This window comes from Janthinobacterium sp. NKUCC06_STL (assembly GCF_019345455.1).
GTDB lineage: Bacteria > Pseudomonadota > Gammaproteobacteria > Burkholderiales > Burkholderiaceae_D > Janthinobacterium > Janthinobacterium rivuli.
Window position 1 is genome coordinate 1 of the sequence record NZ_JAHKQY010000009.1, and the last position, 57,671, is coordinate 57,671.

General features: G+C 63.6%; 35 protein-coding genes and 1 rRNA gene (1 of these 36 running past the window's edge). 22 read left to right on the forward strand and 14 right to left on the reverse strand.

Annotated features, from left to right (window positions below):
* Nucleotides 1-103 (forward strand): 5S ribosomal RNA (gene rrf / locus KO539_RS23080); the annotation flags it as partial.
* A 258-nt stretch (nt 104-361) separates the two neighbouring features.
* Here the strand turns inward: rrf and dacB are convergent.
* Both dacB and KO539_RS23090 read right to left on the reverse strand, forming a co-directional pair.
* Nucleotides 362-1,864 carry a D-alanyl-D-alanine carboxypeptidase/D-alanyl-D-alanine-endopeptidase gene (gene dacB, locus KO539_RS23085; protein WP_219311982.1) on the reverse strand — a complete coding sequence of 501 codons (1,503 nt, stop codon included), beginning with the start codon at nt 1,862-1,864 and terminating at the stop codon, nt 362-364.
* A gap of 8 nt (nt 1,865-1,872) precedes the next feature.
* Entirely contained in the window at nt 1,873-3,111 is a 1,239-nt protein-coding gene (locus KO539_RS23090) for a nucleoside recognition domain-containing protein (protein ID WP_035823177.1), read from the reverse strand.
* 214 nt (nt 3,112-3,325) lie between these two features.
* Here KO539_RS23090 and KO539_RS23095 point away from each other — a divergent pair, with 214 nt between their 5' ends.
* The 4 genes from KO539_RS23095 (at nt 3,326) to KO539_RS23110 (ending at nt 10,247) form a co-directional block, all read left to right on the forward strand.
* Entirely contained in the window at nt 3,326-5,131 is a 1,806-nt protein-coding gene (locus KO539_RS23095) for an ABC transporter substrate-binding protein (RefSeq protein ID WP_219311984.1), read from the forward strand.
* 217 nt (nt 5,132-5,348) lie between these two features.
* Nucleotides 5,349-8,099: a TonB-dependent receptor gene (locus KO539_RS23100; protein WP_374106478.1), complete on the forward strand. Its 2,751-nt coding sequence runs from the start codon at nt 5,349-5,351 to the stop codon at nt 8,097-8,099.
* Nucleotides 8,100-8,188: 89 nt separating this feature from the next.
* Nucleotides 8,189-9,268: an LD-carboxypeptidase gene (locus KO539_RS23105; RefSeq protein WP_219311986.1), complete on the forward strand. Its 1,080-nt coding sequence runs from the start codon at nt 8,189-8,191 to the stop codon at nt 9,266-9,268.
* A gap of 85 nt (nt 9,269-9,353) precedes the next feature.
* Complete coding sequence (locus KO539_RS23110; protein WP_099379183.1) at nt 9,354-10,247, forward strand: YihY/virulence factor BrkB family protein; 894 nt, start codon at nt 9,354-9,356, stop codon at nt 10,245-10,247.
* Between the two features lie 475 nt (nt 10,248-10,722).
* Here KO539_RS23110 and KO539_RS23115 read toward each other — a convergent pair whose 3' ends face one another.
* From KO539_RS23115 to KO539_RS23140, 6 genes are all read right to left on the reverse strand, one after another.
* The gene (locus KO539_RS23115; RefSeq protein WP_099379184.1) at nt 10,723-11,850 is read right to left on the reverse strand and encodes an acyl-CoA dehydrogenase family protein; all 1,128 of its coding nucleotides are present in this window, start codon (nt 11,848-11,850) and stop codon (nt 10,723-10,725) included.
* 38 nt (nt 11,851-11,888) lie between these two features.
* Nucleotides 11,889-12,557: an SDR family oxidoreductase gene (locus tag KO539_RS23120; protein WP_219311988.1), complete on the reverse strand. Its 669-nt coding sequence runs from the start codon at nt 12,555-12,557 to the stop codon at nt 11,889-11,891.
* Between the two features lie 83 nt (nt 12,558-12,640).
* On the reverse strand, nt 12,641-13,837 hold the full coding sequence (locus KO539_RS23125) for an acetyl-CoA C-acyltransferase (RefSeq protein WP_099379186.1): 1,197 nt from the start codon (nt 13,835-13,837) through the stop codon (nt 12,641-12,643).
* Nucleotides 13,834-15,633, reverse strand: coding sequence for a bifunctional isocitrate dehydrogenase kinase/phosphatase (gene aceK, locus KO539_RS23130; RefSeq protein ID WP_219311990.1), 1,800 nt, complete (start codon nt 15,631-15,633; stop codon nt 13,834-13,836). Before aceK ends, KO539_RS23125 begins: the two co-directional genes overlap by 4 nt.
* 52 nt (nt 15,634-15,685) lie before the next feature.
* The gene (locus tag KO539_RS23135; RefSeq protein WP_219311992.1) at nt 15,686-16,870 is read right to left on the reverse strand and encodes an isovaleryl-CoA dehydrogenase; all 1,185 of its coding nucleotides are present in this window, start codon (nt 16,868-16,870) and stop codon (nt 15,686-15,688) included.
* Nucleotides 16,871-17,003: 133 nt separating this feature from the next.
* Complete coding sequence (locus KO539_RS23140) at nt 17,004-17,408, reverse strand: MerR family DNA-binding transcriptional regulator (RefSeq protein WP_099379188.1); 405 nt, start codon at nt 17,406-17,408, stop codon at nt 17,004-17,006.
* Nucleotides 17,409-18,120: 712 nt separating this feature from the next.
* Between KO539_RS23140 and KO539_RS23145 the strand changes: the two genes are divergently transcribed.
* On the forward strand, nt 18,121-18,528 hold the full coding sequence (locus KO539_RS23145) for a hypothetical protein (RefSeq protein ID WP_034753756.1): 408 nt from the start codon (nt 18,121-18,123) through the stop codon (nt 18,526-18,528).
* A 62-nt stretch (nt 18,529-18,590) separates the two neighbouring features.
* Here KO539_RS23145 and KO539_RS23150 read toward each other — a convergent pair whose 3' ends face one another.
* From KO539_RS23150 to KO539_RS23175, 6 genes are all read right to left on the reverse strand, one after another.
* The gene (locus KO539_RS23150; protein ID WP_219311994.1) at nt 18,591-18,998 is read right to left on the reverse strand and encodes a hypothetical protein; all 408 of its coding nucleotides are present in this window, start codon (nt 18,996-18,998) and stop codon (nt 18,591-18,593) included.
* Nucleotides 18,999-19,109: 111 nt separating this feature from the next.
* Nucleotides 19,110-19,724 carry a UbiX family flavin prenyltransferase gene (locus KO539_RS23155; RefSeq protein ID WP_219311996.1) on the reverse strand — a complete coding sequence of 205 codons (615 nt, stop codon included), beginning with the start codon at nt 19,722-19,724 and terminating at the stop codon, nt 19,110-19,112.
* The gene (grxD, locus tag KO539_RS23160) at nt 19,717-20,028 is read right to left on the reverse strand and encodes a Grx4 family monothiol glutaredoxin (RefSeq protein ID WP_010402157.1); all 312 of its coding nucleotides are present in this window, start codon (nt 20,026-20,028) and stop codon (nt 19,717-19,719) included. Before grxD ends, KO539_RS23155 begins: the two co-directional genes overlap by 8 nt.
* A 105-nt stretch (nt 20,029-20,133) precedes the next feature.
* A complete protein-coding gene (locus KO539_RS23165) occupies nt 20,134-20,604 on the reverse strand; it encodes a GNAT family N-acetyltransferase (protein WP_219311998.1) in 471 nt (156 codons plus the stop codon).
* 4 nt (nt 20,605-20,608) lie between these two features.
* Nucleotides 20,609-22,957, reverse strand: coding sequence for a Tex family protein (locus KO539_RS23170; RefSeq protein WP_035823150.1), 2,349 nt, complete (start codon nt 22,955-22,957; stop codon nt 20,609-20,611).
* Nucleotides 22,958-23,051: 94 nt separating this feature from the next.
* Nucleotides 23,052-23,417 (reverse strand): hypothetical protein, encoded by a 366-nt coding sequence (locus tag KO539_RS23175; RefSeq protein ID WP_219312000.1) that lies wholly within the window; start codon nt 23,415-23,417, stop codon nt 23,052-23,054.
* Between the two features lie 260 nt (nt 23,418-23,677).
* Between KO539_RS23175 and KO539_RS23180 the strand changes: the two genes are divergently transcribed.
* From KO539_RS23180 to KO539_RS23255, 16 genes are all read left to right on the forward strand, one after another.
* Nucleotides 23,678-24,340 (forward strand): secretin and TonB N-terminal domain-containing protein, encoded by a 663-nt coding sequence (locus KO539_RS23180; RefSeq protein WP_219312002.1) that lies wholly within the window; start codon nt 23,678-23,680, stop codon nt 24,338-24,340.
* A 2-nt stretch (nt 24,341-24,342) separates the two neighbouring features.
* Nucleotides 24,343-24,900, forward strand: a complete 558-nt coding sequence (locus KO539_RS23185; RefSeq protein WP_035823145.1) for an RNA polymerase sigma factor — start codon at nt 24,343-24,345, stop codon at nt 24,898-24,900.
* Nucleotides 24,893-25,840 carry a FecR domain-containing protein gene (locus KO539_RS23190; RefSeq protein ID WP_219312004.1) on the forward strand — a complete coding sequence of 316 codons (948 nt, stop codon included), beginning with the start codon at nt 24,893-24,895 and terminating at the stop codon, nt 25,838-25,840. The genes KO539_RS23185 and KO539_RS23190 overlap by 8 nt, the downstream gene beginning before the upstream one ends.
* A 200-nt stretch (nt 25,841-26,040) precedes the next feature.
* On the forward strand, nt 26,041-39,708 hold the full coding sequence (locus tag KO539_RS23195; RefSeq protein ID WP_219312006.1) for a filamentous haemagglutinin family protein: 13,668 nt from the start codon (nt 26,041-26,043) through the stop codon (nt 39,706-39,708).
* Nucleotides 39,709-39,848: 140 nt separating this feature from the next.
* Complete coding sequence (locus KO539_RS23200; RefSeq protein ID WP_219312008.1) at nt 39,849-41,486, forward strand: ShlB/FhaC/HecB family hemolysin secretion/activation protein; 1,638 nt, start codon at nt 39,849-39,851, stop codon at nt 41,484-41,486.
* 56 nt (nt 41,487-41,542) lie between these two features.
* Nucleotides 41,543-43,324: a DUF2341 domain-containing protein gene (locus KO539_RS23205; RefSeq protein ID WP_099403720.1), complete on the forward strand. Its 1,782-nt coding sequence runs from the start codon at nt 41,543-41,545 to the stop codon at nt 43,322-43,324.
* A gap of 13 nt (nt 43,325-43,337) precedes the next feature.
* Complete coding sequence (locus tag KO539_RS23210; protein WP_034753784.1) at nt 43,338-43,748, forward strand: biopolymer transporter ExbD; 411 nt, start codon at nt 43,338-43,340, stop codon at nt 43,746-43,748.
* A gap of 10 nt (nt 43,749-43,758) precedes the next feature.
* Nucleotides 43,759-44,475, forward strand: coding sequence for an energy transducer TonB (locus KO539_RS23215; protein ID WP_374106479.1), 717 nt, complete (start codon nt 43,759-43,761; stop codon nt 44,473-44,475).
* Nucleotides 44,476-44,511: 36 nt separating this feature from the next.
* The gene (locus KO539_RS23220) at nt 44,512-46,248 is read left to right on the forward strand and encodes a putative porin (RefSeq protein ID WP_219312010.1); all 1,737 of its coding nucleotides are present in this window, start codon (nt 44,512-44,514) and stop codon (nt 46,246-46,248) included.
* 9 nt (nt 46,249-46,257) lie between these two features.
* Entirely contained in the window at nt 46,258-46,941 is a 684-nt protein-coding gene (locus KO539_RS23225) for a hypothetical protein (RefSeq protein ID WP_219312012.1), read from the forward strand.
* A gap of 26 nt (nt 46,942-46,967) precedes the next feature.
* Nucleotides 46,968-47,456, forward strand: a complete 489-nt coding sequence (locus KO539_RS23230) for a YbjN domain-containing protein (RefSeq protein WP_257626413.1) — start codon at nt 46,968-46,970, stop codon at nt 47,454-47,456.
* Nucleotides 47,457-47,665: 209 nt separating this feature from the next.
* A complete protein-coding gene (locus tag KO539_RS23235) occupies nt 47,666-50,770 on the forward strand; it encodes a DEAD/DEAH box helicase (protein WP_219312016.1) in 3,105 nt (1,034 codons plus the stop codon).
* A 49-nt stretch (nt 50,771-50,819) separates the two neighbouring features.
* Nucleotides 50,820-51,947: a PAS domain-containing sensor histidine kinase gene (locus tag KO539_RS23240; protein ID WP_219312018.1), complete on the forward strand. Its 1,128-nt coding sequence runs from the start codon at nt 50,820-50,822 to the stop codon at nt 51,945-51,947.
* Nucleotides 51,948-52,086: 139 nt separating this feature from the next.
* Nucleotides 52,087-52,767 (forward strand): response regulator transcription factor, encoded by a 681-nt coding sequence (locus tag KO539_RS23245; RefSeq protein ID WP_034753797.1) that lies wholly within the window; start codon nt 52,087-52,089, stop codon nt 52,765-52,767.
* A 156-nt stretch (nt 52,768-52,923) separates the two neighbouring features.
* The gene (locus KO539_RS23250; protein WP_219312020.1) at nt 52,924-53,631 is read left to right on the forward strand and encodes a transposase; all 708 of its coding nucleotides are present in this window, start codon (nt 52,924-52,926) and stop codon (nt 53,629-53,631) included.
* A gap of 194 nt (nt 53,632-53,825) precedes the next feature.
* Nucleotides 53,826-57,671, forward strand: the 5' portion of a protein-coding gene (locus tag KO539_RS23255; protein WP_219312022.1) for a glutamate synthase-related protein. Its footprint extends 855 nt past the window's final position; only the first 3,846 of its 4,701 coding nucleotides appear in the window; its start codon is at nt 53,826-53,828; the stop codon falls past the right edge of the window.

Here is a 57,671-nt window from a genome sequence, read left to right on the forward strand (position 1 = left end):
ATAGCAAGTTGGTCCCACCCCTTCCCATCCCGAACAGGACCGTGAAACAACTTTGCGCCGATGATAGTGCTGCAACCAGTGTGAAAGTAGGTTATCGTCAGGCTTGTTATTTGGTGAAACAGCCCCCGGCTGTTCCACCTAGAGAAAAACCCGATCAGCAATGGTCGGGTTTTTTTTCGTCTGGTGGTTTTGTCTGGCGCCGGTGGTGGCTGTCGGCTTACGCGCGTAGCGCTAAGCCGACCTACGTTTATTGGATGGCGGGTAGGTCGGATTAGCGGAGCGTAATCCGACAAGTTGGCAGCCAAGTGACAAACGAAAAAAAAAGCAGCGCTGCGCGCTGCCTTTCTATTCTGATTTTCCTTTATTGACCGGCCACCACCGGCGTGGCCCCGCTCCTGGCCACCCACTCGATCAGCGCATCGACGGCGGCGCGGCCGTTGCCGTTACCCACCAGGTCGCTATTGATCATGGCGACCACCACGCACAGTTGGTTGTTGGCGTCGGGCACGTAGCCGGCGATGGCGACCACATTCTTCAACGTTCCCGTCTTGATGCGCGCGCGCGCGGCGGCCGGACTGTTCAACAGGCGCTTGCGCATGGTGCCGTCCAGCGCGACGATGGGCAGGCTGGACTGGAACTCGGGCGCCCACGGACTTTGCTGCATCGCCTGCAAGACGCCGGCCATTTGCGCAGGCGCAATGCGCCCTGTGCGCGACAAGCCGGAACCGTTGTCGACCAGCATGCCTTGGGTATCGATATGGTGCCGTTGGAACCATTCCTGGATGACTAGCCGCGCACGCGTGGCCGTGTCTTCCGGCGCCGCCATGGCGATGGGGCGGCTACCGAGCCAGCCATCGCTTTGCAAGCTGCCCAGGCTCAGGAACAGAGTGCGGGCCAGGGTGTTATCCGACGTCTTGTTGATATCGCGCAGCACTTCCGGCAAGGCGCGCGCCACATGGTCGGCCAGCATGCGCGTGCCGACCGGGTCGGCCGTCGGCGGCAAGCCAGTTGCCGGCGCTTCGCGTACCGTGCCCGTGATCGTGCCGCCCAGGCGTTTCCAGGTGGCGCGGAACAAGCGGTCCGCATAATCGTTGCGGTCGAGCACATTGATGCTGGTGGCCTTGCTGCAATTTTGCGGGAAGGTGCCGTGCAGGATGACCTGCAGCTTGCCGCTCGCATCGCGCCGATATTCGGGCGGGCGCCAGCCGTCTTCCCATCTGGCGCAACTGCTCTTGATGAGCTTCATGTCGCTCGTGATGCTGACGTTCTCCAGCGGCGGCTGCATCAGGATGCTCAATTGCCGGTCCGTCGAAGTCATATTGATATCGAGCAGATTGGTGTTCAGTAATAAGGCATCGGGGATGACGTTGTAGCGGAATTCGGCCGACTCATCGAACGGCGCTGCGCCGATATCGGGCCGGGCTGGCTGGAACAGCTGGCGGTCGAGGATCAAATCGCCCTTGATTTTCACGATGCCCTGGTTACGCAGGGTCTGCAGCATGTGCTCCAGCACGTCCGCATTGAAATCCGTGTCGGCGCCGCCGCGCAGGATCAAGTCGCCCTTCAGCACGCCATTGATGACGTCGGCGCTGGTGCGCAACTCCGTGCGGCCGCGAAAGATGGGGCCCAATTGCTCCAGGCCCACGGCCGCCGTCACCAGCTTCATGGTGGAGGCCGGTTGCATGCTGCGCTCGGCGCCATGCGACAGCACGGTGGTGTTGCCGCGCAGGACGATGGCGCCCATGGCGTCTTCGGGGATATTCGCGCTGCGCAGCAGCAGGCTGACGGATTCGGGCAATTGCGCGTGGGCGGTCGACAGGCCAAGACCGGCCAACAGCGCAGCCATCAGAACAGGACGTAACATGGTGCTCCTTAGTGGAAAAAGACGTAGGCAACGAAGACGGCCGTGATCACGCCAGCCAGATCGGCGATCAGGCCGGCCGTGATCGCATAGCGCGTCTTGCGGATGCCGACGGAACCGAAGTACAGGGCCACGATATAGAAGGTGGTGTCGGCCGAGCCCTGGAAGACGCAGGCCAGGCGGCCGACGAAGGAGTCGACGCCGTAGGTATTCATGGCATCGATCATCATGGCTTTCGAGCCGGAGCCGCTGAGCGGCTTCATCATGGCCGTCGGCAGGGCGGGCACGAAGTCCGTATTGATGCCCAGGTTGGCAAAGAACCAGTTCATGCCGCTCATCAGGAAATTGAACACGCCCGCATTGCGGATCACGCTGATGGCCACCAGCATGCCGACCAGGTAGGGAATCACGGTAATCGAGGTCTGGATGCCGCCTTTCGCCCCTTCGATGAAGGCGTCGTACACGTTCACTTTCTTGCGCAGCGCGCCAATAATAAATATGGCGATGACGCTGATCAACACCAGGTTGCTGACCACCTTGGAAACCAGCTCGATTTCCTGCTTCGTCAGGTATTGCGTGAAGTACCAGATCATGGCGACGATGGCGCTCGTCATACCGCCCATCCAGCCCAGCACGACACGGTTGAGCAAGTTGATGCGTTGCTTGATGGACACCGTGATGATGCCGACCACGGTGGCCACGTAGGTGGCGATCATGCAGGGGATAAAGATGTCGGATGGATCGGCCGCGCCGAGGATGGAGCGCTGCGCCATGATGGCCAGTGGAATCAGGGTCAGGCCCGAGGTGTGCAGCACCAAAAACATGATTTGCGCATTCGTCGCCTCTTCCTTGTTCGGGTTCAAGGTCTGCAGGCTTTCCATGGCTTTCAGGCCGAACGGCGTGGCCGCATTGTCCAGGCCCAGCAGGTTGGCCGAGAAATTCATCACCATGTGGCCCGTGGCCGGGTGGTCTTTCGGAATTTCCGGGAAGATGCGCGAAAAGAACGGTGCGATGACTTTCGCCAGCCAGCCGACGATGCCCGCCTTTTCACCGATGTTCATGATGCCGAGCCACAAGGTCATCACGCCGGCCAGCGGCAGGGCGATATCCATCACGCCCATGCGCGCCGTCTCAAAGGTGCCGTCGATGATGCGTTTGAAGATATCGGTATCGCCGAGAAACAGCCACTGCAGCACTGCGGCCAGGAAGCCAACGAGGAAAAAGCCGGACCAGATGTAATTAAGTGCCATATGCGATCAGTTCTGTGTGTCGGGAGTGAAAAATGTCTGCAAACAAAGTATAGGGGCAGCCCGATACGAGTTGATGAAAGAATGCAGCAATCGCATGCCAAAAAGTTATAAGCTGGCAGCCTGTTTTCATTGGCGCCCCGTCGCTTGCCCGCGTAGTGTGGGGGATGCCTGTCGCTTACCGCTGTTCCTTACCCTTGTCTGCACTGGATCACTGATGATGTTTTTACGCAAAACCGCCTGCGCCGCCGGCCTTGCCCTGTTGACGCTATTTACCGTGTCCGCCGATGCCGCCAACGATGCCCGCGCGAATAAAACCTTGCACTTGTTTTTGAGCACCAGCGAGACGGGCCTGGACCCGGCCGTGGCGTCCGACCTGGCCAGCCTGAACTTGATGGAAAACATTTTTGATCCGCTGCTGCGCTATGACTACCTGGCGCGCCCGGTGCAACTGCAGGGCAATACGGCGCGCGGCTTGCCCACCGTGGAAGATGGCGGGCGCACGTATATCTTTCACTTGCAGCCAGGTATTTTCTTTACGCCCGATCCTGCTTTCAAGGGCCAGCCGCGCGAAGTGACGGCGCAGGATTATGTCTACAGCCTGACGCGCCTGTATGACCCCAGCCTGAAGTCGCCGTGGCTGTTCTTGCTGGAAGACAAGCTGGTGGGCGATGCTGCCCTGAAAGCCAAATTCAGCTACGACACGCCGATCGCCGGCTTGCAAGCGCTGGACAAATACACCTTGCGCATCCGCTTGAACGGCGTCGACCCGAACTTCCTGTTTTACCTGGCCATGCCGGCGACCGCTGTGGTGGCGCGCGAAGTGGCCGAAGCGTACCCGGCGGCAGGGCAGATCGGCAACCACCCCGTGGGCACGGGGCCCTTCCTGGTGAAGGAGTGGAAGCGCAGCGACAAGATCGTGCTGCAGGCCAACCCGACTTTCCGCGCCACCGTGTTCCATACGGAAACCAAAGCGCTGGCCGCCTTGCCACCGGATGCGCGCGCCATCGCCGCCGCGCTGGAAGGTAAGCAATTACCGCTGGTCGAACGCATCGAGGTGCGCATCGTCGAGGAATATCAATCGCGCATGCTGGGTTTTTTGAAAGGTGAATTCGATTACCTGGAACAAGTGCCCGAATCGATGACGGACATGGTGCTGGAAAACGGCGCCCTGAAACCGGCGTTGGCCGCCAAGGGCATGCAGCTGACGCGCTTTCCCGTGCTGCAGACGTATTACATGTGGATGAATATGGACGACCCCGTGCTGGGCGGCACTGGCAAGGACAAGCTGGCCCTGCGGCGCGCTATTGCCCTCAGCTACAACAGCCGCGAAGACATCGCGCTGTTGAAGAAAGGGCTGGCGTTGCCGGCGCAATCGCCGCTACCGCCGAATGTGCTCGGTTACGACAAGAACTACCGCAGTCCCGTCGGCTACGATCCCGTGCTGGCGCGCGCCTTGCTGGAGCGCTTCGGCTACAAGGCGGGTGCTGATGGTTTCCGCACGCAGCCCGATGGCACGCCCTTGATTTTGACCATGCACACGGAGCCGAGCACGGTGGGCCGCTTGCGCGACGAACTGTGGCGCCGCAACCTGAACGCCATCGGCGTGCGCGTGGAATTTAAAAGCGACAAGAAGACGGAAATCATCAAGGCGTCGCGCCTGGGCAAGGTGCAGATGTTCGAGACCAACTGGATCGCAGACTTCCCCGATGGCGATAACTTTATGCAATTGTTGTATGGCGGCAACGTTGGCCGCGCCAACTATGCCCGCTTCAACTTGCCCGATTACAATAAACGCTATGAGGAGGCGCGCCTGCTATCCGATACGCCGCGCCGCCGCAGTCTGTACTTCGACCTGTTTCAGCTGATCCACGCCTACACGCCGTGGGTGCTGCTGACGCATCCCATCTCTGCCGACCTGCAGCAACCGTGGCTAAAAAACTACAGGCGCCACCCTGTGGAATTCACGTCCTGGCGCTATCTGGACGTGGATAAAGCCAAGGGTAGCCCCGCAGGCAAGTGACCATGTCACTGAAAAGGGCATTCATTCCAAAAAGTTATGGTTAGGAAAGCATTTTTCATTGGCTGGTCCCGGATGCATCGCGCTACTCTGAAAATGAAAACAAATAAAGTCATGCGCAAATGTCATAAAAAAATGTACTGCGAGACAGACGTTGCGACATATCTAACAGCCTGACTTGAGAACTCAAGTTTCGATTGCCCAAATAAAGGAGAGACCCGTGAAATTGAAGAAGCTAGCGCAATTGGTGGCATTGATGGGGGTGGTGGGGCCGGTGATGGCACAGGAAGCGGCGCCAGCGATGCAACGGGTCGAAGTCACGGGCAGCAGCATCAAACGTGTGGCCAAGGAAGGCGCGCTGCCGGTGCAAGTCATCAGCTTTGAGCAGATGGAAAAGCAGGGCATCACGACGGCCGAGCAACTGGTGCGTACCCTGTCGGCAAACGGCACGGGTGCCGAGAACATGACTTCGGGCAATAACGTCTTTGGCGCCGACGCGGACCGCCTGGCCGGCGGCGCCTCGTTCGCCTCGCTGCGCGGCCTGGGACCGGGCGCGACCCTGGTGCTGCTGAACGGCCGTCGCGTGGCCACGCATGGCGCCAGTGGCCGCGCCGTCGACTTGAACTCCATTCCGCTCGGTGCAATCTCGCGCGTGGAAATCCTCAAGGATGGCGCTTCGGCCATCTACGGCACGGATGCCATCGGCGGCGTGATCAATTTCATTCTGAAAACTAATTACAGCGGCGTGGAAGCCTCCGTTTCCACCAACGACACGCAAGCGGGCGGCGGCGCCACGCGCCGCGCTTCCATCCTGGCCGGCACGGGCTCGCTGGAAGAGGACGGCTACAACCTCATGGCCAGCCTGACCGTCGACAAGGCGCAGCGCCTGAACGGCAGCGACCGCTCCTTCGTCAATGGCTTCCATCCTGGCCGCGGCCTGTCGCCTGACACCACGGGCACGCCGTTTGCCAACCAGATGGCGGGGGCCGGCACGGCATTGGGCACCGCCTTCCAGCTGCCTGGCGACCCGAATCAATACCTGCAAGCCAATCCCCTGAGCTTCCAGGGCAAGTGCGACAGCGTCGCCGGCATGTCGCAATACCAGACGGCACTGTGGAAAGACGTGACGTCGCCGTTGCGCACCAAGTATTCCTGCGCCTACGACTATGGTGCCGACTATGTGTTGCAATTCCCTGTTGAACGGGCCAATTTCCTGTCGCGCGGCACGTTCAAGCTGGCACCCGACCACCGCATGTTTGTCGAAGCGCTCGGTTCGCGCACCAAGGCCACGGCGATTTTGACGCCGATGCAGGTGCAGACCAGCATTGCCAACAAGGCCGTCTACCCCGTGGGCGGCGCGTATTACCAGGATTTGTCGGCCTACATCCCGTCTTTCGACAAGACCAAACCGATTGCCTACAAATGGCGCGCCAATGACGTGGGCAACCGCACGCAGGAAAATACCACCGATAACGCCCGCGTACTGCTGGGTTTTGAAGGCAACTTCGGCAAATGGGATTACAAGACCGGCGTTTCCTACGCACAGAGCACCACCAAGACCAAGCTGACGGATGGCTATTCCTACACGGACAAGTTGTACGCGGCCCTGGGGACAGGGATCATCAATCCGTGGGTGGGCGCGGGCCAGAGCCAGACGGAAGCGGCCAGGCAATTGATTGAGTCGACCAAGTTCCGTGGCGCCTTCCAGCATGGCAAGACGACACTGACGCAGATAGACGGTTCCGTTTCGGGCGAACTGTTCCAGCTGCCGGCTGGCGCTGTGGCGATGGCCGCCGGTTTTGATTTGCGCCGTGAAGGCTACAGTTTCGGACAGGATGTCGATGCCAACCTGATTCTGTTGGCGCCAGGAAATGCCGCATTGAAGGATGTCAGCCGCAACGTCAAGGCCGTGTATGCCGAGTTGCTGGTGCCCATCATGAAAGACCTGGAAATGCAGCTGGCCGTGCGTCGTGATGATTACAGCCAGGTGGGCGCCACGACGAATCCGAAGATTGCCTTGCGTTACCAGCCGGCCGACTTCATCCTGTTCCGCGCCTCGGCCAGCAAGGGCTTCCTGGCACCGAGTTTCGACCAGCTCTATTCAGGTGTATTGACGCAGGAATTGCCGAATGGTGTGAAAGATCAGGAAGGCTGCGCCAAGCATCCTGGCGTGAAGGAATATTGCAGCATCGATCGTCTCAGCTACACGACGGGTGGTAACCTGAACCTGAAGCCGGAGACGTCGAAGCAGGGCAGCGTCGGCATCGTCATCGAACCGGTGAAGGGTTATTCCGCCTCGTTCGATTACTGGGCCATCAATACCCAGGACCAGCTCCTGAAACGCACGCCGCAAGTCGTGCTGGCCAATTACCAGGCGCTGAACCAGTATATTTTCCGCAAGGCCGATGGCACCATCGATTACGTACAGGCGGGCTGGTTCAATGCGGGCGGCAGCCGCGTGCGCGGCCTGGACGTCAGCTTGCGCGGGGAAGGCAAGGTCAAGGACGCGAAATGGACGGCCACCCTGGACGGCACGTACATGGACAGCTTCAAGTTTGCCGAATACAAGGGGCAAGAATACAAGGAGCTGGTCGGCAATTTCTACACGCGTGATTTGTACTTGCGCTGGAAACACAACGCCAGCTTCGGTGTCTCGCGCGGCGACTGGAGCGGCTTGCTGATCCAGAGTTTTGCTTCCGGCTACAAGGACCAGGTACCGAATGACGGCAAGGGCATGCCGCCGCCGGGCTTCAAGTCCGATGTGTCCAGCTACACCACGTATAGCTTGTCGGGTACGTACACGGGCTTCAAAAATACCACCTTGACCCTGGGCATCCAGAACTTGTTCGACCGCGATCCACCGTTCACCGCGCACAACGTGGATGAAGTGGTGGGCGCCGGCTGGGATCCGCGCGTGGCCGACGCGCGTGGCCGCGCCTTCACCTTCCAGCTGAAGTACAAGTTCATGTAAGGCAACCATGCCGGCGGCGATCCCGCCGGCATGTTAACCTCGTGCGGCGGCGCCTGGCGTCGCCGTTTTTTATTCCAGGAAAGGGTCGCATGTCCAGTCAGACCAATCTCAGCCGGCGCCACTTCGGCGGCTTGCTGGCCGCCAGCTTCGGGGCGGCAGGCACACCGGCGTGGGCGGCGGCCGCGCAAGGGAAGGGCAAACGCATGCAACAGCCACACGCATTGATCAAGCCGGCGCGCCTGCGCGATGGCGACCTGGTGGCCATCATCGCACCGGGCGGCTTTACGGATGAGGAGTCCATTGCCAAAGCCCAGCGCAATATCGCATCGCTGGGACTGCGCGCCAGCCTGGGCGCGAATATTCGCGCCGTGCACGGCAACTATGCGGGCACGGTGCAGCAGCGCCTGGACGACTTGCACGCCGCGTTTCGCGACCCGGAAGTCAAGGCGGTGTGGGCGATACGTGGCGGCTCCGGCTGCATTTCACTGCTGGCGCTGCTCGACTATGGCTTGATCCGCGCCAACCCGAAAGTGCTGATCGGCTATTCCGACATCACGGCCCTGCACCTGGCCATCGCCCGCCAGACGGGCCTGGTGACCTTTCACGGTCCCGTGGCCTCGTCCACGTTTTCCGACTACACGGTGACGCAGCTGCGCAACGTGCTGATGACACCGCAAGACAGCTACACGATCCCGATGGCGCTGGACAACCACCGCCGCGCGCAGACGCAGCCGAACTTCGCCATCCGCACCGTGCATGGCGGCCAGGCGACGGGACGCTTGACGGGCGGCAACCTGTGCCTGGTCAGCGCACTGGCCGGCACGCCGTATGCGGCCGATTTCCGCGAGCACATCCTTTTCCTCGAAGAAATCAATGAAGTGCCTTACCGCATCGACCGCATGCTGTGTCAGCTCGACCTGTCCGTGGGGTTTTCCAAGGCGGCGGCGCTGATGCTGGGCATTTTCGAGCATTGCGAGGCGGCCGAGGGCGACACGGCGCTGACCCTGAATGACACCCTGAACCAGCATCTGCAGCCATTGACGGTGCCGGCCGTCAGCGGCTATTCGTTTGGCCACATCCGCCACCAGTTCACGATACCGATGGGGATCCTCGCCACTCTGGATGCGGACCGGCAAACCTTGACCTTGTTGGAGCCGGCCGTCTGCTAGCGCACGGTGCAGCAGGGTGATTGTCAGTATGCTAGTGTGATAAGGCGTGGCACGAGGCCGCGCCGCCTTCTTCACCGCACCCGATATGATCAACCGCCACGCCAGTACCTACATCCTCAGCCACCCGCTGGCCTTCGTGCTGCAGGTGCTGAAGGCTTTTCGCGCCAACCAGGGCTTGCTGCTGGCGGGCGCCGTCGCGTATTACTCGCTGCTGTCCATCGTGCCCCTGCTGATGCTGGTGGTGGTGGCCCTGTCGCACGTGATCGCGCAGGATGAATTGCTGCAAACCATAGGTCATTACCTGGAATGGCTGGTGCCGGGGCAATCGAAGGCCATCGTGGCCGAGGTCGCGCATTTCCTCAACAACCGGGGCGTGATCGGCTGGCTGCTACTGCTCACCATGCTGTTCTTCAGCTCCCTGGCGTTTACCGTGCTGGAAAACGCCATGAGCGTGATCTTTATTCACCGCGTGGCCATCCGCCGCCGCCATTTCCTCATTTCCGCCGTGCTGCCGTATTGCTACATCCTGTGCCTGGGCGTGGGGATCTTGCTGATCACCCTGGTGGCGGGCAGCCTGCAAGTGATGGGCGAGGAAAGCGTGCGCTTCCTGCGCCACGACTGGGGCCTGGAAGGCGTGTCCGGCGTGCTGCTGTATCTGCTGGGACTGGCGGGCGAAATCCTGGTGCTCAGCTCGATTTACCTGGTCATGCCGGTGGGACGATTATCGATTACGCATGCGCTGATCGGCGGCGTGACGGCGGCCTTGCTGTGGGAAATCGCCCGTCACGTGCTGGTCTGGTATTTCTCCACCTTGTCACAGGTCAATGTCGTGTATGGTTCGATGACGACAGCCATCGTCGTCATGTTCAGCCTGGAAATCGGCGCCACCTTGCTGCTGCTGGGCGCGCAAGTGATTTCCGAGTACGAAAGGGTGGCGCGTGGCGGGCAAGAGGACAAGCCGCTGGCGCTAAGGACTTGATTTAAAGTATGGCTTCAATTCGTTGTTGCATTGCACAAAAGGCTGTGCTATACTTCGCTCAGTGATTGAGATTTGGCAGCAAATCATCTCACCATCCAGTTTCAGCGCGGCGACCGACAGGTGTAATGTCGATGGCGTGACAGTGCGAAGAAATGGATTTTGTAATTCCGGATACGATGGTCGATTTACACTTGGAGTCACCATGCAGATAGCATGGGAGTCCGAAAATCAGGAGGCACTTTGCAGATAGCACTGGCGTCCATGACACGATTAAAGCATTGGTAATACATTGGAACGAAGCCCGCGCTAGCGGGCTTTTTTTTCGTCTGGTGGGCGCGTTTATAAACCTACTACGCAGCCCGCTATCGAATTGGCGTTACTCGCCGTACCGAAGTACGGCTGCGTTACTCAATCCGATAGCGGGCTTGCTCGCTACGGTTTCTAAAAGCGCTGAGACCGCTACTTCTAGATATTTTTACAAGGCTCTGGCGATAAGAATTTTCTGAATATCGCTGGTTCCCTCATAAATCTGGCACACGCGTACGTCGCGGTAGATGCGCTCGACGGGGAAATCGGACACATAACCGTAGCCGCCGTGCACCTGGATGGCGTCCGAGCACACTTTTTCCGCCATTTCCGACGCAAACAGCTTGGCCATGGCCGCTTCCTTCAAGCACGGCAGGCCCGCATCCTTCATCGATGCTGCGTGGCGGATCAGCTGGCGCGCTGCTTCGATCTGCGTGGCCATGTCGGCCAGGCGGAATTGCACGGCCTGGTGTTCATAGATGGGTTTGCCGAAGCTTTCGCGCTCGCGCGCATAACTCAGGGCCGCTTCATACGCGGCGCGCGCCATGCCCACGGCTTGCGACGCGATGCCGATGCGTCCGCCTTCCAGGCCGGACAGGGCGATCTTGTAGCCTTGCCCTTCTTCGCCAATCAGATTTGCCGCCGGGATGCGGCAGTTGTCGAACAGGATTTGCGCCGTGTCCGACGAATGCTGACCCATCTTCTGTTCCAGTCCCGCCACAATGTAGCCTGGCGTGTTCGTCGGCACCCAGAAGGCGCTGATGCCGCGCTTGCCGGCCGCCTTGTCGGTGACGGCCATGACGATGGCCACGTCCGCATACTTGCCGCTGGTAATGAACTGCTTGGTGCCATTGAGTACGTATTCATTGCCGTCGAGCGTGGCCGTCGTGCGCAGGGCCGAGGCGTCGCTGCCCGTGTGCGGTTCCGTCAGGCAAAACGCGCCAAGCATCGTGCCTTGCGCCAGCGGGCGCAGCCATTGTTCCTTTTGCGCGTCGTTGGCATACATCATGGCGATGCTGCACACGGGGCAATTATTCACGGAAATGATGGTCGACGTGCCGCCGTCACCGGCGGCAATTTCTTCCAGCACCAGGGCCAGCGACACGTAATCGAGGCCGGCGCCACCGAGCGCTTCCGGCACGGCCACGCCAAAGGCGCCCAGCGCGGCCAGTTCCTGCAATTCTTCTTTCGGGAAATGATGTTCCTTGTCCCAGCGGGCCGCGTTGGGCGCCAGGCGCTCGCGCGAAAAACTGCGCAGCGCTTCCTGGATCATTGATTGTTCTTCATTGAGTATCATGGGACGTCGTCTCGTATTTTTTATAGTGGAGGCAGGAATTACCAGGCGATGGGCTTGCCATCATAGTTGCGGAACACGGCCTTGTCCGTGGCCGGCAGGCTGGCCAGGGTGGCGCGGATGCCGGCAGCGCTTTGCTCGGGTGAAATATCGGCGCCGGCGCCGCCCATGTCCGTGCGCACCCAGCCCGGGTGGAAGGCGACGCAGCTGACGCCTTGCGGGCCGTACACGAGGGACGTGTCGATCAGCACGGAATTCAAGGCCGCCTTGCTGGCGCGGTACAGCGAACCGCTGGGGTTGCCCCGCTCGCTCAGGGAGCCCATGTGCGAGGACAGCACGGCCAGTTTGCCTTTGGCATTGGCCACCAGCGGCGCCAGAAGCGGCAGCAGCCGCATGGCCGCCAGCACGTTCGTGTGCATGACGGCATCGAAATCTTCTTGCGTGGGGGTACCGTCGTGACGGGGGCCGTACACGCCCGCGTTGAGAATGGCCACGTCGAGTTTTTCATCGTCGAGCTTCCAGCCCAGGCCGGCACAGCCCTCCACATCCGTCACGTCGAGCTGGTGCGCTTCCGCGCCCAGTTGCGCGAGGGCGTCGCAAGCGTCTTGCGTGCGCGCCGTGGCGATCACCCGCCAGCCATCGTGGCGGTATTGACGGACGATTTCGTGGCCGATGCCGCGCGAGGCGCCGATGATCAATGCGGTAGGCATGTCTTTTCTCCCTGGGTGAAATCAATGAAAAGGCGCGCAGCGAACGTGACCACGCCGCGCGCGCCTGTCGTCAACAGCGCAGCTTATACCAGTTCGATCGCCATCGCCGTCGCTTCGCCGCCGCCGATGCACAGGGCCGCCACGCCGCGCTTGCCGCCGGTTTTCTTCAAGGCACCCAGCAGGGTGACGATGATGCGCGCGCCCGAGGCGCCGATCGGGTGGCCCAGCGCGCACGCGCCGCCGTGGATGTTGATCTTGCTGTGCGGAATGTCGAGGTCGTGCATGGCGGCCATCGGCACGGCGGCGAACGCTTCATTGATCTCGAACAAGTCGACATTGCTGCTGCTCCAGCCCGTCTTGGCGTACAGCTTTTTCACCGCGCCGATGGGGGCCGTGGTGAATTCGTTTGGCGCCTGCGCGTGCGTGGCATGGCCGTGGATTTTCGCGATGACGGTGCAACCGAGTTTTTTCGCCGTCGATTCGCGCATCAGCACGAGGGCGGCCGCGCCATCGTTGATCGACGACGACGAGGCGGCCGTGATGGTGCCATCCTTCTTGAACGCCGCTTTCAAGGTCGGGATTTTTTCCAGGCGGGCTTTTTGCGGGCCTTCATCGATGCTGACGATGGTGTCGCCGCCGCGGCCGGAAACGGTCACGGGCACGATTTCCCATTCGAAACTGCCATCCTTGGTGGCCGCTTGCGCGCGTTTCACGGATTCGATGGCAAACGCATCCTGCGCTTCGCGCGTGAATTGGTACTGGCTGGCGCACTCTTCGGCAAACGTGCCCATCGAGCGTGCGTTACCCTTTTCATCGCGGCTGTAGGCGTCTTCCAGACCATCCATCATCATGTGGTCATAGATCATGCCGTGGCCGATGCGGTAGCCGCCGCGCGCCTTCGGCACCAGATAGGGGGCGTTGGTCATCGATTCCATGCCGCCCGCCACCACCACGTCGGCGCTGCCGGCGAGCAAGGTGTCATGCGCGAACATGGTCGTCTGCATGGCCGAGCCGCACATTTTCGACAGGGTCACGGCGCCCGTGGAATCGGGCAAGCCCGCCTTGCGCAAGGCCTGGCGCGCGGGCGCCTGGCCCTGGCCAGCCATCAGGCAATTGCCGAAAAACACGTGTTCCACGGCATCCGGCGCCACGCCGGCCCGTTCGACGGCGGCGCGGATGGCCACGGCGCCCAGGTCGCTGGCGGTGACGTTGGCAAAGTCGCCCTGGAAGGCGCCCATGGGGGTGCGTGCGGCACCGACGATTACGACTGGATCATTCATGTTGGATCTCCGGTTAAAGGTGGGGATGGTGACTGCATACAAAAACGCAGGTGCTGCGGATAAGGGAAGACGTCCTCGATATGGCCGTCTTCGATGCGCTGCTTGCGCGCCTGCCAATATTGCGCCGTCAGCAGGTCGGCATGGTGCTGCATGAAATAGCGGCGGATGCGGGGATTGCCCAGCAGGAAGGTGCCGAATTGTTCGGGAAACACATCGTGCTTGCCGATGGGATACCACGGTTCGGCCGACATTTCTTCTTCCTCCGTGCGGGCTTGCGGGATGACGCGGAACTGGCAATCGGTGATGTACTCGATTTCATCGTAATCGTAAAAAACGACACGCTGATGACGGGTCACGCCAAAGTTTTTATACAGCATGTCGCCGGGAAAAATATTCGCCGCCACCAATTCCTTGATGGCGTTGCCGTACTCGACGATGGCGTGTTCGACCAGGTCATCGCGGCCTTCCTTCTCGGCATTGCTCAGCCACATGTTCAGCGGCACCATGCGCCGCTCGATGTACAGGTGGCGGATGATGATCTGCTCGTGGTCTTCTTCGATCAGCGAAGGGGCGAACTGTTTCAACTCGGCCAGCAGTTCTTCGGCAAAACGGGCGCGGGGAAAGGCCACGTTGGAATACTCGAGCGTGTCGGCCATGCGCCCCACCCGGTCGTGGTGTTTCACCAGCAAATACTTTTGCTGGACTTGCGCGCGCGTGGTTTCCTTGGGGGGCGGAAAGAAATCCTTGATGACCTTGAAGACATACGGAAACGAGGGCAGGGCAAACACCAGCATCACCAGGCCACGGATGCCGGGCGCGCTTTCAAAGTGGTCCGACGAATGTTTCAGGTGCTGCAGGTAGTCGCGGTAAAACAAGGTCTTGCCCTGTTTCTGCAAGCCCAATATCGTATAGATTTCGCTGCGCGGTTTGCGCGGCAGCAAACTGCGCAGGAATTGTACGTAGGCCGACGGCACTTCCATATCGACCAGGAAATACGCGCGCGTAAATGAAAACAGCACGGCGATCTGCTGCTGCTCGAACAGCACCGTGTCGAGCACCAGCTTGCCGTGACGGTTGTGCAGGATCGGCACGACAAACGGGTATTCGCGGTTGCCGTTGATGCCCTTGCCGACCAGATAGGCGCCCTTGTTGCGGTAAAACAAGCTGGTCAGGACCTGGATCTGGTGGTTCGGTTCGAGCCGGTCGCCGCCGAACAGCTGTTGCAGCCGCGCTTCCACTTGTGCCACGTCACGCTCGAGGTTGGCAAAGGCGCAGTTCAGCTGGAAGTTGCTCACCATGCGCGTCAAGGTGTGGCGCAAGCCATCCTTGCCCGGGTAATACACGCGGTAGGTGGGGGCCGGATCTTGCGTTTCGATGTATTCCGTGGAAACGACGGGACGCACGAAAATATAGTCGTTATTGAAATATGTGCGGTGCAGGATGTTGCAGCAGACGGAATTGAAGAAGGTTTCCGCCAGTTCCGGCTGCTTGTGCTCCGTCAGCATGCCGATGTAATGCAACTTCAGTTCGCGCCACACTTCATCGCTCAACTCCGACTCTTCGTACTCATCTTCGAGCATCTGCACGCATTCCTGCACGCGCTTGTCATAAAAGTCGATGCGTTCGCGGGCCGCCGTCTGCGCCGCGGCCCAGGCGCCTTGTTCGAAATACTGCTTGGCTTGCCGGCTGGTTGCGCGGAACAAACGGTAATGCTTGTCGAAGCCGTCGCGGATGGTGCGCGCGATATCGAATGCAATCTGGGAAGAGAGCAATTTGGGGAAGGCAATGTGCGTCATAGTTGTGCTCGCATGAATGGCTCATCACCCAGTCGATCGTCGCGCGCCGTGCTTACTTGGTTTCCGCAAACAGTTCGCGGCCTATCAGCATGCGGCGGATTTCGCTGGTCCCGGCGCCGATTTCATACAGCTTGGCATCGCGCCACAGACGGCCGGCCGGATACTCGTTGATGTAGCCGTTGCCGCCCAGGGCCTGGATCGCTTCGCCCGCCATCCAGGTCGCTTTCTCTGCACTATACAGAATGGCGCCGGCCGCATCCTTGCGCAACTGGCGCACGGCTTCCGGCGTGGTGGCGCGGTCGCAGGCCTGACCCACGGCGTAGACATAGGCCTTGCACGCCATCATGGTCGAATACATATCGGCCAGCTTACCTTGCATCAATTGGAATTCGCCGATGGGCTGGCCGAATTGCTTGCGGTCATGCACGTAAGGCACGACCAGGTCCATGCAGGCCTGCATGATGCCCAGCGGGCCGCCGGACAGCACGGTGCGCTCGAAATCGAGGCCCGACATCAGCACGTTGACGCCCTTGCCCAGGCCGCCCAGCACGTTTTCGGCGGGCACTTCGCAATCCTGAAACACCAGTTCGCCCGTGTGCGAACCGCGCATGCCCAGCTTGTCGAGCTTTTGCGCGATGGAAAAGCCCTTGAAATTCTTTTCGATCAGGAACGCCGTCATGCCGCGCGGACCCGCATCCAGGTCGTTTTTCGCGTACACCACCAGCACGTCCGCGTCGGGGCCGTTGGTGATCCACATCTTGGTGCCGTTCAAGACCCAGCGGTCGCCCTTGAAGTCGGCGCGCAGCTTCATGCTGACGACGTCCGAGCCTGCGTTCGGCTCCGACATGGCCAGGGCGCCGATGTGCTCGCCCGTGATGAGCTTTGGCAAATACTTGGCTTTTTGCTCGGCCGTGCCGTTGCGCTTGATCTGGTTCACGCACAGGTTCGAGTGGGCGCCGTAGGACAGGCCGACGGAAGCCGAGGCGCGCGAGATCTCTTCCATGGCGATGATGTGCGCCAGGTAACCCATGCCGGCGCCGCCGTACTCTTCGCTGACGGTGATGCCGAGCAAGCCCATGTCGCCCATTTTGCGCCACAGGTCCATGGGGAACTGGTCCGTGCGGTCGATGTCGGCCGCGCGCGGCGCGATTTCGGCGGCGGCGAATTGTTGGATCGCTTCACGCAGGGAGGCGATGTCGTCGCCGTGGTCAAAGGTCAAGCCTGGGAGATGGAGCATGTCGTCCTCGTCGTCGTTATCTTCGTTATATTGGTGGCGGTCATGGATGCCGGGTCAGTGAAGCTATGATACTCAGTTGTGACGTTTACGTAAACGTCAACCGATGCGCGGCAGCGGTCTGCTGCTTGCGCCTTTAGTTTGTTTGCGCCTTATCAAGGTTCGAGTCCGCCAGCATGCGCGCGCAAGCGTCTTCATGTGCGCTGATTTCCGCCAGCGCCATTTCGATATCGATGCGCTGCTGTTCCAAGGTCTGCCGGTGCTGCGCCAGCACGCCCAGGAAGCGGTCCATCTGCGCGCGCGTGTCCTTCGGCGATTCGTACATGTCGACCAGGCTCTTGATTTCCGACAGCGCCAGGCCCAGGCGCTTGCCGCGCAGGGTCAGCTTCAGGCGGGTGCGGTCGCGCGGCGTGTAGACGCGGCTGCGCCCGCCGGCACCTTCGCGTTTCGGACTGAGCAAGCCCTGGTCTTCATAGAAGCGGATGGCGCGCGCCGTGATGTCGAATTCCCGCGCCAGTTCGGTAATCGTATAGGTCGTCATGGGTGCGGGCGGTGTCGGTTGCATGGGTGGTCGATAGCTAGATGGGTGCTGCGAGGCAATGGTGGCAAAGTGCCGTATACGTCAACGTCAATACTATTGTAGCGTGCCCTGCCCGTGCTGCAACAAAGAAAAAGAAGGCGTGAATGGGGGGAGTTTGGCGAATCAGACAACAATTACTGAAAATAAATTGATTCTTCTTGCGCAAACGCGCTTAAGATCGAGAGTTGGTGGCCAAGATGACACCAAAAAGAGCTTTCCTGGCATAACGGCGACATTCTTTTCGCTGCGATGGCAGTAAAATTTTTTGGACGCAGTCTCTTTCCAGTGGGCACGATCAAAAAACAAGGTCTCGTGATAAGCACGCTGTTCAGATCGTTTCCATGTTGGAAACAAAATGGCCCTTCTGAAAACTTTGTCTACAAGAAATTGTATGGCATGGGCATTGCGTGTATCGGTAGAGCAGGGCATTATCCGATACCGTACGTTGTAATGCCAAACCGAGGCTTTGAATCGTGCTGCAGTGCGAAAATCAAGGCTAGCCGCGAATTTGACCCGAAGCCATGCAGAATCGCAAGAGAAAATTCGGCCCACTTTTTGACCTGAAAAGGCCGGGCGGAGTGTTAATTGTTAATTGATACTTTTTTCAAATGTAACAATCTGTATGGTCATTCAAGAAACTGACTTTCATGTTACAACATGAAATAGTACACCTATGAATTCTTCTAACGAACGCGAAAGCTTCAGCCAGCGACTTCAGTTGGCTCTCAAAAACGCCCATTATTCTCCAGACAGCCCGACCAGACTGGCCCGGGAATTCAATATCCGTTTCGACGGGCGCCCGATTACCGTGCATGCAGCTAGGAAATGGTTAGTAGGTGAAGCAATTCCGACGCAAGAGAAATTGCGCATGATTGCTCAATGGTTGGGCGTTCCGGCCGAATGGTTGCGCTTTGGCGGCCCGGAAAGCGCCACGCCGAATGGCGAAGCGGGCAGCGCTTTGTCGCGTTTTGAGTCCGCCGATGTGAAATTAATTGCCGATTTGCAAAGATTAGATGAACATCATCGTCAAATCGCGCGAGAATTTATTCGCATGCTGGTAAGAGTCAACTACCAAAAGTAAGCATTCAGGCCCTCCCCGGCCGGCACCGTCCGCCTTTCGTGGGCGGTGCTCCCCCTGTCCTTTTATTTGCGCAAGGTCATACTGGAGACATGATTTTGCCGCACAATAAGACCTCGCATGTTGCGCTGCAGCGGAATTATTTGACAATAATCCCGCACGCAGCGGCGCAGCGGCCAATACCAGCGCATAATCACATCAGAAGCAGCCAGTTCATCCACTACGGAGCCGAGCATTTGAGCCGTCTTATGAAAAGTAACTACAGCAATACCGCGCAGCTGAAGGACTTGATGACCGTGCCCCCCATGACTGCCGCGCAACATGCGGAAGTGATGCGCAAACGGATCGCCCACCGCAGGATGGTTGAAGAAGCCAGGGATTTGAAGCAGGCAAGTGCCCACCAATTCGACAAACGGTGAGGGATGCCTGACCAAAGCTACTGCGCGTCGGCATAGGCGGTCTGCGATGCTCACCAGCTCGGCGCCCCCGTGCTAGAGCACGGTTGCGCTTCTCGACCACCTCTTCCTTCCGCTCGCTACGCTTTTGTCACGCATCGTGACGTGCGTAGTTGGTGATGTAGCCTGTTAGTTTGTTGCTGGCTGGTCTGGAGTTTTCAAACCATTCCACCGCGGCGCCAAGGCGTGCTCGATGCCGAGCAGGTCGATGACGCGCGCCACCGTATGGTCGACCATTTCCGCGATGCTCTGCGGGTGGTGATAAAAGCTTGGCAAGGGCGGGAAGATGATGCCGCCCATTTCGGTCACGGCTGTCATATTGCGCAGGTGCGCCAGGTTGAATGGCGTTTCGCGCACCATCAGGATCAGGCGCCGGCGCTCTTTGAGCACCACATCGGCTGCCCGCGTGATCAAATTATCCGACAAGCCATGGGCCACGGCCGCCAGGGTCTTCATCGAGCACGGTGCGATGACCATGCCATCCGATTGAAACGAGCCGCTGGCGATCGACGCGCCGATGTCGCGCAGCTTGTGCACCACGTGCGCCTGCGCTTCGATGTCCTTGCGCCCCACGCCTGTTTCCTGGTGCAGGGTCAGTACGGCCGCATCCGACAAGACCAGATGCGTCTCGACGCCGGGGATGGCGCCGAGTAATTGCAGCAGCCGCAAGCCATACACGGCGCCCGTGGCGCCCGTGATGGCCACGACGATACGGCGCGGCCGCTGCGTTTGGCTATCAGGCATCCAGCAGGGACTTCAGTTCGCCCGATTCAAACATTTCATTCATGATATCGGAACCACCGATGAACTCGCCTTTGACATACAGCTGCGGAATGGTTGGCCAGTTCGAGTAATCCTTGATGCCTTGGCGCACTTCCGGGTCATCCAGCACGTTGACTGTCGCGATGTTTTCCACGCCGCACGCTTTCAGGATCTGGATGGCGCGGCCGGAAAAGCCGCACTGCGGGAATTGGGCCGTGCCCTTCATGAACAGCACGACTGGCGTGCTCGTCACGGTTTCTTTGATCCAGGTTTGTACGTCGCTCATAGCTGCCTCTGATGGGTAAATAAATAGATGCCGTCATTTTATAAGAAAACGCCGGCACGGGTATGCGCTCAAGTCATAAATCGGGCAAGTCAGCCACGTTGACGCTTATAAGGTCTTGCCCAGGCACACCGATTGTGCCGCGCCCACGTATTTGCCCCAGGCAATGACGGGTGCATAGCCGTGTTTGGCATAAAACGCCACGGCGCGGCTATTTGCCACGCGGGTGGACAGGTGCAAGGCCTGGTAGCCATGCTGGCGCGCCTGCGTCTCCACATGGGCCAGCAGGGCCGCGCCCACGCCGACGGCGCCAGGGCGCGCATACATGCGCTTGAGTTCGCCTATGGCGCTGTCCGGCTCGCCCAGCGGCCGCAGGGCGGCGCAGCCCAGCAGTTCTCCGGCCGCATCGCGGGCCAGGTAAAAGCCGCCGCGCGGCGTTGCCGCCTCGACATCGAAGGAAGAACCGCCGCTGTCGCCATTGATGCGCAGCAACGCCTCCGACAATGCGTCGAGCAGCAGCTGCGCCTCCACTCCGGCGGCGTCCACCGCCAGGATGATCAGATCATGCCTGGCGGCCATGGACTTAGCCGCGCAGCTTGGCGAACGCGGCGGCCATGCTGCCGGCCGGCTCCGGCGCGTTGCGCGACTGCGACTGGTGCTGCGCCATGCTGCGGCGGTCGTTGCGGTCGCCCTTTTGCTCGGGCTTGCTGCCCGCCTGCGGCGCGCTGTCCGTCAAACGCATGGTCAGCGCGATGCGCTTGCGCTTCTCGTCGACTTCCAGCACTTTGACACGCACGACTTGCCCAGCTTTGACCACCGTATGCGGATCTTTGACAAAGGTGTTCGACAGGGCGGAGATGTGCACAAGGCCATCCTGGTGCACGCCGATGTCGACAAAAGCGCCAAAGGCGGCCACGTTGGTGACCACGCCCTCTAAAATCATGTCCGGGCGCAAGTCGCGGATCTCTTCCACGCCTTCCTTGAAGGTGGCGGTCGTGAATTCCGGACGCGGGTCACGGCCCGGCTTTTCCAGTTCCTTCAAAATGTCGGAAATGGTCGGCACGCCGAATGTTTCATCCGCATATTTTGCCGGGCTCAAGGTTTTCAGCAAGGCTGTTTCGCCGATGACGGCCTTGATATCCTTCTTGATGTCAGCGAGGATCTTTTCCACCAGCGGGTACGATTCCGGGTGGACTGCCGAGGCGTCCAGCGGGTTTTCGCCGCCCATCACGCGCAAAAAGCCCGCAGCCTGTTCGTAGGTTTTATCGCCCAGGCGCGGCACGGCTTTCAGGGCCGCGCGCGAGGTGAACGCGCCCTTCATGTCGCGGTAGGTGACGATGCTTTGCGCCACGCTGGCCGACAGGCCGGACACGCGCGCCAGCAGGGGAGCGGACGCCGTATTCACGTCCACGCCGACGGCGTTCACGCAATCTTCCACTACCGCATCGAGCGAGCGGGCCAGCTGGCTTTGGCTCACGTCGTGCTGGTACTGGCCCACTCCGATCGATTTCGGGTCAATCTTGACCAGTTCGGCCAGCGGGTCTTGCAGACGGCGCGCGATCGACACGGCGCCGCGCAGCGACACATCCATGTCCGGCAACTCTTTCGACGCGAATTCGGACGCCGAATATACCGACGCGCCCGCTTCCGAGACGACGATCTTCGTCATCTTCGCTTCCGGGTGCTGCTTGATCAAGTCCTGCGCCAACTTGTCCGTTTCGCGCGAGGCGGTGCCGTTACCGATGGAAATGAGCGATACATTGTGCTTGGCGGCAAGACGGCCCAGCGTATGCAGCGAGCCATCCCAGTCGTTCTTCGGCTGGTGCGGGTAGATCACGGCCGTGTCGACGACTTTACCGGTGGCGTCAACCACGGCCACTTTCACGCCCGTGCGCAAGCCAGGATCGAGGCCCATGGTGGCGCGCTGGCCGGCCGGTGCGGCCAGCAGCAGCGCTTTCAAATTGGTGGCGAACACGTTGATGGCGTCGAGTTCCGAGCGTTCGCGCAGGGCGCCCATCAGTTCCGTTTCCAGGTGCATGAAGCTTTTCACGCGCCAGGTCCAGCGTGCCGTGTCGGCCAGCCATTTGTCGGCCGGGCGGCCTTGTTGCTTGATGCCAAAGCGGGCGGCGATGCGGCCTTCGCACGGGTTGTGCGGCGCATCCCATTTCGGTTTTTCCGCTTCCGTGTCCAGGCGCAGGGTGACGTCAAGGATACCCTCGCGGCGGCCGCGCAGCAGCGCCAGCGCGCGGTGCGAGGGGACTGTGGAAATGGTTTCCGAGTAGTCGAAGTAATCGGCGAATTTTTCGCCTTCGTCCTGCTTGCCTTCCACCACTTTCGATTCGACGATGCCGTGTTCCTGCACGTATTCGCGCAAGGTTTGCAGCAAGGTCGCGTCTTCGGCGAAGCGCTCCATCAGAATCTGGCGCGCGCCATCGAGGGCCGCCTTGGTGTCCGCCACGCCAGGATTGTTGCCGTCGGCACTCGTAAACGCGTCGCGCAGGAACTTGCCCGCTTCCATTTCCGGCGTCAGTTCCGGATTGTCCAGCAAGCCGTCGGCCAGCGGCATCAGACCCGCTTCGATGGCGATCTGCGCCTTCGTGCGGCGCTTCTGTTTGTACGGCAAGTACAAATCTTCGAGGCGCGTCTTGTCTTCCGCGTGCATGACGGCGTCGAGCAGCTCGGGCGTCATCTTGTTCTGTTCCGTGATCGAGGCCACGATGGCGGCGCGCCGCTCTTCCAGCTCGCGCAGATAGCGCAAGCGCTCTTCGAGCAGGCGCAGCTGGATATCGTCGAGGCCGCCGGTCGCTTCCTTGCGGTAACGGGCGATGAAGGGCACGGTGGCGCCTTCGTCGAGCAGTTCGATGGCGGCGGCAACCTGCACCGGTTTGGCGGCAAGTTCAAGGGCAAGACGTTGTTCGATAGTGGGCAGCATGGTTGTTTCCAGAGCGATCAAGCCTGGAATGATACGCAATCGGCGCGATTGCGCAATCTTGACAGCGCAAATGGACTGTGCGTTGACAACAAGGTCAGCGGGCCGGCAGCAGCGGGCTGGCGGGCGCGGGAGCTGGCGGCCTCTGCGGCGTAACGGATTTACCAAAGGCATTGCCCATGCGGTGTTCGAGGGCGGCGCGGTTGTACAGGCCCAGCTGGTTCGACGGGCGCTGCATGACGGCTTCCGCACCGGACAGGGTGGGCGGCGGCCGGTTCATGGCGTTGCTGTTTGGCAATAATTTTTCACTCAGGCAAGACATCGATGGCGCGCGCTGGCCATGGACTTCCACTTCCACGCAAGCCTTCTGCGGCGCGGCGGCCCTCACGACGACGGTGTGTTCGTCCGCCTGCGCGGGCAGGGCGGCGCAGGCCAGCAGCAACAGTGAGAACAGGCGTGCCATGGCGGCTCCCGGAGCGGTGGATGAGGCGTTCAGCATAGCAAGGCCATGTGTCGCGGCGATGACACAGGCGGGGATGGGGGTTGGCGCCATGTCATGCAGTTGTCATTTTATGAAGCTACCATCTTGCCATTCTGCAGACAACATTGCAGTCAAGACACTTCATGAGCAGGATTTTTCGTTGCTTCCCCTGGAAAATGACACTAAGCCACCGCCGCGCCGCAAGGGGCAATGCCCTGTCCGCCTGCTTGCTGATGACATTGATGACCTTGATGACATTCGTGCGGCCGGCTGCGGGCGCGGACGGTGCTGATGCCGGCGCGCACGCGACCATGCATTTCGACTTGCCCGCCCAGCCGCTCGATGCGGCCCTGGTGGCGTTTGGCGAAGTGACCGGGTATTCCGTGCTCGTCAGCAGCCAGCTGGCGGCCGGCAAAGTGGCCGCACCCGTGCGCGGCGACTACACGCCGGCCGAAGCGCTGCAGCGCCTGCTGGTCGGCACGCAGCTGGGCGCGCGCTTCAGCGGCAGCAATGCGTTTACCTTGCTGGCGCTGGCCGATGCGCCCGTGGCAGCAGCGCCCGTGCCGGCCGAAGTGACCCCCGCCAGCGCAGCATTGCAAGGCTATGCGGCCATCCTGCAGCGTTCGCTCACGCGCGCCCTGTGCCGCTTGCATCCGGAGGCCTTCGGCCGCTACCGCCTGGCCTTCCAGCTGTGGCTCGACGAGCGGGGCAAGGTGCGCGCCGTGCATGTGCTGGAACCGAGCGGTGTGGAACAGCGCGACCGCGCCGTGCTGCAACGCCTGCGCAGCCTGCTGATCGATGGCGCGCCGCCGGCGGGCTTGCCGCAACCGCTGACGATTTTACTGACGCCACGGCCCGATCCCGATGCCGATTGCGCGCCCTACCTCGTGGCCGGGGCGCCCTGACCATGCCGGAACTGCTCAAAACCACCTTGCGCAAGCTGTTCCTGGAACGCTACGGACAGTTTCGCCGCCATCTGCAGCGCCGCCTCGGTTCGGAAGACCTGGCCAATGACGCGCTGCATGAAACGTATCTGCGGGTCGAGCGGATGAACGCGCCCGAAGCGATCAGCTACCCGTCCGCCTACCTGATGCGGATCGCCATCAACATTGCGGAAGATCAACGCCGCGACAATGCGCGCCTGCTCAGCTTGCCGGACATCGACGATCTGTACGAGATGGCCGATGAGCTGGCCGACCCGGCGCGCACCTTCAGCGCGCGCGCCGAACTGGAAGAGCTGGAACGGGCCTTGCAGGAGTTGCCGAAACGCCGGCGCGCCATCGTCATCGCCGCCCGCGTCGACCAGTTGCCGCACCGCGACATCGCCGAGCGTTTCGGCATTTCCGCCCGCACCGTCGAGAAGGAATTGCGCGCCGGACTCGAACATTGCTGCGAACGCATGGGACGCGATTTCATCCAGCGCTTCGGTCCCGGCGCGGGAAAAACGTCTAAACATCATGACTGAACAAGCGGAAGACGATATGGGTGTCATCCAGAAGGAAGCGCAGGCGTGGGTCGTGCGCCTGGCCTCGGGCCAGGTCAGCGAGCGCGACGCGCAAGTGTTTCGCCACTGGTGCGCGCGCAGCCGCAAGCATGCCAACGCGTTTGCCGAGGCGCGCGCCGTGTGGGGCGCCATGGCGCCGGCCGCGCGCGCCGTCAAGCGGGCGCAGGCGCCTGTCAACGTGGCGCGGCGCGCCTGGCTCGGCGGCGCCGTGGCCGCCTCGCTGGGTTTACTGGTGCTGCGCCCGCCCACGGATCTGTGGCCGGCCGTGGCCGGTCTTGCCGCCGACTATGCCACCGGCACGGGCGAGCAGCGCGAAGTGGCGCTCGACGGCGGCGTGCTGGTGCAGATGAATACGCAGACGCGCCTCGATGCGGCGCCGCTGCAGGATGGCGCCGCGGCGCTGGTGCTGCTGGCGGGCGAGGCGGAATTCCAGGCTGGCTTGCGCGGCGCGGCGCGGGTGCACGTGCAGGCGGGCGACGGCACCGTGTCGGCCGGCAGCGCGCGCTTCAATATCCGGTTATTTGGCCAGGAAGTGTGCGTGACGTGCCTGGCGGGGCGCTTGCGCGTGGCGCAGGCCGGCAACGACGCGGAACTGGCGGCGGGCCAGCAACTGCGCTACCGGCCCGAGCATTTCGGCATCGCCCGCGCCGTGGCAAAAAGCGAGGTCAGCGCGTGGCGCCACCGGCTGCTGGTTTTTAAACAAAGCACCCTGGCCGAGGTGGTGGACGAGGTGAACCGCTACCGTCCCGGCAAGCTGATCCTCAATGGCGAGGCCTTGAAACTGACGCGCGTGCAAGCGAGCTTTTCGCTCGACCGCCTCGACGACGTGATCGCCCTGATCCAGGACGCGTATGGCGCGCGCGTGACGCGGCTGCCGGGCGGCATCGTGCTGTTCGGCTGAGCCCCGCCTTGGCGCTCCGCCTTGGCGCCCCGAGGTGCTCACCCAATTATGACATTTTCATGACCTTTTGCAGTCCCGGACCTTGTTCCCTGTCAATGCTGCTGGAAGCCGCGAATCAGTGCCTGCCGCCCGCCACCGTGCGTGCCGCGCGCCGCCTCGCGATATCGGTCAGCAACGGAACATGAAAAGGGAATGTCGCCATGCAGCGAAGCAAGTCGGTCACGAAACACGCATCCTCCTCCGCCATGGCGGGCAGCCACCACGGGCGCCCGGTGCGCTTGAAACCGCTGGCGCTGGCCATCGCCATGCTGCTGCAGGCGGGCGGCGCGCAGGCGCAGCAGCCGTTCAGCGGCGCCTGGTTCGCGGGCAAGGGGGCGCAGCAGGGCACGGCCGCCGCCACGGGACGCTTGCCGAATGGCCAGCCGGCCACATCGCTGAACAATCCTTTGCTGCAGCAGCAAAAGGCCGAAGGCAAGCTGCAGCAATCGCTGAACAACCTGTTGCTGGCCGCGCGCGGCATCGCCGCCGAACAGGCGGTACAGGCGGCCGCGCGCCAGGCGGCGCTGGCCGCCGGCGGTGCGCCCGAGGGCCTGCTCAAGGGCGGCTTGCAGGTCGACAGCAACAGCCTGACGGCGGGCTGGCTCAACGCCCAGGGCCCTGTGCAGACCCAGGCCGACGGCAAGACCGTCGTGAAGGTGGTGCAGACGGACGACAAGGCGATTTTGAACTGGGAAAGTTTTAACGTCGGCAAGAACACCACCCTGCAGTTCGACCAGAAATCGAACTGGTCCGTCTTGAACCGGGTCAACGATCCGCTGGCGCGCCCCAGCCAGATCCAGGGCCAGATCAAGGCCGACGGCACGGTGATGATCGTCAACCGCAATGGCATCGTGTTTACGGGCAGCAGCCAGGTCGATATGCGCAACCTGGCGGCGGCCGCCATGGGCATGAGCGACAGCCAGTTCAAGAGCGGCCTGTACGGCAAGGCGCAGGGCGCGGGCGCCGTGCCGACCTTCGCGAATGATTTATTGCTGGGCCAGAATACCTTTACGCATGGCAAGGCCGAAGCGGATGTCGTCGTCGCCGCCGGCGCGCGCATCGACACACGCAAGCCGCAAACGGTGACGGAAGGCGGCGGCTATGTGCTGCTGGCCGGCCGCAGCGTCGACAATGCGGGCGCCATCACCACGCCGAATGGCCAGACCACGCTGGCCGCTGGCGACGCCATCGTCGTGCGCCCGGGCCAGGGCACGGACAAGAACCAGTATTCGAGCACGCGCGGCAATGAAGTCGAGATGCTGCGCACGGCTGGCAGCGGCGCCGGCGCCGTCGTCAACCGCGGCTTGATCCAGTCGGCCGGCGGCGACATCACGCTGAGCGGCAATACGCTGCGCCAGGACGGCATGCTGCTGTCGAGTACCTCCGTCAACGGACGCGGCGCCATCCACCTGTCGACGGCAGGCGAGGACGCCAAGGTCACCATGGGACGCGGCAGCGTCAGCGCCATTTTTATCGACGACAACGGCGCCACGGCGCTCGACGTACAGCGCGATACCTTGCTGAAAGACACGGGCAAGGGCACGGACACGCCGCTGGACCGGCGCGACCAGTCGCTGGTGCGCATCGTTTCGGCCGGCAACGTGGAATTCGAAGGCGATTCGCTGACCCTGGCCACGGGCGGCCAGGTGCTGGTCGACGCGGCCCGCCGCAGCCACGTGGCGCGCGACGCCGCCATCGATGTCTCCGGCGCCGTCGGCGTGAAGGTCGACATGAGCAGCAACAATGTGCTGATCAATGTGCAGGGCAACGAACAGCGCGACGCACCGGGCAGCCGCGACGCGAAATACCTGAACAACAGCGACGTGTGGGTCGACCGCCGCGACCTGGTGCTGGTGCCGGCCGGCACGAATGGCTACGCCACGGATCGCTGGTACACGGCCGGCGGCTTGCTGGAAGTGAGCGGCTACCTCAATACCAGCGGCCACGGCATCGGTGAATGGGCGGCCCAGGGCGGCACCGTCGGCTTTGGCGGCGGCGAAGTGGTGACGCAGGCCGGTTCGCGCATCAACATCGCCGGCGGCTCGCTGGACGTGCAGACGGGCATGGTCAAGCAGACGTGGCTGAAGGGCGCCGATGGCGCGATGTACAAGCTCAGCACTGCCCCCGGCGACAATCTGTACACGGGCTTGTACCGCGGCTATGAAAGCACGCATGCGCGCTGGGGCGCGAACACGACGGAGACGTATGCGAATGCCCTGATCGGCCCGCGCGAACGCCTGGAAAACGGCTACACGGTGGGCCGCGACGCGGGCCGCCTGATCGTTTCCACGGGCGCGGCCGTGCTGGAAGGCGATATCGACACGTCCGTGTTCCAGGGCGAGCGCCAGCAGCGCAAGCGCGATGACGGCATGGATAGCTACAAGCAGGCGCAGACGTCGGCCGCGCGCGCCGGTCAATTGATCGTCGGCAAAATGACGCCCGTCTTCGATACGAAGGCGGGCCAGCTGCGCGACAGCCCGCAAGCCGTGCTGGAAAAAGTCGAGATCGGCAAGGTGGCGCCCGTCGCCGATGGCCAGCTGCTCAGTGAAGCCTTGCCGGCCGCGCGCAGCAAGACCCTGCAGCTCGATGCGGACTGGCTCAATGGCCTGGAACTGGGCGCCCTGAATATCTACGCCTACGACAAGCTCGACGTCAACGCGGACGTGCGCGTGGCCGATGGCGGCGACGTCGCCCTGCACGCCACCGACGTGGCCATCAAGGCGAACGTCAGCGCACGCGGCGGCAGCATCACCGCCGGTGACATCATCTCGCGCTACCTGGCGAATGCGGGCGGGGTATGGGTCGAAGGCAAGCTGGTGCCGGACAACCGTCCCACGGGAACGGCCGGCGTGCGCGTGGCGCCCGGCGTGCGCCTCGATGCGCGCGGCCTGTGGAGCAACCTGGAGCTGGACCCGGGCGCGGTCGCCGGCCTGCCGTATGTGAATGGCGGCAAGGTCACCTTGAAAAGCTCGGGCGGCGTTGAGCTGACCGGCGGCAGCGTCATCGACGTCTCGTCGGGCGCGGCCTTGATGAGCAATGGCAGCTTGCAGGGCGGACGCGGCGGCGACATCACCCTGGCGGTCGATCTGCCGACGGAGAAAGCGCCGACGGGCGCCATGCTCAAGCTCGACGGCGAATTGCGCGGCCATGGCGTGAAAGGCGGCGGACGCCTGGTGATCGACAGCGGCGCGGCCGTCAGCATCGGCGGCAAGCTGCAGGGTGGCGACGTGTTGCCAGGTGGCAGCAGCGCCCCCATCGGCCTGCGCCTGGCCGATGAATTCCTGATCGCCAAGGGGGAGAAGATCCCCTTCGATTTTGCACTGAGTACCAGCCTGATCAAGCCGGGACAGGCCTTGAGCAAACCCGTGACGGTGGACGTGTCGGCGCAGAAACCGCTGGTGCTGGGAGCCGACCTGCTGGTGCCGCCGGGCGCCTATGTCACCACCGCCAGCGGCGCGTCTGTCTACCAGGGTTCCATTGCGCCCGCCGGCAGCGTGCTGACTGCCATCAATAGCCTGCCTGCCGGCTTCGTGGTCTCGGCGGCGGTCTTTCCAAACGGCTTGCCGATCCAGCCGGTGATGACGCAGTATGCGGCCGGCAGCGTCGCCGCCGACGACGTGCGCGCGCCGCGCGGCATGCTGCTGCCGGCCGGCACGGTGCTGGGGCGCGACGTGACCGTCCAGCCTATGCTGGCGCTGGACGCGAGCCTGTTCCAGAGCGGTTTTGCCGACTACGCCATCACGGGCCGCGATGGCGTCGTGGTGGTCAAGGATGCGCATGTCGATGTGAAGATGCCCGTGCTGCGCTTCAATCCCGCCACGGGCCACACGGTGGCGAGTGGCACGGATCCGGCTGCCGCGCTGGAACTGTGGACGCCGGACCTGTACCAGGAAGATGCGCGCAAGGCCCGTCTGACGCAGCGCGCCGGCGCCGACCTGTCGCTGACGGCCGGCAGCCCGCACGTGAAAGGGGATCTGGCGGTGGCGCAAGGCGCCGTCGTCACGGTCGATCCGGGCCGCCAGATCAGCCTGACGGGCAATGCGCAGATCACCATCGATGGCCGGCTCGAAGCCCGGGGTGGCAAGATCGCCGTCCTGCCCGGCACGTTTGGCACGGGCAATGATGTGGATGTACCGAACGGCAAGGGACAGGCCACGTCGATCTGGATCGGCGACAGGGCCGTGCTCGACGTCGCCGGCCGCGCCACGGTCGCCACCGACGCGCACGGCGGCCGCTATGGCCGTGCCGACAAGGGCGGCAGCATCGAAATCGGCGCCCGCTACAAGGCCGACGCGGCCAGCGTCGACGCGGCCGATGCCTTTGTCGTCGTGCGTCCGGGCGCGCTGCTTGACGCCAGCGGCGCGCAAGCCACGCTGGACTTGCCGAACCAGGGCGCCGTCAATGTGGCCGGCAACGGCGGTTTGATTTCGCTCAGTTCGTATAACGGCATCTTTGCCGACGGCACTCTGCGCGCCGTGGCCGGTGGCGCCGGTGCGGCCGGCGGCACCCTGGCGCTGGCGCTGGACACGCCCAATTATGGCAAGGTCAACCGTTACAACTTGCAAGGCGACAACGTGGACAACGCGGTGCGCGTGCCGCGCGAAATGCAGCTGGCGCAGGTGCAGGGCGACAGCACCTTGCCCGACGACTTGCGCGCCGGCCAGCAGGATGCGGCGCTGCGCTACGGCAGCGCGCGCCTGGGCGCCGACCGTGTGCAGGCGGGCGGTTTCGACAACCTGGCCCTGCATGTGAACGGCATGCTCAGTTTTGACGGCGACGTCAAGCTGTCGCTGGGCCAGAGCCTGCGCCTGAGCGCCACCTCGCTGGGTCTGGCCCAGCAGCCGCCGCAGCCGGATGCCGATGGCCAGGACAAGGCGGGCAGCCTTGCCAGCCAGGTGCACCTGGCGGCGCCGTATGTGCGCCTGGGTACGGCCGTGCGTGCGCAGAAGGACGATTACATCGTGCCCAATGCCGTGAAAGGTTCGAAGAACCTGGGCAAGGGACGCGGCATCCTGGGCGTGCCGCTGGTGGCCGAGGATTCCCTGCTGCAGATCGATGCGGGCATGCTCGATATCGCGGGCGAGGTCAACATGGGTACGCGCGGCACCATTGCGCAGAGCAGCGGCGCCGACCTGGTGGTCGAGCGCGACGCCTTCGAGCAGCTGACCCTGAACAGCCGCGGCGACATGCGCCTGTCGAACAGCGCCGCCCTGTACCAGCCCGGCAACGCCACCCTGGTGGCCGCGCAAATCTACCCGGCCACGGGCGACAGCGGCATGGTCACGGTGGGCCAGCAGAGCGGCATCGACGAATACGGCAACCTCCGCGTCACGCTCGATCCGCTGCGCACGCTCAATATCGGGCGCAGCGGCGACGGCGCCACGCCAAACCAGCCGTTCTCCGTGTTCGGAACCCTGAGCCTGGTTGCGCCCACCATCAACCAGCATGGCGTGCTGCGCGCGCCGCTGGGCCAGATCAACCTGGGCGCCGAAGGCTTTGAAGCCAATACGGGCCGCGTCAATCTGTTGCCTGGCAGCCTGACGTCCGTCAGTGCGAAAGGCTTGACGATGCCGTACGGTGGCACGCTCGATGGCTTGAGCTACCTGTATGACGGCAACGATGTCGTGTTCAAGGGCGTGGGCAACGGCCCCGAGATCGCCTTGACGGGCGCCGCCATCGACGTGCAACAAGGCGCCGTGCTCGACATGTCGGGCGGCGGCACCTTGACGGGCGCGGCCTTCCTGGCCGGACGCGGCGGCTCCACCGACGCGCGCCTCAATCCGCTGGTGCAGATGAAGCCGAACGGCGGTTTCACCTTGCCCGGCCTGAACACCAACCCCGTGTACGCCATCGTTCCCGGGGTACAGCCGGACGTGGCGCCGTTGACGGCGGAGCAAGGCGCGGGCAAGCCCGCCGTGGGGCGCCAGATCACCATCGCGGCGGGCGTGCCCGGCCTGGCGGCCGGCACCTATACCCTGCTGCCATCGAATTTCGCCCTGCTGCCCGGTGCTTTCCGCGTGGAACTGAATGGCCTGGCCGGCGCCGTCGAGACGAGCGGCACGATCGCCATGCGCAATGGCTCGTTTGCCACGGCGGCGCAGACGGGCGTGGCGGGCACGGCGATCCGCGACGTGGTGGCGCAACAAGCCATCCTGACGCCGGCCGCCGTGCTGCGCAGCTATTCGCAATACAATGAAACGGGCTATGCCGCCTTCGCCGTGGCGCAGGCCACGCGCGACGGCGTGCCGCGCGCCGCGCTCGAGCGCGATGCCAAGGGCGTGCGGGTGCAGCTGATCGCCCCGTCCGTGCACAGCGTCAAGGACAACCACACGCCGTTGATGATGGATGGCAGCGCCCTGTACGCGCCGGCCGAGGGCGGCTTCGGCGGCTCTCTGCTGCTGGGCTCGGGCAACCATGCGACTACCCGCTACGAAGTGCTGGCCGACGGCACGGCGCCGCTGGCCGATTTCGATGGCGTGTCTGTGCATGCGTCGCAGATCAACGCCTTCGGTGCCCAGCGCGTGGGCATCGGCGGCTTGCCGCGCGTGAACTACAGCGAATTTGGCACGGGCAGCAACCAGCGCGCCAATATCGCCGCCATCAACGAGTCGGCGGGCGGCATCGTGCTGCGCGACGGCGCCGTGCTGAAGGCGGCCGAAGTGTTTCTGGTGACGGCGAGAAAAGACGGCGGCATCATCCTGGAGCAGGGCTCCGGCATCAATACGCTGGGCCGCGGCAAGGCCGCCTGGGATTCGCGCGACGGCTATGTGTACGAGCCCATGGGCAGCGTGCTGGCCGTCTCGAACGGCTGGCTGGACATGCTGCCGGCCGCGGCGCCGTCGTCCGAATCGTATGGCCCCGGCATCATCGATATCGGCGCCTGCGCCAAGGTGGGCGGCGCCTGCAGCGGCAGCACCTCGCTGTATTCCGAGGGGACCATCGCCGCCGTGACGGAGCGCGCGTTTACCCTGCGCGACAACGTGCGCTACGGCACGCGCAACCTGGTGCTGGGCATGGGCTCCATCAATGTCGGCAGCGAGGCGTCCCTGGCGGACGCCAGCGCCCGCGGCGCCTTGCCTGACGGCCTGGCGCTGAACCAGGGCGTGCTCGACCGCCTGCTGCGCGGCGACACCAGCACGGGCGCACCGGCGCTGGAAAGCCTGGGTTTGACGGCGCGCAATTCCTTCAACTTCTATGACTCGTCGCAGCTGTCGACCATCGATGCGGCCACGGGCAAGTCCTCGCTGTCGCGCCTGGTGCTCAATACGCCGGCCATCTACGGCTATGGCGGCACGGACGCGCTGGCGCGCATCCACACGGACACCCTCGTGTGGCAGGGCGCGACGAATGCGCGCGGCGCCGTCGTCGCCAATGGCCCCGGCACGGGCAGCGGCCGTTTGCAGGTCGACGCCAGGCGCATCGAGTTCGGCTTCACGCCGGACAGCCGTCCTGACACCATCCATAACCTCGACCGTCTGATGCTGGGCTTCGGCCAGGTGGCGCTCAATGCCAGCGAACAGCTGACGGCCAACAACAAGGGCAGCCTGTCCGTCTACCAGTCGCAAAGCGCGTGGGATACGGCCACCAATGGCTACCGTTACAGCGGCGGCGATTTGCTGATCAACACGCCGCTGTTGACGGGTGCGGCCGGTTCCGTCAACCGCATCACGGCGGGCGGCGACCTCAAGGTGAGCGCGCCGGCCGGCGCTACCCCCGCCGCCACCACGCCGACGAATGCGGCGCTGGCCGGCGCCCTGGGCGCGGAAGTGGCGCTCAGCGGCAACAGCGTCAGCGTCGATACCTCGGTGGTTCTGCCAAGCGGAAAGCTGACCCTGTCGGCCGAGCGTGATGTATTGCTGGGCGACAAGGCCAAGCTGGACCTGGCGGGCCGCAAGCTCGATTTCTACGACACGAGCAAGTACAGCTGGGGCGGCGACGTGATCCTCGACAGCCGCGCAGGCGATGTGCGCCAGGCGGCCGCTTCCGTGATCGACGTGTCGGCCGTGAACAACCGCGCCGGCAAGCTCAGCGTGGTCGCCACGGGCGACGCGGCAGGCACGGCCGACTTGCGCGGCAGCCTGCTGGGCGGCGCCAGCGGCCATTATGACGCGGGCGGCACCCAGGTGCCGTACGCGGCCGGCGGCGTGGAGGTGCGCGCCCAACAGATCGGCGACTTCGCCGGCCTGAACCAGCGCCTGAACACGGGCAAGGTGTTCGGCAGCCGCAGCTTCCAGCTCAAGCAGGGCAATCTGACCATCGGCGACGAGCTCAAGGCGCGCGAAGTGAGCGTCTCCGTCGACGGCGGCAGCTTGACGGTGAGCGGCCGCATCGACGCCAGCGGCGAGCAGGTGGGCAGCATCCGCCTGGCCGGCCGCGACGGCGTCACCATCGAGTCCGGCGCCGTGCTCGATGCGCACGGCACGGTGCTGCGCACGGACAGCTATGGCCAGGTGATCGAGGCGCCGAACCGCGCCGTGATCGAACTGGCCGCGCCAGGCGGACGCTTGAGCCTGGAAAACGGCGCGCGTTTTGACTTGCGCAGCGGCGAGGCGGGCAAAGGCGGTGGCAACTACGGCAGCATCGACCTGAACGCACGGCGCCTGGGCGGCGCCACGGGCGACGATATCGACATCGACGCGGCCGGCGCGCTGAACATCGCCGGCGCGCGCACCATCAACGTCAATGCCTTCTGGCAATACAAGGATGCGCCGGCCGGTACCGGCAAGGATGCGGACGGCCGCAGCTACCAGAGCATCAACCAGGCCTATCTGGACGAGAAACACGCGGACAGCCAGGCCTTCATGGCCCACGCGCTGGCCAACGGCAACTTGATGGACAACAAGCTGCGCGGCTTGCGCGGCGACGCCAACGCTTTTCACCTGCGCCCCGGCGTCGAGATCGTCAGCGCCACGCCGGGCGGCGACCTGCATATCGATGGCGACATCGACCTGTCCGGCCACCGCTACGACGGCGTCAATCCGCTGGCGCGCCTGAGCGGCGTGTACGGCTCGGGCGAGGCCGGTGCGCTGGTGCTGCGCGCTGGCGGCAAGCTCAGCGTCTTTGGCAGCATCACCGATGGTTTCGATACCAGCGCCCTGCCAGTCACGGTCGATGACAAGGGCTGGCAGCTGGTGAAAGGCCGGCTGCCGTGGGGCGGCGAAGTCGTCGTGCCGCAAGCGGGCCTGGTGACCCTGGCCGAAGACACGTATTTCAAATCGGGCACGAGCGTCAATTTCGCCGTGCCGATGAAAGCCATGGAGTTGCGCAGCGGTACCTTGCTGGCGGCGCGCGCCACCTTGACGGCGGAGTTGAATCTGCCGGCCGGCAGCGTGCTGGGCGGCGCCGTGCGCAATGCCGACGGCAGCGTGCTGTACGCGGCCGGCACGGTCTTGCCAAAGGCGCTGACCTTGTCGAGCGGGATGCAGCTCGATGCCGGCCTGCGCCTGCCTGGCGCGGCCAGGGTGGCGGCCATGCTGTGGCCGGCGAACGTGGCCCTGCCTTTCCCGGAAGGCAGGCCGTGGGATGTGGCCGATGCCACGAATGCCGTCAATGGCGTGGTGCTGGCCTCGGCGCTGGCGCTGGACAAGGGCAGCGTGCTGCCCGCCGGCACCGTGGTCAGGCTGCCGGGCGACGTCACCATGGTGTCGCTGCGCAGCGCGGATGGCAGCGGCAGCCAGGGCCGCAACCTGGCGCTGGCGCCCATGCTGGCCCAGGGTTCGCAAGCGTGGTCGCTGCGCCTGGTGGGCGGCGCCGATACGGCGGCGGCCGACACGCGCGCCCTGCGCCCGCATGCGAAGGACGCCCATCTGATGCTGGCCGATGCGCATTACGGCATGGCCAGTGCCCGCGAGCTGGTTCCAGGCACCGGCTTGCCCGCACAGTATGTATGGGGCGACGATGCCGGCCTGTTTGGCGAGATACCGGGCATGCCGATCGACCTGGCCAACTTTGCCAGTGAAGAAGTGCTGCTTGGCTTCAATGAATATGGCGCAATCGTGGTCAAGATTGCCGATGGCACGGCGCCTCAATACGTGGTCGTGACCGCGCCGGCGCGCCAGGCCCTGTTCAGCGTGCTGCGCACGGGTGCGGGCGACCTCGATTTGCTCGCCGCGGGCGACTTCGACATGCGTTCCCTGTATGGCGTCTACACGGCGGGCACGCAGTCGGCCTCGCCGCTGGTGGGCGGCAAGGACCTGTTCAATCTGCCGCGCGCGCGGACCGTCAAGGGCAAGCTGCTGGGGACGGACGGCGATGCTTTCATCCCGTTCGTCGATGGCGGCAGCCAGAGCCTGTACCGCGCCTGGTATCCCGAGCATGGCGGCAATCTGCTGCTGCGCGCCCAGGGCGACGTCAAGGGCGATACGCTGGCCGCTTCCACCAGCCGGCGCGAAGACGCCATCGGCTGGCTGCGTCCACAGCAGGACACCAGCGACATCGGCACCTGGCTGTGGCGCCAGGGCAGCGGCAGCACCGGTGGCGGCGTGCCGACGGCATGGTGGATCAACTTCGGTACCTATATTCCGGGCACCGAAGGGGCGGACCTGTATTCGGGCATGCCTTTCCTGTCGGGCTTTACGGGCATCGGCACCCTGGGTGGCGGCAATCTGCTGCTGCAGGCGGGCGGCGACGCCGGCATGCTGGCCTCGCGCGCCGATCCGGGCGGCGAGTTCGCGCCGCGCAGCCAGGGCCTGAACGTGGCCGTGGGCAGCACGGGCAGGGTGACGCCGGACGGCAAGCTGCTGCTGACGGGCGGCGGCGATCTCGATATCCGCATCGGCGGCGGGCTGAACCCCGTGGCCGAGGTGCGCAGCTTCGACAGCAACAGCGACCGGCCGAACCCGAACACGCGTTTCGAACGCCAGGTGCCTGGCCTGAACAGCACGCTCACCAACCTGCGCGGCGCGCTGCGCCTGGAGGCGGGCGCCGTGGGCGGCATCGAATTGCGCTTCGACCGCGCCGATCCGAAGGAATCGCGGCCGTATGAAACCTACACGGCGGGCACGGCGATCGCCAGCGGCGGGCCTATCCTGGTGCCAGGCGACAGCGGCGTGCGCATCGATGCGCGCGGCGACGTGGTGCTGGGCGGCGTGGCCGATGCGGGCCGCGTGAAGCAGCTGGCCAACGGCACGCCGTTCAGCTACCAGGGCGTGGAGCGCAAGGGCGAGGGCTGGAGCTGGTTCTCGCTGTGGACGCCGGCCACGGCCATCGACCTGTTCAGCGCGGGCGGCAACCTGACGCCCACCTCGTCCTGGATCAATGCGACGGTCGGCGACAACCACGCGCCGTCGGACGGGCGTTTCGTCATGCCGTCCGTGCTGCGCGCCGTGGCCGCCAGCGGCAGCTTGTACTACGGCAATGCCAGCCTGGGCAGGCTGGGTGATGGCGGCAAGGTCGACATGCCGCAAAACGGCGTGATCCTGGCGCCGTCGCCGGTGGCGCCGCAGTTTGTCAGGACGGGCGCAGGCCAGCTGGAAATGCTGGCCGCCGACTCCATCCATGCGGCCGGCTATCCGATCACGCAGTCGGGCGCCGATCCGCGACGCTTGCCGAACCCGTTCAATCCCGGTTTCATCGGCGCCCTGGAACCGGTGTGGTTTGGCCACTTGCCGCTGCATAACGTCAGCCAGGATGCGCTGGCGCCTTCAGCGCTGAAATTGCTGGGGGCGACCAGCAACGGCGCCAGTGGTGCGCAGCAGACGTATCCGCTGTTCAGCATGACCCCGCCGACGGTCTCCGATTATGTGCCGGCGGGCCAGGTGCCCGCGCACTTTTATGCCAACAGCGGCGACATCGTGGGCTTGCGCACGGGCGGCATCGTGTACCGGGGAACACTGAAGGGCGAAACGGGCCCGCTGGGCGTGTGGTACGAAGGCGGTGGCGCCGTGGCCGTGCGGGCCGGGCGCGACATCGTCAATTCCGGCACGCCGCTCGGCAGCGTCGAAGGCGTGCCGGACGGCGCGGCGGGATGGACCGGCCAGCCCTTTGCCAACAGTCCCGAGCTGCCGGAAAAGCCGATCGTCTTCGCCAGCTCGTCGGCGCGCGGCAACCTCTTCGTGCACCGCCATGCCGATGACGTTTCCGTCGTCAGCGCCGGGCGCGATATCCGCTACAGCACTTTCTATGTGGCGGGACCGGGCCAGCTGAACGTGAGCGCCGGGCGCGATTTGTACATGGCCGACAAGGCGGAATTGCGCAGCCTCGGCTCCATCGTCAATGTCGGCCAGGACAAGCGCGGCAATGGTGCCGGCATCAGCGTGGCGGCTGGCGTGGGCCGCAACGGGCCCGACTATGCGGCCTTCGCGGCGCGCTACCTGGACCCGGCCAAGCTGGCCGATCCGGTCAAGCCGCTGGCCGACCAGGCTGGCAGCGCCGTGTATGTCTACGGCGGCAAGCTGACCCTGGCCGACTGGCTGCGCGGCCAGTTCGCCTACAGCGGCGATGAGGCGGGCGCGTCCGCCTTCCTCGGCACGAAGCAGGCGGAACTGGAAAAGGCCGGCCAGCAGACGGGCGCCGTGCGGCGCGACCTGGCGCGCGAATACGCGCAGGTCAGCCAGCTGCACCTGGTGAACTGGCTGACGACGCGCTTTGGCGGCGACAGCGGCCTGGGCATCCGCTACGACCCGGCCACCGATGCGCGCAGCTTCTTTGCCGCCTTGCCGAAGGAGCAGCAGCAGGTGTATCTGAGCAATGTCTACTTTGCCGAACTGAAGGCGGCCGGGCGCGAGTACAACGATCCGGACGGCATGCGCCGCGGCAGCTACCTGCGCGGCCGCGAAGCCATCGCCACCCTGTTCCCATCGCAGGACAAGGCGGGCCAGAAGATCGAGTACCAGGGCGACCTGACGATGTTCAGCAGCGCGCTGTACACGGTCAACGGATACGGCGGCGTGTACACCAAGCGTCCCGTCGCGGGCGTGCGCTACCTGAGTCCGCAGGAGTGGGCCGAGGCCGGCCGTCCCGACTACAACGTGCCTTACGTGACCGTCAACGATGCAGGCATCCACACGGATGCCGGCGGCGACATCGGCATCACGGTGCCGGGCGGGCGCGCGCTGATCGGCGTCGATGGCGGCTATGCGCCGGGCGAAGGCTCGGGCGTGCTGACGCAGGGACAGGGCGAGATCCAGATGTATGCGAAAGACAGCATCCTGCTGGGCCAGAGCCGCATCTTCACCACCTTCGGCGGCAACATCCTGGCCTGGTCGGCCACGGGCGACATCAATGCGGGCCGCGGCACCAAGTCCACCGTCGTCTACACGCCGCAGCGCCGTACCTACGACAGCATCGGCCTGGTCAGCCTGTCGCCGAGCACGCCGGCCACGGGCGCCGGCATCGCCACCCTGAACCCGATCCCGGAGGTGCCGCCCGGCGACATCGACCTGATCGCCCCGCTGGGCAGCATCGACGCGGGCGAGGCGGGCATCCGCGTCTCGGGCAACGTCAACCTGGCGGCCTTGCAGGTGATCAATGCGGAAAACGTCCAGGTACAGGGCAAGTCGGCGGGCCTGCCGGTGGTCGCCACCGTGAACGTGGGCGCATTGAGCAACGCCAGCGCGGCCGCCACGCAAGCCGTGACGGCGGCGCAGGACGTGCTGCAGCGCGAACGGGCCGCCACGCGCCAGGCGCAACCGTCGCTGTTCACGGTGAAGGTGCTGGGCTTTGGCAACGAGCAGGCGGACGAGGGCGGTGTTGGCAAGCACCAGGGCGGCGAACCGCAGGCGTCCAGCTATCAGCCGGCCGGCGTGGTGCAGGTGCTGGGCGCGGGGCCGTTGACGGCGCCGCAGCTGCAGGCGCTCACGCCGAACGAGCGGCGTGGACTGCAACCGTGAGTTTTATGAACATTTGATGACATTCGGCAGTCGCCGCGCGCGGCGGCTGTCTAGGCATCAGTAGATCTGCATTAGCAACAAAAAACGCCGGCCCAGCGCCGCAACACAGGGCAACCGTTTGATTTTAAGGTGAATGGAAGATGCGTGAGATGAAAAAACAGGGCAAGGGGGCAGCACCCGCGGCACCCGCGACCGCCTTGACGATGCTGTGCCTGGCCATGCTGGCGCTGCCCGGCATGGCGCGCGCGCAGGACACGGTGCCGGCAGCCGCTCCCGTGGCCGCGCCGGAACGGCAGGTGACGATCGAGGAATACCTGGTGCGCGGCAATACCGTGCTCGATGCGCGCGCCATCGAAGAGGCGGTCACGCCCTTCCTGGGACCGGGCCGCACCCTGAAGGACGTGGAAGGGGCGCGCGACGCCCTCGTTGCGGCATATCAAGCCCGCGGCTACCAGTCCGTCTACGTGGACTTGCCGGAGCAGCAGGTGGAGCAGGGCGTGGTGGTGCTGCAGGTGAGCGAAACGAAGGTGGGACGCTTGCGCGTGGTCGGTGCGCAATACAACTCGCCGCTCGACGTGCGCCAGCAAGTGCCGGCCCTGACGGAGGGCAAGGTGCCCGACTTTACCCAGGCGCAAGTGGAGCTGACGGCCCTGAACCGCGGACCCAAGCGCCAGGTGATGCCCTTGGTCAAGCAGGGCAGTCTGCCCGGCACCATGGACGTGGACTTGAAAGTCGAGGACAGCAGCCCGTGGCGCGCCAGTGTCGGCTTGAACAATGATTACAGCGCCGATACCAAGAAGCTGCGCAGCAGCATCTCGGTCGGCCACGACAACCTGTGGCAGATGGGGCATAGCGCCACCATCAGCTTTTTCGGCACGCCGGGCGACCTGAATCAGACCAAGGTGTGGTCCGCCTCGTACGTGGCGCCCATCGGCACGCAGGGCTGGAGCCTGGAAGCGACGGGCTACCAGTCGAACAGCAACGTGGCCAGCACGGGTGGCACCAGCGTGCTGGGCAAGGGCCACGCGCTGGGCATGAAAGTCAACTACACGGTGCCCAACAGCGGCATCTGGTGGCACAGCTTTAGCGCCGGCATCGATTTCAAGGATAACCAGGAAGCGCTGCAACTGAATGGCGCCGGCTCGAGCATTCCCCTGAAATACGTGCCGCTCAGCGTGGCCTACAACGGTTTTGCGCAGACGGATGCGGCAACGTACGGCCTGGGCCTGTCGCTGGTGGCCGGCACGCGCGCCGCGTTCGGCTACGGCAGCAACAGCGCCGCCTACGACAACAAGCGCTACAAGGCCTCGCCCAGCTTCCTCGTCCTGAAGGGCGACGCCAACGCCACCACTACCCTGGGCAGCGGCGCACAGCTGCATGGCCGCATGTCGGGCCAGCTGGCCGATGCGGCGCTCGTGTCGGGCGAGCAGATGGCCGCCGGCGGCGCCAATTCCGTGCGCGGCTACCTGTCGGCCGAAGCGACGGGCGACTACGGCATCTCGGGCACGGTCGAATGGCGCACACCCCAGCTGACGTATTTCAGCCGCCTGGAAAACTGGCGTTTGTTTGCCTTTGCCGATGGCGCGCGCCTGCGCTTGCGCGACCCGCTGCCGGAGCAGAAAGATCTGTTCGGCCTGACCTCGGTGGGCGTGGGCAGCAGCTTCCAGTTCCTGCGCTACCTGAATGGCCGCATCGATTTTGCTTACCCGCTGCGCGATGGCCCGCGCACGCACAAACACGTGCGCCGCATCAATTTCAACCTGTCGGCCAGCTACTGACGGGCCAGCTCACCAGCACTGCACTTTTTTGGACTTTTCTTCGGAGAATCACTGTCATGCAACGTTTTCTTTTTCTGCTCACGATCCTGGGCACGCTCGTTCCCGGCCTGGCGCATGCCTGGTGGCAGCCCGACTGGGCTTACCGCAAACCCGTCACCGTCGACGCGGGCCCGAAGGCGGGCGCCGTGGGCGGCGATCCCGGCCGCATTCCCGTGCTGCTGCGTTTGCATTCGGGTAACTTCAACTTCGAAGGCGTCAGCGACAACGGCGCCGACCTGCGCTTCGTGGCAGGCGACGATAAAACGGTGCTGAACCACCAGATCGAACAGTTCAACCCGCTCTTGGGCATCGCCCTGATCTGGGTCGACGTGCCGGCCCTGACGGCCGGTACGCCGCAGCAGCTGTGGATGTACTACGGTAATCCGAAGGCGCCCGCTTCCGGCAATGGCCAGCGCACGTTCGACCCCGATTACAGCCTCGTGTACCACTTCACCGAGCCTGGCGTGCCTTCGCGCGACAGCACCGCCTACGGCAACCACGCCCAGACGGCCGTGCCGGCGCTGGACGGTTCCGTCATCGGCGCCGGCGCCCGCCTGGGTACGGCACCGCTGATGCTGCCTGCCTCGCCTTCGCTGGCGCTGGCCGCCGGCGCGCCGTTCACCTTTTCCGCCTGGGTGCGTCCCGACAACCTGGGCCCCCAGCAAGTGCTGTATGCGCGCCGCGATGGCGCCAGTGAATTGCTGATCGGCGTAGACCAGGGCGTGCCTTTCGTGCAGGTCAATGGCCAGCGCAGCAAGCCGGGCCAGCCGATCCAGGCCGCGCAATGGTCGCACCTGGCCGTCAAGGCCGACAAGAACAACGTGGCCCTGTACGTGGGCGGCCGTCCAGCCGTGTCGCTGGCCACCGCGCTGCCAGCCTTCACCACGGCCGCTTCGGTGGGCGCCGATGCGCCGCCGGTCGCTGCCGGTACTTCCACCCTGAACAATTTCACGGGCGCCATCGACGAACTGCGCCTGTCGCGCACGGCCCGTGCCGACGCCCTGCTGCTGGCCGACGCCGTCTCGCAAGGTTCCGAATCGCGCCTGGCCGTGTTTGGCGCCGATGAACAGCAGGCGGGCAAAAGCCATTTCGGCTTCATCATCGCCGCCATGCCGCTCGACGCGTGGATCGTCGTCGGCGTGCTGGGCCTGATGATGGTCTTGTCGTGGATCATCATGATCGGCAAGGGCCGCAGCTATGGCGCCATTTCGCGCGCCAATGCGCAATTCATGCAGTCCTTCCACGAAGCGGCCGGCGCGCCGCTCGACCACCTGGCGCGCAACGGCAAGTTGAGCGCTTCCGTGAAGACGGATTCCTCGCTGTGGCGTTTGTATGACGTGGCCATCGACGAGATGCGCCGCCGCCACGACCGCGGCTACGACTTGAACGCCGTGTCGAACGCGACCATCGGCGCCATCCGCGCCGCCATGGATGGCGTGATGGTGCGCGAAAGCGAACGCATGTCGAAACGCATGATCTGGCTCTCGACCACCATCGAAGGCGCGCCGTACGTCGGCCTGTTCGGCACCGTGATCGGCATCATGCTGGTGTTCGTCGTGGCGGCCATGGCCGGCGCCGTGGATATCAACTCGGTGGCGCCGGGCATGGCGGCAGCGCTGCTGTGTACGGCTGCCGGCCTGGGCGTGGCGATTCCCGCGCTGTTCGGCTACAACTGGCTGTCCTCGCGTTCGGACGCCATCGTCGCCGATATGGCCGTCTTCGTCGACGAATTCGCCACGCGCCTGGCTGAAGAGCAGGGCGACGGACGCCAGATGCGTCCCGTGCTGCAACAGGCGTGAGGGGCGCATAACCATGGCCACCTCCGCCAAGTTTACCCCCCGCAAGCGTAGCGGCGGCATCAACATCACGCCCTTCGTCGACGTGCTGCTGGTGGTGCTGGTGATTTTTATTCTGACCAGCAACGCCAGCATTCCCGGCATCAAGGTCGACCTGCCCAAGGCCAGTTCGGCCATGGCGCTGGAAAAACCGAAGACCAAGGCCATCACCATCGACAACGCGGGCCAGGTCTTCCTCGACGCCTATCCCGTCACCTTGCCTGAGCTGGAAGAGCGCTTGCGCACGGAAAAGGCGCTGACGCCCGACTTTCCCGTGATCGTGCGCGGCGATGCCGCCGTGCAATACGCGAAAGTGGTCGAAGTGCTGGACTTGCTGCGCCGCATAGACCTGAACCAGGTGGGTCTGGTGACCGGCAAGCCGGCATGAGGAGCGCAAGGTGAAGCGTGACGACATGATGAAGATGGCCGGCCCGGAAGCGTCGGGCGCGGCGCAGTGGTGGCGCCGCTGGGGCGGCGTGGCCGGCGGCGTGCTGCTGGCCGGCGCGCTGGCCGCGCTGGTCTGGTATTTGCTGTCGGACACGGCGGCCACCAAGCGCGAAGTGGCGGCTCCGCCCATGCTGATGCTGCCCCCTCCGCCGCCACCGCCGCCGGAACCGGAAAAACTGCCGGAACCGACGCCGGACAAGGTGGTGCCGGAAGTGTCGGAGCCGGAACCGACGCCGGCCGACAAGCCCATGGATGACGCGCCGGAAAGCCCGTCGCCGGACAAGGGCGACCCCGTCACCATCGACGGCGCGGCGCAGGCCGGCAGCGACGCCTTCGGCATCCAGGCTGGGCGCGGCGGCGGCATGACGGGTGGCGGCGGTGGCGGCGGCCTCGGCGCGGGATCGTATGGCCGCTATGTGGCCAACGCGCTGCAGCTGGCCTTTGCCCGCGACCCGCGCACGCGCCAGCTGGCGTTTAGCGATATCCGCGTCGACCTGTGGCTCGATACGGAAGGCAAGACGACGAAGGTGCAGCTGGTGCAAGGCACGGGCAATGCGCAGACGGATGAGCAAGTGCTGGCCATGGTGCGCGATTTCCGCGCCGACGAGCGGCCACCGGCGTCCCTGCGTTTTCCGGCCCGCGTTTCCATTAAAGGTCGGCGCCCGTAAGCGCATGAACTAATTCCTCATTTACCGAAAGAAGCGATGAATTCCTTATTTTCTCCCTCACAGCACCTGCGCCGCCTTCCGCTGGCGCTGGCTGCCCTGGCCCTGAGCGTGGCGGCAGGCGCGGTACAAGCGCAGACGGCACCTGCCGACAGCACCATGGTCAAACTGATCCGCGGCCTGATCCAGAGCGGCGCCCTGAACAAGGATGCCGGCGAGGCGCTGCTGGCGCAGGCGCAGAGCGAAGCGCTGGCACAAGCGCAGGCCCGTCCGGCCGCCGCGCCGGCCGCCCTGGCGCAGGTACAGGCGGGCGACGTGCGCGTGCCGTATATTTCGCAAACCGTGCGCGAGCAGATCCGCGACGAGATCAAGGGCCAGGTCATGGCTGAAGCGAAGGCGGGCGGCTGGGCGGCGCCGAATGAAACGCCGGCCTGGACCAAGCGCATCCGCCTGGAAGGGGACGTGCGCGCGCGTTACGAATCGCGCTACTACGACATGGCCAACAGCAATATCGAGATCGACTGGCGCTCGCTCAACAGCGGCAGCGGCTACGACGTCAATTCGAACACCAACCTGGCCCTGCCGGCGCTGCTGAACACGCGCGAAGACCGCAAGCATTTGCTGCGCGCGCGCGCCCGCCTGGGCATCCTGGCCGACATTTCCGACACCACGCAAGCAGGCATCCGCCTGGCCAGCGGCAATGACGACAGCCCCGTGTCCACCACGCAAACCCTGGGCGGCGGCCTGGGCAAGAAAAACATCTGGCTGGACCAGGCCTGGCTGTCGTACCAGCCCGCTTCCTGGCTGAAACTGACGGCGGGCCGCTTCGATAACCCGTTCGTGTCCGGCGACGAACTGTTTTCCAGCGAACTCAATTTCGACGGCATCGCCGCCAAGGTGCAGCAACCCCTCGGCGACAGCAAGGACGTCACCGTGTTCGGTACCCTGGGCCTGATTCCGCTCGAGTATTCGTCCGACAATGCGCCTAGCCGCAGCCAGGCAAAAATGTCCAGCGAAAACAAGTGGCTGCTCGGTGCGCAAGTGGGCGCTTCGTGGAAGATCAATAGCGACCATCAATTGCGCGGCGCGTTGGCCTACTACAACTTCCGCAACATCAGCGGCGAGTATTCGCAGCCGTGCGCCCTGTACGCGGGCGCCGATGGCTGCAGCACGGACTGGTCGCGTCCGTCGAGCATGCAAAAGGGCAATAGCTTGATGCTGTTGCGCAATATCGCCTTGAATCCGCTGGACCCGGCGAATACGCCGCAGCCGCAATTCGTGGGCCTGGCCTCGAAATTCCGCCTGGCCAACCTGAATGCGCGCTGGGATAGCAAGGTGGCCGGCGGCACGGACTTGCGCATCGAAGGCGATTATGTGCGCAACATGGCTTACGACAAGAACGCAATGTGGGCGCGCGCCAAGGGCGGCATCATGAACAACTTCGGCGGCACGGGCGGCGTCTCGCAAGCCGATTTCAAGAGCGGCGGCAATGCCTACATGTTGCAGGCGACCCTGGGCAAGGCCAGCCCGGCCGCGCGCGGCGACTGGAACGTGTTACTGGGCTACAAGCGCATCGAACCGGACGCCTTGCCTGACGCCTACAACGATTCCACCTTCCACCTGGGCGGCACGAATGCGCGCGGCTACTACCTGGGCGGCGCGTATGCGCTCGACAAGAATACGTGGCTGAACGGCCGTTGGACGTCGAGCCGCGAAGTGTTCGGTTCGGCGCTGTCGATCGACACCTTGCAAATCGAACTGAACGCGCGTTTTTAAGGAGCCACGATGTTGATATCCAAGAAAATGCGCCTGCCTTTGCTGCTGCTGAGCTTGCTGGCCGCCGGCACGGCCCAGGCGCAGAAGGGGCAAAGCATGGAAGAGCGCTTGCGGGCCGAGTTGCGCAATGTGACGGCGCAATTGCAGCAGACGCGCGGCGAGCTGGAATTGCTCAAAGCCAAGGGCGCACCGGCCGCCAAGGCGGCGCCCGCTGCCGCCGCGCCCGCCAGCGACGGCTTGAAAAAGGAGCTGGCGCGCAGCCAGTCGCAACTGGCGCAGGAGCGCGCGCAGCGGGAAAAACTGGCAGCCGAGCAACAGCGCGGCGCCGCCGCCGCGCAAGAGGCGACGGCCAACCTGACGCAGTACCGCCAGGCCAGCGAACGACTGGCCGCCACGGGCAAGCAGCTGGAAGCGGAGCGTGCGCGCCTCGACGGCGAAGTGACGTCCCAGCGGAGCGCCCTGGCGCGCTGCGAAAGCAAGAATGCCCAGCTGTATGCGGTCGGGCAGGACATCCTGCAAGCGTATGAAGGACTCGACGTGCTGAGCGTCATGCAGGCGCGCCAGCCGTTCGCCGCGCAAAGCCGGGTAAAACTCGAGCAAATCGCGCAGCAGTATGGCGATCAGTTGTACCAGGGCCGCTTTGATGCGCGTCAAACAGAAACACCGGCCGCGTCCGTGCCTGCCTCCCAATAATTTTTTTTGAAATGAATGGAATGACGATGGAAAACACCAACAACTTGCTGAGCACCCTGAACGCGGAACAAACGGCCGACGCCATCAAGGCGGCCGGCTGCGCCGTGACCAGCATCGAACACGATGGCGTCGTGCGCCTGCACAGCGCCAGCCATGGCATCGGCTTTCAGGTGCTGTGGGGCAATGAAGCAGCGCCTGGCCAATACGCGGATCTGACCCTGAGCTGCCCGCTACGCGTGCAGGGCGGCGACTTGCCGGCCGGCTTGCTGGCCGAATGGCACCGCAGCAAGCGTTTTGCCCGCGTGGCCCAGCATGGCGATTTCGTCGTGCTGGAGATGGATGTGCTGGTTGCCGGCGGCGTCAGCACGGAGTACCTGAATATCAATCTGCAACTGTGGACGCAGATGATGGGCCAGTTCTTCTTGTTTTTGCGCAACTTTACGCCGGCCGATACGAGCACCGCACCGGTAGTCGAGGCCGCCAGCGTGGCAGAAGAAGAAACTGTGCCGGCCTGATAAGCGGGCCAATGGCGGTGAAAAAAGGCCCATGACGGGCCTTTTTTGCCGTCTGCGGGTCCCAAGTGTCGTATTAAATACTTATTTTTTAGGCATCGCGCATTAAAACTGCTCAAAGAGCGTGTGTGAATCAAGCCAGCAACGGCCGTATGGCGGATAATATTGCCTGTTGCCGATTTGGATACGACCTTTACACAAATATGCGCCCCATGGATTTTACCCGCGACGAAACCAGTGAAACCCCAGTTGCCCCGGCCAGCGCGCCGGGAGCGCCTTTGCCGTATGCCGTCGCCACCTGGCTGCAGCGGGTGGAGGCTGCCGCCCATCCGAAAGCCGTGCTGACGATTGCCGAGCCGGACCCCAAACTCAACGCGCATCGATTGATCTACGTGCTGGCGCCCACCAGCGGTGGCCGCCATGTGGCCCTGTGCCTGTACAAGGCGCGGCTGCGGCCGAATGGCGACGTGGCGGCGGCGTCGCCCATCAGCGAGATCTTCTCGCTGCTGTCGGCGCCGCCCACATTCCTGACACCGGCCGACGAAGACCTCGTGCGTTTCTTCGTGGCCATGCGCAGCGGACAGAATTCGCAGACGGGCAGCGCCACGGAGCCGAAGGGCAAGGTGGGCGCGGCCCTGCTGAAAATGCTGGCCGAGCAGGATAAATTATTGTGGGCCAATTCCTGGGCCGACGTCGGCAATGGCCTCGTGTACCCGTTGAAGGAAGGTCCCGTGCGTCCCGCCCGCCTGTTCTGGCGCGACGAAGGCAAGACCATGCGCCTGGGCTGGCAAGTGGACCCGCCGGAAGGCGCGAAGCACCATGGTGCCGACCAGATCGACTACATGCTGCCCACCGATCCGCCGTGGTACATCGACAATCTGTCGTGCGGCGTGCTGGAACTGAACCAGGGCGGCTCCGACATTTCCCTGGCCGATTTGCAGGCGCTGGTGGCGCAGGCGCCGCCGCTCAATGCGAACGACAAGGTGCGCGTGTCGCAACTGCTGCTGGCGCAGGGCTTGCAGCATTTGATGCCGCTGCCGCAGCCGTTGCCGCAGCGCTTGCGCAAGGATGTGCCGGCGCAGCCGGTCTTGCTGCTCGATAGCGCCATGCTGGCCGATGGCAGCATCCAGCGCTGGAGCGATTTTGCCGTGCTGTCCTACGACTACGATGGCGAGCGCGTCGCGTTCGATCCGTCGCAGCGCGTGGTGCGGCAAGTGGGCGAGGTGACGGAAATCATCCAGAGAAACACGGTCGACGAAGCGCGCGCGCTGGCCACCCTGGCCGAGCTGCAGTTCAAGAAGCCGGGCTCGGCCCCCTTGAGCGGTTTGAAGGGCGCCTTGCAACTGCCGTCCCAGGCGGAATGGCTGCGTTTTGCCGAGTCCGGCATCGACGCCTTGCGGAAGCAGGGCTGGATCGTGGAAAAAACGGCCAAGTACCGCTACGACGTGAGCGACGTGGGCGACTGGTACGCGGACATCGACGACCAGGACCCGGACAGCGGCAACGCCTGGTTCGAGCTGGAACTGGGCATCGTCGTCAATCACGAAAGAGTGCCGCTGCTGCCCGTGCTGGTGCAGCTGATCCGCAACGCGCCCAACGATTTCAACCCGAAAGTCATCGACGCGCATGCGGACGATGACCAGATGCTGGCAACCTTGCCGGATGGCACGCGCGTGGCCCTGCCGTGGGGCAGAGTGCGCCCCATCCTGAACACTTTGGGTGAACTGTATTTCAGCGACAAGATCAAACATGCGGTGCGCATGTCGACTCTGGACGCGGCGCGCCTGGAAGAGCTGGCGCGCGGCCTGGAGCTGCAGTGGACGGGCGGCGAGCAGTTGCGCGCCATGGGCCGCAAGCTGAGCCAGTTCGGCTCCGTACAAAAAGTGGCGGCGCCAGCCGGGCTGCAGGCCACCCTGCGCGACTACCAGGCCGATGGTCTGGCGTGGATGCAATTCCTGCGCGACCATGACCTGGCCGGCATCCTGGCCGATGACATGGGTCTCGGTAAAACCGTGCAGACCCTGGCGCATATCCTGGTGGAAAAGGAAGCGGGACGCCTCACGCATCCGGCTCTCGTCATTGCACCGACCAGCCTGATGGGCAACTGGCAGGACGAGGCGGCAAAATTTGCACCCAGCCTGAAAGTGTTGCTGCTGCAGGGCAAGGACCGCGCCCAGCAATTCGACCAGATCGACCAATGCGACCTGGTGCTAACCACCTACGCCCTGTTGCCGCGCGATGAGGAAACCTTGCGCGAGCACGATTTTCACCTGGTCATCCTCGACGAATCGCATTACATCAAGAATACGCGCAGCAAGGCGGCGCAAAGCGCGGGCCTGCTGCGCGCGCGCCACCGCCTGTGTTTGTCCGGCACGCCGCTGGAAAACCACCTGGGCGAATTGTGGTCGCAATTTCACTTCCTGCTGCCGGGCTTGCTGGGCGACGAGAAGACCTTCAACACCCAGTTCCGCCATCCGATCGAGCGCCAGGATGACCCGCTGCGCCGCATGCTGCTGAACCGCCGCATCAAGCCTTTCCTGCTGCGCCGCACGAAAGATAACGTGGCCAAGGAACTCCCGCCGAAGACGGAAATGGTGCGCAAGGTGGAATTGACGGGTCCGCAGCGCGACCTGTATGAAACCGTGCGTCTGGCGATGGATCAAAAGGTACGCGAAGAAATCGACAAGAAGGGCGTGGCGCGCAGCCAGATCGTCATCCTCGAAGCGCTGCTGAAACTGCGGCAAGTGTGTTGCGACCCCCGCCTGGTGAAATCCTTGCCGGCGAAGAAGCAGTCGGCCGGTTCGGCCAAGCTGCTCGACCTGATGCAGATGGTGGAAGACTTGCTCGACGAAGGGCGCAAGATTCTTGTCTTCTCGCAATTTACCAGCATGCTGGAATTGATCGAGGAAGAACTCGAGTCGCGCGACATTCCCTACGCCTTGCTGACGGGCGAAACAAAAGACCGGGGCGCGCAAGTGGCGGCTTTCCAGCAGGGCGCCGTGCCGATTTTCCTGATCAGCCTGAAAGCGGGCGGCGTGGGCCTGAACCTGACGGCGGCCGACACGGTCATCCACTACGACCCGTGGTGGAATCCGGCGGCGGAAAATCAGGCCACGGACCGCGCCTGGCGCATCGGCCAGGACAAGCCCGTGTTCGTCTACAAGCTGATCGCGAAGGGCACCCTGGAAGAAAAAATCCAGCTGCTGCAGCAAAAGAAATCGGAGCTGGCGCAATCGATCCTGGCCGAAGGCGAGTCGCAGAAGATGGCCCTCACGCAGGAAGACTTGCAGCAGATTTTCGCCCCACTGGAAGATTAACGCCGCCGCACGCTTATACTTGGCGCTTCTTTCCTGCCAGGTATAACGCATGCTGCCCTTTCTCCTTCTGCTGCTTGCCGGCGTCATCCTCATGGCGCTGCGTTTCGTCCAGCTGCGCCGCGCCCTGCTGCGCGCGCGGGCGGGCGAGACGCAGTTCCGCCTGCTGGCCGAGCACGGCCGCGACGCGGCTTTCCTGCTCGACGCCACCACCCTCGAATTGCTCTACATCAGCCCCGCCGCGCAGCGCCTGACGGGCCATGACCTGGCCGCCTTGCAGAGCCACGCGGCGCGCCTGGCGCAAGACGTGCCGGCCCGGCTGCAGCGCTGGCGTGATGGCGATAGCAGCCGCTTGACCTTGCTCCGCGAAGTGGAATTGCCGCACGCGGACGGCCGCTTGCTGGCGCTGGAAATCAGCTCGACCATCGTGCCTGCGGCGGCCGGGCGGGGCGTGACCTTGGCGGGCACGGTGCGCGACGTCAGCGCCATCGAGGCGCAGGAAGCGGAACGGGAAAAGGAGCAGAAGCGCTTCGCCTCGATGCTGTCGCATGAGTTCCGCACGCCGCTGGCCACGATCGATGGCGCCATCCAGCGCCTCGTCTCGACTTCCACGCAAGCGGACGAGGCCACGCGCAAGCGCTATGTGAAAATCCAGACGGCCGTCGACCGTTTGTTGTCGATGATCGATGACTACCTGTCACCTGAACGCATGGCGGCCATCGGCCGCGAGCGGGCCGCCGACGGCATCGCGCCGCTGGCCTTGCTGCAGCAGGCGGCCGCCACCGTGCCGGCCAGCCACACGGTGCAGCTGGAACTCGACGAAGACTTGCCGGCCAGGCTGCGCTGCGACGTGCCCGGCATGGCCCTGTGCCTGAAAATCCTGCTCGACAACGCCGTCAAGTTCAGCCCGCCGGGCAGCGCCATCGCCTTGTCGGCCAGGCTGGTGCCCGAGGGCGGCGTGGCGCTGTGCGTGCGCGATGCGGGGCCCGGCTTGCGGGAAGAAGAGCTGGCGCAGTTGTTTGAAAAAGGTTCTCGTGGAAGCCATGCCACGCATCCCGGTGCGGGCCTGGGCCTGTACATGGCGCGCGCCGTGGTGGAGGTGCATGGCGGGAGTTTGCAGGGGCATAATCTGCCCGAAGGAGGGGCGCTTTTCCGGATTTGGCTGCCGCTTCCTGTCTAGACAAGGAAAAGCCTTGCTTCCGCTGAAGGCAACCGTGATAATTCCTTGACGTAAACCTATTGTGCCGTCCATGATGGTGTAGAAGTGCATGGCATGGTTTTGCCCTCGGTGTGCTCACTAACGGAAGAATGGCGTTGCAATGACGAAAATACTGATCGTCGAAGACAATCTCGACTACGCCGAAGACATGGCGGAGTTCCTCGTTGAGCTCGAACACGAAGTCCATATCACCAGCTCCGCTGGCGGCATGTGGACTGCGTTGAGTCATGGCAATGTCGGCGTGGTCGTACTGGACCTGGGCTTGCCTGATGAAGACGGTTTCAACGTCATCCCTCGCATGCGCCAGCTGTATCCGCAAATCGGCGTGCTGGTGCTGACGGGGCGTGTCGCTTTCGACAGCCGCATCCTCGGTTTGCGCCTGGGCGCCGACCACTATCTGACCAAGCCGATCAAATTCCCCGAACTGGCCGCCCACATCGAGGCGCTCGACCGTCGCGTCGGTCCGCAAGATCCCGTACCCGAGCCGGGCAAGTGGACCTTGAAAGTAAGCGCTCGCCAACTTGAGCTGATGGGCGCCGTTATCGCCCTGACGGAGAAGGAGTTCAACTTCCTGCACCTGCTCACCATCAATACCCGCCCCGTGCCGCGCGACGTCATCGTGGCCGGCATGGGCGGCGAAGATCCCGATGCGGGCCGCAGAGTCGACATGCTCGTGTATCGCCTGCGCAAGAAAGCCAAGACGGGCCTGGGCCAGGACTTGCCGCTGCGCAGCGCGTATGGCGAGGGCTACAGCCTGTCGGCCAGTTTCAATCTGTCTTGATTCATACCGTATTGCGCCGCCCGCAAGTGGTCGGTGCGATAAAAGGGACAGAGTCAGCCGCTTTTTCCAGCATTTTAAATAAAACAGGGTCAGAGTCGCGTTACTCGCGCATACTGTGTAAAATCAAGGCCTTAGCCTATCTTTACCGACTTTGCCATGGCCCGTTTGCCCCGCCTCATCATTCCAGCACTGCCCCATTACGTGATCCAGCGCGGCAGCAACCGCCAGCCCGTGTTCCAGGACGCGCTTGACTACGCGCAATTTCTTTCCTGGCTGAAAACCGGGGCAAAAATGTTCAAGGTGGCCATTCACGCCTACGTTTTATTGCCGGATCAGCTACATTTGCTGGCCACGCCCAGCGATGCGACGGGCCTGGGGCAGCTGATGCAGTGGCTGGGACGCTATTACGTGCCGTATTTCAACCAGAAATATGGCCGTGTAGGGGCACTGTGGCAGGGACGCTACAAAACGTCCGTCATCGATCCCGACAATTTCTTCCTCACTTGCTGCCGCTACCTGGAATGCGTACCCGTGCAAACGGGCCTGGCGGGCCAGGCGCTCGATTACAACTGGTCCAGCTATGCCCACCATGCGGGCGTGCGACCCGATCCGGTCATCACCGACCATGCGCTGTACTGGGCGCTGGGCAACACGCCGTTCGACCGCGAGGCGGCGTATCTGCGCCTGTTCGAGCAAGGCCTGGGCAGCAGCCAGGTGAGGGTCGTGGAGCAGGCTGTGCTGAAGGGCTGGCCGCTCGGTTCCGACGCTTTCAAGCAGGCGCTGGAGCAGAAAATGCAGCGGCAAGTGCTGCCTGCCAAGCGCGGCCGTCCCCGCAAAATCGTGGCCGCTGCGGACGCCAATTGAAAAGCATTCGCATTTAAAACAAAAAATGGTTCCTTTCCGCGCTTTTATTGAAATTGCTTCGACTATGTCCCTATTAAAATTTTAGAGCGACAGAATCGAATTTAATTCGACTCCGACCCTAATTGTTGTAGTTGAGTTTTTTGTTGCGTTGCACTACTCTAGTTTTTCGATAGTCATATGCAGCGGAGAAGCCCATGAAAGCGCAAGGCCTGTACGACCCAGCCAATGAACACGATGCCTGCGGCGTCGGTTTCGTCGCCCATATCAAGGGCAACAAGACCCATTCGATCGTCGAACAGGGTTTGCTGATACTGAAAAACCTCGATCACCGGGGCGCCGTGGGCGCCGATGCGCTGATGGGCGATGGCGCCGGCATCCTGATCCAGATTCCCGACCAGTACTACCGCGAAGAAATGGCCAAGCAGGGCGTGGAATTGCCGCCGCCTGGCGAATACGGCGTGGGCATGGTCTTCTTGCCGAAGGAACACGCGTCGCGCATCGCTTGCGAACAGGAAATCGAACGCGCCGTGCGCATCGAAGGACAAGTCGTGCTGGGCTGGCGCAACGTGCCCATTGATACGGACATGCCGATGTCGCCCACCGTGCGCGCCAAGGAACCCGTCATCCGCCAGATCTTCATCGGCCGCGGCCCGGACATCATGGTCACCGACGCGCTCGAGCGCAAACTGTATGTGATCCGCAAATCGTCGGGCCATGCCATCCAGGCCTTGAAGCTGCTGCACGGCAAAGAATTCTTCGTGCCATCGATGTCGGCGCGCACGATTGTGTACAAGGGCTTGCTGCTGGCCGACCAGGTGGGCGTGTACTACAAGGACTTGCAGGATGCGCGCTGCATTTCGGCCCTGGCCCTGGTGCACCAGCGTTTCTCGACGAATACCTTCCCCGAATGGCCGCTGGCCCACCCGTACCGCTTGATCGCGCACAATGGCGAGATCAACACGGTGAAAGGCAACTTCAACTGGATGCGCGCGCGCGAAGGCGTGATGAAGTCGGCCGTGCTGGGCGACGACCTGCAAAAGCTGTTCCCGTTGATCTATGAAGGCCAGTCCGACACGGCGTGCTTCGACAATGCGCTGGAATTGCTGTTGATGGCCGGTTATCCGATCGCCCAGGCGATGATGATGATGATCCCGGAAGCGTGGGAAAACCACACGACGATGGACGACAACCGCCGCGCCTTCTATGAATACCACGCGGCCATGATGGAACCGTGGGACGGCCCCGCCGCCATGGCGTTTACGGACGGCCGCCACATCGGCGGCACGCTGGACCGCAATGGCTTGCGCCCCGCGCGCTACATCGTCACGGACGACGACCTGGTGGTGATGGCGTCGGAATCGGGCGTGCTGCCGATCCCGGAATCGAAAATCATCCAGAAATGGCGCTTGCAGCCTGGCAAGATGTTCCTGATCGACCTGGAAGCGGGCCGCATCATCGACGACCAGGAACTGAAAAACACCTACGCCAACGCCAAGCCGTATAAAGCGTGGATCAACTCGGTGCGCATCAAGCTCGACGAGATCAAGATGGCCGAAGGCCAAGCCAAGCTGGACCGCGCCCAGGGCGAAAAAGAGCAGCCATCGTTGCTCGACCGCCAGCAAGCGTTCGGCTACACGCAGGAAGACTTGAAATTCCTCATGGCGCCGATGGCCGTGGCCGGCGAAGAGGCGACGGGTTCGATGGGCAATGACTCGCCGCTGGCCGTCATGTCGAACAAGTTGAAGCCTTTGTATAACTACTTCAAGCAGCTGTTCGCGCAAGTGACGAATCCGCCGATCGACCCGATCCGCGAAGCGATGGTGATGTCGCTCGTGTCCTTCATCGGCCCGAAACCGAACTTGCTCGATACCAACAACGTCAACCCGCCGATGCGCCTGGAAGTGGCGCAGCCCGTGCTGGGCTTTGACGACATGGCCCGTCTGCGCAACATCAGCGCCCACACGGGCGGCAAGTTCAAGTCCTACGAACTGGACATTTGCTACCCGCTGGCCTGGGGCAAGGAAGGAGTGGAAGCCTGCCTGGCCTCGCTGTGCGCGGAAGCCGTCGATGCCGTGAAATCCGGCCACAACATCCTGATCGTCTCGGACCGCGCCATTTGCGCGGACCAGGTGGCGATCCCTGCGCTGCTGGCCACCTCGACCGTACACCAGCACCTGGTGAGCAAGGGCTTGCGCGCCTCCACCGGCCTCGTCGTGGAAACGGGCTCGGCCCGCGAAACGCACCACTTCGCCTTGCTGGCAGGCTACGGCGCGGAAGCCGTCCACCCGTACCTGGCCATGGAAACCCTGGCCGAGATGGCGCACGGCTTGCCGGGCGACTTGTCGGGCGAGAAAGCCATCTATAACTACACCAAGGCGGTCGGTAAAGGCTTGATGAAGGTCATGTCGAAGATGGGCATTTCGACCTACATGTCGTACTGCGGCGCGCAAATCTTCGAAGCCATCGGCCTGAACAAGTCGCTGGTGGACAAATACTTCAAGGGCACGGCGTCGAACGTGGAAGGCATCGGCGTGTTTGAAGTGGCGGAAGAAGCGCTGCGCCTGCACGCGCTGGCCTTCGGCAACGATCCTGTATTGGCCGACAAGCTCGACGCGGGCGGCGAGTACGCGTTCCGCGTACGCGGCGAAGACCACATGTGGACGCCGGATGCGATTGCAAAGCTGCAGCACTCCACGCGCAGCAACAATTTCTCCAGCTACAAGGAATATGCGCAAATCATCAACGACCAGAGCCGTCGCCACCTGACCCTGCGCGGCCTGTTCGAGTTCAAGCTCGACCCGACCAAGGCCATCCCGCTCGATGAAGTGGAACCGGCCAAGGAAATCGTCAAGCGTTTTGCTACCGGCGCCATGTCGCTCGGCTCCATCAGCACGGAAGCGCATGCGACCTTGGCCGTCGCCATGAATCGCATCGGCGGCAAGTCGAACACGGGCGAGGGTGGCGAAGATCCGAACCGCTACACGCAGGAATTGAAGGGCATCCCGATCCGCCAGGGCGACACCATGGCCTCCATCGTGGGCGCCGAGCAGATCGTCGTCGATATTCCGCTGCAGGAAGGCGATTCCATGCGTTCGCGCATCAAGCAGGTGGCGTCCGGACGTTTCGGCGTCACGGCCGCTTACCTGAATTCGGCTGACCAGATCCAGATCAAGATGGCGCAAGGCGCGAAACCGGGCGAGGGCGGCCAGTTGCCTGGTCATAAAGTGTCCGAATACATCGCCAGCCTGCGCTTTTCCGTGCCGGGCGTGGGCCTGATTTCGCCGCCGCCGCACCACGATATCTATTCGATCGAAGATCTGGCGCAGCTGATCCATGACTTGAAGAACGCCAATCCGCGCGCCTCGATTTCCGTGAAGCTGGTGTCGGAAGTGGGTATCGGCACGGTGGCTGCAGGTGTCACCAAGGCGAAAGCCGACCACGTCGTCGTTGCCGGCCATGACGGCGGCACGGGCGCCTCGCCACTGTCGTCCGTGAAACATGCGGGCACGCCGTGGGAGCTGGGTCTGGCCGAAACGCAACAAACCTTGGTCTTGAACGGCTTGCGCAGCCGCATCCGCGTGCAGGCCGACGGCCAGATGAAGACGGGCCGCGACGTGGTCATCGCCGCCCTGTTGGGCGCCGACGAGATCGGTTTCGCCACGGCGCCGCTGGTGGTCGAAGGCTGCATCATGATGCGCAAATGCCATTTGAACACGTGTCCGGTGGGCGTGGCCACGCAAGATCCGGTGCTGCGCGCCAAGTTCTCGGGCAAACCCGAGTATGTCGTCAATTACTTCTTCTTCGTGGCCGAAGAAGCCCGTCAATTGATGGCGCAGCTGGGCATCCGTACGTACGACGAACTGATCGGCCGCGTCGACTTGCTCGACAAATCGAAGGCGATTTCGCACTGGAAGGCGCAGGGCCTGGACTTCTCGGCCATCTTCTACAAGCCGGAAACCCCGGATGGCCAAGCCTGCCGTCACGTGGAATTCCAGGATCATGCGCTGGAAAAGGCGCTCGATCACAAGCTGATCGCGCAA

Coding starts and splice junctions, on each gene's coding strand:
- KO539_RS23240 (WP_219312018.1), top strand. CDS start 50,820: ATGCTGCCCTTTCTCCTTCTGCTGCTTGCCGGCGTCATCCTCATGGCG.
- KO539_RS23110 (WP_099379183.1), top strand. CDS start 9,354: ATGATCAACCGCCACGCCAGTACCTACATCCTCAGCCACCCGCTGGCC.
- KO539_RS23220 (WP_219312010.1), top strand. CDS start 44,512: ATGAATTCCTTATTTTCTCCCTCACAGCACCTGCGCCGCCTTCCGCTG.
- dacB (WP_219311982.1), bottom strand. CDS start 1,864: ATGTTACGTCCTGTTCTGATGGCTGCGCTGTTGGCCGGTCTTGGCCTG.
- KO539_RS23235 (WP_219312016.1), top strand. CDS start 47,666: ATGGATTTTACCCGCGACGAAACCAGTGAAACCCCAGTTGCCCCGGCC.
- KO539_RS23115 (WP_099379184.1), bottom strand. CDS start 11,850: ATGATACTCAATGAAGAACAATCAATGATCCAGGAAGCGCTGCGCAGT.
- KO539_RS23105 (WP_219311986.1), top strand. CDS start 8,189: ATGTCCAGTCAGACCAATCTCAGCCGGCGCCACTTCGGCGGCTTGCTG.
- KO539_RS23230 (WP_257626413.1), top strand. CDS start 46,968: ATGGAAAACACCAACAACTTGCTGAGCACCCTGAACGCGGAACAAACG.
- KO539_RS23090 (WP_035823177.1), bottom strand. CDS start 3,111: ATGGCACTTAATTACATCTGGTCCGGCTTTTTCCTCGTTGGCTTCCTG.
- KO539_RS23195 (WP_219312006.1), top strand. CDS start 26,041: ATGCAGCGAAGCAAGTCGGTCACGAAACACGCATCCTCCTCCGCCATG.
- KO539_RS23125 (WP_099379186.1), bottom strand. CDS start 13,837: ATGAATGATCCAGTCGTAATCGTCGGTGCCGCACGCACCCCCATGGGC.
- KO539_RS23225 (WP_219312012.1), top strand. CDS start 46,258: ATGTTGATATCCAAGAAAATGCGCCTGCCTTTGCTGCTGCTGAGCTTG.
- KO539_RS23135 (WP_219311992.1), bottom strand. CDS start 16,870: ATGCTCCATCTCCCAGGCTTGACCTTTGACCACGGCGACGACATCGCC.
- KO539_RS23185 (WP_035823145.1), top strand. CDS start 24,343: ATGCCGGAACTGCTCAAAACCACCTTGCGCAAGCTGTTCCTGGAACGC.
- KO539_RS23205 (WP_099403720.1), top strand. CDS start 41,543: ATGCAACGTTTTCTTTTTCTGCTCACGATCCTGGGCACGCTCGTTCCC.
- KO539_RS23210 (WP_034753784.1), top strand. CDS start 43,338: ATGGCCACCTCCGCCAAGTTTACCCCCCGCAAGCGTAGCGGCGGCATC.
- grxD (WP_010402157.1), bottom strand. CDS start 20,028: ATGAGCGACGTACAAACCTGGATCAAAGAAACCGTGACGAGCACGCCA.
- aceK (WP_219311990.1), bottom strand. CDS start 15,633: ATGACGCACATTGCCTTCCCCAAATTGCTCTCTTCCCAGATTGCATTC.
- KO539_RS23250 (WP_219312020.1), top strand. CDS start 52,924: ATGGCCCGTTTGCCCCGCCTCATCATTCCAGCACTGCCCCATTACGTG.
- KO539_RS23175 (WP_219312000.1), bottom strand. CDS start 23,417: ATGGCACGCCTGTTCTCACTGTTGCTGCTGGCCTGCGCCGCCCTGCCC.
- KO539_RS23140 (WP_099379188.1), bottom strand. CDS start 17,408: ATGACGACCTATACGATTACCGAACTGGCGCGGGAATTCGACATCACG.
- KO539_RS23180 (WP_219312002.1), top strand. CDS start 23,678: ATGACCTTGATGACATTCGTGCGGCCGGCTGCGGGCGCGGACGGTGCT.
- KO539_RS23170 (WP_035823150.1), bottom strand. CDS start 22,957: ATGCTGCCCACTATCGAACAACGTCTTGCCCTTGAACTTGCCGCCAAA.
- KO539_RS23145 (WP_034753756.1), top strand. CDS start 18,121: ATGAATTCTTCTAACGAACGCGAAAGCTTCAGCCAGCGACTTCAGTTG.
- KO539_RS23245 (WP_034753797.1), top strand. CDS start 52,087: ATGACGAAAATACTGATCGTCGAAGACAATCTCGACTACGCCGAAGAC.
- KO539_RS23200 (WP_219312008.1), top strand. CDS start 39,849: ATGCGTGAGATGAAAAAACAGGGCAAGGGGGCAGCACCCGCGGCACCC.
- KO539_RS23120 (WP_219311988.1), bottom strand. CDS start 12,557: ATGCCTACCGCATTGATCATCGGCGCCTCGCGCGGCATCGGCCACGAA.
- KO539_RS23155 (WP_219311996.1), bottom strand. CDS start 19,724: ATGCCTGATAGCCAAACGCAGCGGCCGCGCCGTATCGTCGTGGCCATC.
- KO539_RS23095 (WP_219311984.1), top strand. CDS start 3,326: ATGATGTTTTTACGCAAAACCGCCTGCGCCGCCGGCCTTGCCCTGTTG.
- KO539_RS23165 (WP_219311998.1), bottom strand. CDS start 20,604: ATGGCCGCCAGGCATGATCTGATCATCCTGGCGGTGGACGCCGCCGGA.
- KO539_RS23190 (WP_219312004.1), top strand. CDS start 24,893: ATGACTGAACAAGCGGAAGACGATATGGGTGTCATCCAGAAGGAAGCG.